Source organism: Embleya sp. NPDC008237 (assembly GCF_042956465.1).
Taxonomy (GTDB): Bacteria; Actinomycetota; Actinomycetes; order Streptomycetales; family Streptomycetaceae; genus Embleya.
Map to the genome: position 1 here is coordinate 489,843 of NZ_JBIBGL010000002.1, position 55,211 is coordinate 545,053.

52 protein-coding genes and 2 pseudogenes (1 of these 54 only partly in view) are annotated in these 55,211 nt (G+C 71.9%); 23 read left to right on the forward strand and 31 right to left on the reverse strand.

Annotation, left to right across the window (positions count from 1 at the left end):
- On the reverse strand, window positions 1-783 hold the beginning of the coding sequence (locus ACFZBU_RS05300) for a histidine kinase (protein WP_391582130.1). The gene continues 1,158 nt to the left of window position 1, outside the view; only the first 783 of its 1,941 coding nucleotides appear in the window; its start codon is at window positions 781-783; its stop codon lies beyond the left edge, outside the window.
- A gap of 302 nt (window positions 784-1,085) precedes the next feature.
- On the opposite strand from ACFZBU_RS05300, the gene ACFZBU_RS05305 reads away from it, so the two are divergent.
- Together ACFZBU_RS05305 and ACFZBU_RS05310 are read left to right on the forward strand one after the other, a co-directional pair.
- Window positions 1,086-3,221 carry an MMPL family transporter gene (locus ACFZBU_RS05305; RefSeq protein WP_391582131.1) on the forward strand — a complete coding sequence of 712 codons (2,136 nt, stop codon included), beginning with the start codon at window positions 1,086-1,088 and terminating at the stop codon, window positions 3,219-3,221.
- A gap of 257 nt (window positions 3,222-3,478) precedes the next feature.
- Window positions 3,479-3,889 carry a VOC family protein gene (locus ACFZBU_RS05310; RefSeq protein ID WP_391582132.1) on the forward strand — a complete coding sequence of 137 codons (411 nt, stop codon included), beginning with the start codon at window positions 3,479-3,481 and terminating at the stop codon, window positions 3,887-3,889.
- A gap of 58 nt (window positions 3,890-3,947) precedes the next feature.
- Here ACFZBU_RS05310 and ACFZBU_RS05315 read toward each other — a convergent pair whose 3' ends face one another.
- From ACFZBU_RS05315 to ACFZBU_RS05340, 6 genes are all read right to left on the reverse strand, one after another.
- On the reverse strand, window positions 3,948-5,405 hold the full coding sequence (locus ACFZBU_RS05315; protein ID WP_391582133.1) for a sensor histidine kinase: 1,458 nt from the start codon (window positions 5,403-5,405) through the stop codon (window positions 3,948-3,950).
- Window positions 5,406-5,415: 10 nt separating this feature from the next.
- Complete coding sequence (locus ACFZBU_RS05320) at window positions 5,416-6,147, reverse strand: response regulator transcription factor (protein ID WP_391582134.1); 732 nt, start codon at window positions 6,145-6,147, stop codon at window positions 5,416-5,418.
- Window position 6,148: 1 nt separating this feature from the next.
- Window positions 6,149-6,952 (reverse strand): DUF5666 domain-containing protein, encoded by an 804-nt coding sequence (locus ACFZBU_RS05325; RefSeq protein WP_391582135.1) that lies wholly within the window; start codon window positions 6,950-6,952, stop codon window positions 6,149-6,151.
- A 99-nt stretch (window positions 6,953-7,051) separates the two neighbouring features.
- Window positions 7,052-8,272 carry an ABC transporter permease gene (locus ACFZBU_RS05330; RefSeq protein ID WP_391582136.1) on the reverse strand — a complete coding sequence of 407 codons (1,221 nt, stop codon included), beginning with the start codon at window positions 8,270-8,272 and terminating at the stop codon, window positions 7,052-7,054.
- Window positions 8,269-9,114 (reverse strand): ABC transporter ATP-binding protein, encoded by an 846-nt coding sequence (locus ACFZBU_RS05335; RefSeq protein ID WP_391582137.1) that lies wholly within the window; start codon window positions 9,112-9,114, stop codon window positions 8,269-8,271. Before ACFZBU_RS05335 ends, ACFZBU_RS05330 begins: the two co-directional genes overlap by 4 nt.
- On the reverse strand, window positions 9,111-10,640 hold the full coding sequence (locus tag ACFZBU_RS05340) for an efflux RND transporter periplasmic adaptor subunit (protein WP_391582138.1): 1,530 nt from the start codon (window positions 10,638-10,640) through the stop codon (window positions 9,111-9,113). Before ACFZBU_RS05340 ends, ACFZBU_RS05335 begins: the two co-directional genes overlap by 4 nt.
- Before the next feature lie 291 nt (window positions 10,641-10,931).
- On the opposite strand from ACFZBU_RS05340, the gene ACFZBU_RS05345 reads away from it, so the two are divergent.
- The 4 genes from ACFZBU_RS05345 (at window position 10,932) to ACFZBU_RS05360 (ending at window position 14,294) form a co-directional block, all read left to right on the forward strand.
- Window positions 10,932-11,549, forward strand: a complete 618-nt coding sequence (locus ACFZBU_RS05345; RefSeq protein ID WP_391582139.1) for a hypothetical protein — start codon at window positions 10,932-10,934, stop codon at window positions 11,547-11,549.
- A gap of 287 nt (window positions 11,550-11,836) precedes the next feature.
- The gene (locus tag ACFZBU_RS05350) at window positions 11,837-12,613 is read left to right on the forward strand and encodes a VOC family protein (protein WP_391582140.1); all 777 of its coding nucleotides are present in this window, start codon (window positions 11,837-11,839) and stop codon (window positions 12,611-12,613) included.
- Between the two features lie 96 nt (window positions 12,614-12,709).
- The gene (locus tag ACFZBU_RS05355) at window positions 12,710-13,396 is read left to right on the forward strand and encodes a TIGR00266 family protein (RefSeq protein ID WP_391582141.1); all 687 of its coding nucleotides are present in this window, start codon (window positions 12,710-12,712) and stop codon (window positions 13,394-13,396) included.
- 136 nt (window positions 13,397-13,532) lie between these two features.
- Window positions 13,533-14,294 (forward strand): HAD family hydrolase, encoded by a 762-nt coding sequence (locus tag ACFZBU_RS05360; protein ID WP_391582142.1) that lies wholly within the window; start codon window positions 13,533-13,535, stop codon window positions 14,292-14,294.
- Here ACFZBU_RS05360 and ACFZBU_RS05365 read toward each other — a convergent pair.
- Complete coding sequence (locus ACFZBU_RS05365; protein ID WP_391582143.1) at window positions 14,260-14,712, reverse strand: RpiB/LacA/LacB family sugar-phosphate isomerase; 453 nt, start codon at window positions 14,710-14,712, stop codon at window positions 14,260-14,262. The genes ACFZBU_RS05360 and ACFZBU_RS05365 overlap by 35 nt on opposite strands.
- Window positions 14,713-14,764: 52 nt before the next feature.
- On the opposite strand from ACFZBU_RS05365, the gene ACFZBU_RS05370 reads away from it, so the two are divergent.
- Together ACFZBU_RS05370 and ACFZBU_RS05375 are read left to right on the forward strand one after the other, a co-directional pair.
- Window positions 14,765-15,625: a helix-turn-helix domain-containing protein gene (locus ACFZBU_RS05370; protein ID WP_391582144.1), complete on the forward strand. Its 861-nt coding sequence runs from the start codon at window positions 14,765-14,767 to the stop codon at window positions 15,623-15,625.
- A gap of 156 nt (window positions 15,626-15,781) precedes the next feature.
- Entirely contained in the window at window positions 15,782-16,189 is a 408-nt protein-coding gene (locus tag ACFZBU_RS05375) for a VOC family protein (RefSeq protein ID WP_391582145.1), read from the forward strand.
- 69 nt (window positions 16,190-16,258) lie between these two features.
- Here ACFZBU_RS05375 and ACFZBU_RS05380 read toward each other — a convergent pair whose 3' ends face one another.
- The gene (locus tag ACFZBU_RS05380; RefSeq protein WP_391582146.1) at window positions 16,259-17,101 is read right to left on the reverse strand and encodes a metallophosphoesterase; all 843 of its coding nucleotides are present in this window, start codon (window positions 17,099-17,101) and stop codon (window positions 16,259-16,261) included.
- A gap of 137 nt (window positions 17,102-17,238) precedes the next feature.
- Here ACFZBU_RS05380 and ACFZBU_RS05385 point away from each other — a divergent pair, with 137 nt between their 5' ends.
- A complete protein-coding gene (locus ACFZBU_RS05385; RefSeq protein ID WP_391582147.1) occupies window positions 17,239-17,712 on the forward strand; it encodes a GNAT family N-acetyltransferase in 474 nt (157 codons plus the stop codon).
- Between the two features lie 177 nt (window positions 17,713-17,889).
- Here ACFZBU_RS05385 and ACFZBU_RS05390 read toward each other — a convergent pair whose 3' ends face one another.
- The 4 genes from ACFZBU_RS05390 to ACFZBU_RS05405 form a co-directional block, all read right to left on the reverse strand.
- On the reverse strand, window positions 17,890-19,458 hold the full coding sequence (locus tag ACFZBU_RS05390) for an MFS transporter (protein ID WP_391582148.1): 1,569 nt from the start codon (window positions 19,456-19,458) through the stop codon (window positions 17,890-17,892).
- Between the two features lie 120 nt (window positions 19,459-19,578).
- Window positions 19,579-20,133 carry a TetR/AcrR family transcriptional regulator gene (locus tag ACFZBU_RS05395; RefSeq protein ID WP_391582149.1) on the reverse strand — a complete coding sequence of 185 codons (555 nt, stop codon included), beginning with the start codon at window positions 20,131-20,133 and terminating at the stop codon, window positions 19,579-19,581.
- Window positions 20,134-20,187: 54 nt separating this feature from the next.
- Window positions 20,188-20,709 (reverse strand): pyridoxamine 5'-phosphate oxidase family protein, encoded by a 522-nt coding sequence (locus ACFZBU_RS05400; protein WP_391582150.1) that lies wholly within the window; start codon window positions 20,707-20,709, stop codon window positions 20,188-20,190.
- Between the two features lie 70 nt (window positions 20,710-20,779).
- Window positions 20,780-21,439 (reverse strand): hypothetical protein, encoded by a 660-nt coding sequence (locus ACFZBU_RS05405; protein WP_391582151.1) that lies wholly within the window; start codon window positions 21,437-21,439, stop codon window positions 20,780-20,782.
- Between the two features lie 392 nt (window positions 21,440-21,831).
- On the opposite strand from ACFZBU_RS05405, the gene ACFZBU_RS05410 reads away from it, so the two are divergent.
- Entirely contained in the window at window positions 21,832-22,122 is a 291-nt protein-coding gene (locus tag ACFZBU_RS05410; RefSeq protein ID WP_391582152.1) for a hypothetical protein, read from the forward strand.
- Window positions 22,123-22,154: 32 nt separating this feature from the next.
- A complete protein-coding gene (locus ACFZBU_RS05415; protein WP_391582153.1) occupies window positions 22,155-23,303 on the forward strand; it encodes an epoxide hydrolase family protein in 1,149 nt (382 codons plus the stop codon).
- A gap of 83 nt (window positions 23,304-23,386) precedes the next feature.
- On the opposite strand, the gene ACFZBU_RS05420 is transcribed toward ACFZBU_RS05415, so the two are convergent.
- Together ACFZBU_RS05420 and ACFZBU_RS05425 are read right to left on the reverse strand one after the other, a co-directional pair.
- Window positions 23,387-24,454, reverse strand: coding sequence for a hemolysin family protein (locus ACFZBU_RS05420; protein WP_391582154.1), 1,068 nt, complete (start codon window positions 24,452-24,454; stop codon window positions 23,387-23,389).
- Window positions 24,451-25,878, reverse strand: coding sequence for a hemolysin family protein (locus ACFZBU_RS05425; RefSeq protein WP_391582155.1), 1,428 nt, complete (start codon window positions 25,876-25,878; stop codon window positions 24,451-24,453). Before ACFZBU_RS05425 ends, ACFZBU_RS05420 begins: the two co-directional genes overlap by 4 nt.
- Window positions 25,879-26,424: 546 nt before the next feature.
- On the opposite strand from ACFZBU_RS05425, the gene ACFZBU_RS05430 reads away from it, so the two are divergent.
- Window positions 26,425-26,628 carry a hypothetical protein gene (locus tag ACFZBU_RS05430; RefSeq protein ID WP_158695784.1) on the forward strand — a complete coding sequence of 68 codons (204 nt, stop codon included), beginning with the start codon at window positions 26,425-26,427 and terminating at the stop codon, window positions 26,626-26,628.
- 131 nt (window positions 26,629-26,759) lie between these two features.
- Here ACFZBU_RS05430 and ACFZBU_RS05435 read toward each other — a convergent pair whose 3' ends face one another.
- From ACFZBU_RS05435 to ACFZBU_RS05470, 8 genes are all read right to left on the reverse strand, one after another.
- Window positions 26,760-27,410, reverse strand: a complete 651-nt coding sequence (locus tag ACFZBU_RS05435; RefSeq protein WP_391582156.1) for a LuxR C-terminal-related transcriptional regulator — start codon at window positions 27,408-27,410, stop codon at window positions 26,760-26,762.
- Window positions 27,374-28,687, reverse strand: coding sequence for a sensor histidine kinase (locus ACFZBU_RS05440; protein ID WP_391582157.1), 1,314 nt, complete (start codon window positions 28,685-28,687; stop codon window positions 27,374-27,376). Before ACFZBU_RS05440 ends, ACFZBU_RS05435 begins: the two co-directional genes overlap by 37 nt.
- 147 nt (window positions 28,688-28,834) lie before the next feature.
- Window positions 28,835-29,575, reverse strand: coding sequence for an alpha/beta fold hydrolase (locus ACFZBU_RS05445; protein WP_391582158.1), 741 nt, complete (start codon window positions 29,573-29,575; stop codon window positions 28,835-28,837).
- A gap of 162 nt (window positions 29,576-29,737) precedes the next feature.
- The gene (locus tag ACFZBU_RS05450; RefSeq protein WP_391582159.1) at window positions 29,738-30,877 is read right to left on the reverse strand and encodes a magnesium and cobalt transport protein CorA; all 1,140 of its coding nucleotides are present in this window, start codon (window positions 30,875-30,877) and stop codon (window positions 29,738-29,740) included.
- A 203-nt stretch (window positions 30,878-31,080) separates the two neighbouring features.
- Window positions 31,081-32,010, reverse strand: a complete 930-nt coding sequence (locus ACFZBU_RS05455; protein WP_391582160.1) for an SDR family oxidoreductase — start codon at window positions 32,008-32,010, stop codon at window positions 31,081-31,083.
- Window positions 32,011-32,014: 4 nt separating this feature from the next.
- The gene (locus ACFZBU_RS05460; RefSeq protein WP_391582161.1) at window positions 32,015-32,794 is read right to left on the reverse strand and encodes an enoyl-CoA hydratase/isomerase family protein; all 780 of its coding nucleotides are present in this window, start codon (window positions 32,792-32,794) and stop codon (window positions 32,015-32,017) included.
- A 213-nt stretch (window positions 32,795-33,007) separates the two neighbouring features.
- Window positions 33,008-33,382, reverse strand: a complete 375-nt coding sequence (locus tag ACFZBU_RS05465) for a VOC family protein (RefSeq protein ID WP_391582162.1) — start codon at window positions 33,380-33,382, stop codon at window positions 33,008-33,010.
- Between the two features lie 39 nt (window positions 33,383-33,421).
- Window positions 33,422-34,297 carry an acyl-CoA thioesterase gene (locus tag ACFZBU_RS05470; RefSeq protein WP_391582163.1) on the reverse strand — a complete coding sequence of 292 codons (876 nt, stop codon included), beginning with the start codon at window positions 34,295-34,297 and terminating at the stop codon, window positions 33,422-33,424.
- Between the two features lie 57 nt (window positions 34,298-34,354).
- Here ACFZBU_RS05470 and ACFZBU_RS05475 point away from each other — a divergent pair, with 57 nt between their 5' ends.
- Complete coding sequence (locus tag ACFZBU_RS05475; protein WP_391582164.1) at window positions 34,355-35,596, forward strand: MFS transporter; 1,242 nt, start codon at window positions 34,355-34,357, stop codon at window positions 35,594-35,596.
- 49 nt (window positions 35,597-35,645) lie between these two features.
- The gene (locus ACFZBU_RS05480; RefSeq protein WP_391582165.1) at window positions 35,646-35,900 is read left to right on the forward strand and encodes a hypothetical protein; all 255 of its coding nucleotides are present in this window, start codon (window positions 35,646-35,648) and stop codon (window positions 35,898-35,900) included.
- Between the two features lie 212 nt (window positions 35,901-36,112).
- Here the strand turns inward: ACFZBU_RS05480 and ACFZBU_RS05485 are convergent, their stop codons facing one another.
- The 3 genes from ACFZBU_RS05485 to hpnH form a co-directional block, all read right to left on the reverse strand.
- A complete protein-coding gene (locus ACFZBU_RS05485; protein WP_391582166.1) occupies window positions 36,113-37,081 on the reverse strand; it encodes a helix-turn-helix domain-containing protein in 969 nt (322 codons plus the stop codon).
- A 368-nt stretch (window positions 37,082-37,449) separates the two neighbouring features.
- Window positions 37,450-37,815 (reverse strand): hypothetical protein, encoded by a 366-nt coding sequence (locus tag ACFZBU_RS05490; protein WP_391582167.1) that lies wholly within the window; start codon window positions 37,813-37,815, stop codon window positions 37,450-37,452.
- A 472-nt stretch (window positions 37,816-38,287) separates the two neighbouring features.
- Window positions 38,288-39,292 (reverse strand): adenosyl-hopene transferase HpnH, encoded by a 1,005-nt coding sequence (gene hpnH / locus ACFZBU_RS05495; protein ID WP_360316710.1) that lies wholly within the window; start codon window positions 39,290-39,292, stop codon window positions 38,288-38,290.
- Between the two features lie 139 nt (window positions 39,293-39,431).
- Here hpnH and ACFZBU_RS05500 point away from each other — a divergent pair, with 139 nt between their 5' ends.
- Window positions 39,432-40,040 carry a TetR/AcrR family transcriptional regulator gene (locus tag ACFZBU_RS05500; RefSeq protein WP_391582168.1) on the forward strand — a complete coding sequence of 203 codons (609 nt, stop codon included), beginning with the start codon at window positions 39,432-39,434 and terminating at the stop codon, window positions 40,038-40,040.
- A 54-nt stretch (window positions 40,041-40,094) separates the two neighbouring features.
- Here the strand turns inward: ACFZBU_RS05500 and ACFZBU_RS05505 are convergent, their stop codons facing one another.
- Both ACFZBU_RS05505 and ACFZBU_RS05510 read right to left on the reverse strand, forming a co-directional pair.
- Window positions 40,095-41,567 carry a penicillin-binding transpeptidase domain-containing protein gene (locus ACFZBU_RS05505; protein ID WP_391582169.1) on the reverse strand — a complete coding sequence of 491 codons (1,473 nt, stop codon included), beginning with the start codon at window positions 41,565-41,567 and terminating at the stop codon, window positions 40,095-40,097.
- Window positions 41,564-42,940 carry an FtsW/RodA/SpoVE family cell cycle protein gene (locus tag ACFZBU_RS05510; protein WP_391582170.1) on the reverse strand — a complete coding sequence of 459 codons (1,377 nt, stop codon included), beginning with the start codon at window positions 42,938-42,940 and terminating at the stop codon, window positions 41,564-41,566. Before ACFZBU_RS05510 ends, ACFZBU_RS05505 begins: the two co-directional genes overlap by 4 nt.
- A gap of 373 nt (window positions 42,941-43,313) precedes the next feature.
- On the opposite strand from ACFZBU_RS05510, the gene ACFZBU_RS05515 reads away from it, so the two are divergent.
- From ACFZBU_RS05515 to ACFZBU_RS05545, 7 genes are all read left to right on the forward strand, one after another.
- The gene (locus tag ACFZBU_RS05515) at window positions 43,314-44,567 is read left to right on the forward strand and encodes a sensor histidine kinase (protein ID WP_391582171.1); all 1,254 of its coding nucleotides are present in this window, start codon (window positions 43,314-43,316) and stop codon (window positions 44,565-44,567) included.
- 11 nt (window positions 44,568-44,578) lie between these two features.
- Window positions 44,579-45,214 (forward strand): response regulator, encoded by a 636-nt coding sequence (locus tag ACFZBU_RS05520; RefSeq protein ID WP_391582445.1) that lies wholly within the window; start codon window positions 44,579-44,581, stop codon window positions 45,212-45,214.
- Window positions 45,215-45,488: 274 nt separating this feature from the next.
- Entirely contained in the window at window positions 45,489-47,549 is a 2,061-nt protein-coding gene (locus tag ACFZBU_RS05525) for a hypothetical protein (RefSeq protein WP_391582172.1), read from the forward strand.
- A gap of 230 nt (window positions 47,550-47,779) precedes the next feature.
- On the forward strand, window positions 47,780-48,703 hold the full coding sequence (locus ACFZBU_RS05530; RefSeq protein WP_391582173.1) for an SPFH domain-containing protein: 924 nt from the start codon (window positions 47,780-47,782) through the stop codon (window positions 48,701-48,703).
- An 8-nt stretch (window positions 48,704-48,711) separates the two neighbouring features.
- A complete protein-coding gene (locus ACFZBU_RS05535; protein ID WP_391582174.1) occupies window positions 48,712-49,056 on the forward strand; it encodes a hypothetical protein in 345 nt (114 codons plus the stop codon).
- A gap of 47 nt (window positions 49,057-49,103) precedes the next feature.
- Window positions 49,104-49,766: a GPP34 family phosphoprotein gene (locus ACFZBU_RS05540; RefSeq protein WP_391582175.1), complete on the forward strand. Its 663-nt coding sequence runs from the start codon at window positions 49,104-49,106 to the stop codon at window positions 49,764-49,766.
- Window positions 49,767-49,797: 31 nt separating this feature from the next.
- On the forward strand, window positions 49,798-50,832 hold the full coding sequence (locus ACFZBU_RS05545; RefSeq protein ID WP_391582176.1) for a DMT family transporter: 1,035 nt from the start codon (window positions 49,798-49,800) through the stop codon (window positions 50,830-50,832).
- Between the two features lie 16 nt (window positions 50,833-50,848).
- Here the strand turns inward: ACFZBU_RS05545 and ACFZBU_RS05550 are convergent.
- The 3 genes and pseudogenes from ACFZBU_RS05550 to ACFZBU_RS05560 form a co-directional block, all read right to left on the reverse strand.
- Window positions 50,849-51,250 (reverse strand): annotated as a pseudogene (locus ACFZBU_RS05550) (class I SAM-dependent methyltransferase); the annotation flags it as partial.
- Window positions 51,251-51,262: 12 nt separating this feature from the next.
- Entirely contained in the window at window positions 51,263-52,531 is a 1,269-nt protein-coding gene (locus ACFZBU_RS05555) for a YihY/virulence factor BrkB family protein (RefSeq protein WP_391582177.1), read from the reverse strand.
- A 200-nt stretch (window positions 52,532-52,731) separates the two neighbouring features.
- A pseudogene (locus tag ACFZBU_RS05560) lies at window positions 52,732-52,857 on the reverse strand (hypothetical protein); the annotation flags it as partial.
- A 237-nt stretch (window positions 52,858-53,094) separates the two neighbouring features.
- Between ACFZBU_RS05560 and purB the strand changes: the two are divergent.
- Window positions 53,095-54,537, forward strand: coding sequence for an adenylosuccinate lyase (gene purB, locus ACFZBU_RS05565; protein WP_391582178.1), 1,443 nt, complete (start codon window positions 53,095-53,097; stop codon window positions 54,535-54,537).
- The last annotated feature ends 674 nt before the right edge of the window (window positions 54,538-55,211 follow it).

The following is a 55,211-nucleotide window of genomic DNA, read 5'->3' on the forward strand; positions in this document are numbered from 1 at the left end:
GTGCGCGTGCGCGAAGGCCCGGGCCGACGTCATCGCGCCCCTGGCCTCCGCCAGCGCGTCGGCCAGCTCCGGGCGGGCGCGTTCGGGGTGCTCGCGCAGGCCGGCGAGCAGGGCGTCGCCGCGGTCCAGGATCCGGGTCAGGCTCGCCCCGACGCCTTCGGTCAGTTGCCGGGCGAAGCCCAGCCGTTCGCGGGCGACCTCGGCGTCGGCGAGCGCGGTGCGGGTCGCGGCCAGTGCGGCGACCAGGTCGGCCAGCCCGGCGAGCGCGTACACCGCCAGACCGACCAGCACGGCCTGGCCCATCACCAGGTACAGCGCCTCCACCACGGTCGGCCGCACCGCGAGCCCGACCGGCACCTGGGCGGCCACCACCGCCAGGAACCCGGCCCAGCCCGCCCAGGCCGGCCGCAGCAGAAGCAGCGCGGCGCCGGCCAGGAAGCCCGGGTTGCCGTACCAGGTCTCGTGGAACCAGATCATCGGCAGGTAGGTGAGCACCGCCTGCGCACCGAGCGTCCACGCCCAGCCGGCCGGCCGCGAGCCGTCCGCCGGGCGTACACAGTTGCGCAGATGCAGGGTGACCAGGGCGAGCAGGAGCCCCAGCGCGATCGCCTTGGCGCCGGTCGACAACCGGGTCGATTGCACCAGGCCGACGAAGCCGCCGAAGAAGAAGCCGCAGGTGACCGTCGCGACCACCACCCGCGCGAGCAGGGCAGCAGGCTCGGCGTCCGCACGCGCGCCGAAGGCGGCCCGCAGCGCGTCGCGACGAACCCTGGACGCCACCATGACCATCCCCTGTGCTCTTGCGCGGTGCAGCCGCCGGCGGCTGCGGGCATGCATGCCGGCCCGGACGCCGCTCCGGCCCCGGCCCCTGTCTCGACGGCAGGCAAACCGTACCGACCGGACATCCGGCCGTCACCCCCCGGGTCGACCGCGCCCGGGAACCCGGGTCGGATGCCCCGGGGTGCGTCGCCGGCGCGGGTGCGGGCGGGTCACTCGCACGGATCACCCCACTGGCGCGCCCGTCCGGGTCGTCCGACGGTGACGTGAGGCAGCGGTATCCGTCACGAGTGCGAAGCGAGGCGCCCATGTTCGCGGCCCTGGGCGGGTTTGTCGTACGCAGGCCCTGGTGGGTGATCCTGGCCTGGGTGATCGCCGCCGGTGTGGTGATCGGCCTCGCGCCGAAGCTCACGTCCTCCACGGACGAGAAGAGCTTCCTGCCCGAGTCCTACGAGTCGGTGCGTGCGTCCGACCTGCGCAGCGAGGACTTCCCGCAGCAGGAGAACATCGGCGCGGTGATCGTCTTCCAGCGCTCCGACGGCACGCCGATGACCGCCGCGGACAGCGCCGAGGTGGCCCGGATCTCCGCGTCGGTGCAGGCGCGCGGGATCAAGGACGTGCTCGCGGTGACGCCGGGTCAGGTCTCGCCGAACGGGCTCGTGCAGACCTCGACGGTCGCGATGCCGGAGATCACCGATCCCAACGACGAGACGCCGCAGGACGCGGTCGAGGCGATGCGCAAGGACGTCAAGGCGCAGGTGGCCGGGACCGGGCTGAGTGCCGGCATCACCGGTCAGGCCGCGCAGGCGCTCGACGAACGGGAATCGTCCGAGAGCGCCGGCACTCTGGTCGCGGTCGGCACCATCGTGATCATCGTGTTGTTGCTGCTGATCATCTTCCGCAGCCCGATCATCGCGCTGCTGCCGGTGGTGATCATCGGGTTGATCGCGCCGATGGCCACCGGGTTGATCGCGTCCGCCAACAAGGCCTTCGACATGAAGGCGGACAGCTCGATCGAACAGCTGCTCACCGTGGTGCTGTTCGGCGTCGGTACGGACTACGTGCTGTTCCTGCTGTTCCGCTACCGCGAGGTGCTGCGCGAGGGCGACGACGCCAAGAACGGCATGGTGCACGCGGTGTCCAGGGTCGGCGAGGCGATCGCGTCCGCTGCGGCGGCGGTGATCGTGGCCTTCGCCGCGCTGACGCTGTCCACGCTCGGGATGTTGCGCTCGATGGGGCCGGCGCTGGCGATCGCGGTGTTCGTGACGCTGCTGGCCGGTCTGACCCTGGTGCCGGCGGTGGTGTCGCTGCTGGGTACGCGCGTGTTCTGGCCGTCCAAGTCCTGGCGGGTGACGCCGCACGGCAGCGGCTTCGCCCGGCTCGGTCGGGGCATCGGCCGGCGGCCGGCGGTGTTCGCGGTGTCGTCCGCGCTGGTGATGGGCGTGCTGGCGATCGGCGCCCTGGGCTACCGGGCCAACTTCGACCTGGCGGGTTCGTCGCTGCCCTCGGACAAGGAATCCGTGGTCGCGATGAAGAACCTGGAGAAGGGCTTCCCGCCCGGTACGACCGACCCGACCGAGGTCTACCTGACGTCCACCACCGGCCGGCCGCTCACGCCGGCGGAGCGGGCACCGTTCGAGGCGGCGCTGCCACGGGTCGAGGGGGTCGGCTCGGTGACCGAGGCGGTGCTCAGCGCCGACGGGCGGACCGCGTTCTACTCGGTGGTCCTGTCCGACTCGCCGGCCACCGACGATGCCCTGACGACGATCAAGGACCGCCTGCGCCCGACCATGCACAAGGCCGCGCCGCCCGGGACCCGGGCACTGGTGGGCGGGATCAGCGCGGTGTACGTGGACATCAACCGCGCGGTGGATCGGGACTACTCGGTGGTCTTCCCGGTCGCGGCGGTGTGCATCATGATCATCCTGGGCCTGCTGCTGCGCAGCCTGGTCGCGCCGTGGTACCTGATGGCCTCGGTGGCCCTGGGCTTCGGCGCCACGCTCGGGGCCACGTCGGTGCTGTTCCAGCGGATCGGCGACCAGCCCGGCCTGATGTTCATGCTCCCGGTGATCATGTACCTCTTCGTGGTCGCCCTCGGCACCGACTACAACATCCTGATGGTGTCGCGCCTGCGCGAGGAGGCCCGCGAGGGCCACGACCCGCACGACGCGGCGGCCGTGGCGGTCAAGCATTCGGGCCCCACGATCGCCGCGGCGGGCGTGATCCTGGCCGGCACCTTCGCGACCCTGATGCTGGCCGGCAACTCGACGCTCTCCCAGATGGGCTTCGCCCTCTCCAGCGGCATCGCGATCGCGGCCTTCATCATGGCGCTGATCTTCACCCCGAGCCTGACCGCCCTGATCGGCCACGCGGCCTGGTGGCCCGGCCACGGCGACACCGGGCCGGCCGGCGAGAAACAACGCGAAAGCGAACGGGTCGTCTGACCCGAGGTATCGCCGCCTGTGCGGGGACCGCGGCGGCCTCGCGGGGCGGCGGGGCTCGCGGCGGATGAAACGCCCGCACCGTCCCGGCCTCTCGGGGCCGGTTCACCCGGTGGGGGCAGTGCGGTTGCCGGTGATGTCGGTGCCGTTCGGGAAGCTCTGCGGCGAGAGCGAAAAAGATGTGGCGGGGCCGATGAGTTTTTCGGCGGGGGACCGTCTGAACCTTCGACAACATCGAGACCTACGAGATGGGGCGCGTCATGGCCAGGATGATCTTCGTAAATCTGCCGGTGCAGGACCTCGCGAAGGCGACCGCGTTCTACACCGCGCTCGGGTTCGAGCAGAATGCGCAGTTCAGCGACGAGAACGCGAGCTCGTTCGCGATCAGCGACACGATCCACCTGATGGTGCTCGTCGAGCCCTTCTTCAAGACCTTCACCAAGAAGGAGATCGCCGACGCGATGCGGACCACCGAGGCCATCGTGTGTCTGAGCGCGGACAGCCGCGAGGAAGTGGACGAACTGGTCGAGAAGGCGTTCGCGGCCGGAGGCGGCACGTCGAACGACCCGATGGACCAGGGCTTCATGTACGGCCGCAGCTTCCAGGACCCGGACGGGCACCTGTGGGAGGTCGTGTACATGGACATGTCCGCGATGCCCGCGCAGGGCTGATCGCGACGCCCCTCGCTCCCGCCGCGGGTCGGGTCGCCCGGGCGGGCCGTGGCGAGGGTCACCCCGGCAGCAGCACCCGGAAGGCCGCGCCCGCGCCGGGGGCCGTGCGTACCTCCACCCGGCCGCTGTGCGCGTTGACCAGGGCGGCGACGATGGCCAGGCCCAGGCCCGAGCCGCCGCCCGCGGTGCGGCTGCGGGAGGAGTCGACGCGGTAGAAGCGTTCGAAGACGCGTTGGGCGTCGGCCGGGGCCAGGCCGGGGCCGGCGTCGGCGACCTCCAGGACCGCGCACGCGTCCGGGGCGTTGGTGCGGCCCACCGTGATCCGGATCGCGGTCCCGGCCGGGGTGTGGGTGAGCGCGTTGGAGACCAGGTTGGCCACCACCTGACGCAGCCGCGACTCGTCGCCGGAGACGACGACCGGATGGGCCGCGCCGCCGTCCGACCCGGTGAGGGTCACCGGCCGGTCCGGGGCCAGCGTCTTGATGTCGTGCACCGCGTCGGCGGCCAGGATGCGCAGGTCCACCGGCTCGTTGCAGAGCGGGCGCTGTTCGTCCAGGCGGGCCAGTTGCAGCAGGTCCTCGACCAGGCCGCCCATCCGGATCGCCTCGTCCTCGATCCGGCGCATGGTGCGGGCCACCTCGACCGGATCGGTGAGCGCGCCCATCCGGTACAACTCGGCGAAGCCGCGCACGCTGGCCAGCGGGGTGCGCAGTTCGTGGCCGGCGTCCGCGACGAATCGGCGCATCCGGGTCTCCGACTCGGCGCGGGCCGCGAACGCGGTCTCGATCTGGGCGAGCATGCCGTTGATCGACGTGGACAGCCGGCCGATCTCGGTCCCGGGCGCGGGCACCGGGACCCGATGCGAGAGATCGCCGGCCGCGATCGCCGCCGCCGTCTCCTCGATCCGGCGCAGCGGACGCAGGCCGCCGCGCAGCGCGAACCAGCCGGCCGCCGCCAGTACGGTCAGGCAGGTCAGGCCGATCATCAGGCATACCGAGCGCATGCGGTCCACCGTGGCCCGCACGTCGTTCATCGGCTGGGCCAGCACCACGCTGCCCTCGCCGCCCGCCATCGGCACCGCGAGCACCCGCCAGCGCGCGCCGCCGGTCACCGAGTCGGTCTCGAACGGGCGCCGGTCCAGGGCCAGCACCGCCGCGATGTCCAGTTTCGGCAACCGCGGCCCCAGTTCCTCCTCGGTGCCCGGCGAGCGGAGCCGCTGGCGGGTGCCGCCGTCCGGATACAGGTACTCGGCCACGAGCCGGCTCGGCAGCACGCCGGGTGCCCGGCCGTGATTGCCCGACGGGCCGCCGCGCTGCTCGCCGGGGCCCTCCGGCAGGCGGAACGCCATCCCCCGTGCGGCCTGGCTCAGTTGCCGGTCCACCTGATCGGTGAGGTAGCCGCGCAGCGAGCCCACCACGACCGTCTGGCTGACCAGCAGCGCGACGGCGACCAGGGCCATCGCGATGATCAGGACCCGGACGCGCAGCGAGGACCGGCTCGGGTGCGGGAGGCGCATCGGCGCGCCGTCAGGCCGTCGGCTGCGGACGGCGCAGCACGTAGCCCACGCCGCGCACGGTGTGGATCAACTTGCAGCCGCCGACGTCGAGTTCGACCTTGCGCCGCAGGTAGCTGATGTAGGACTCGACGATGCTCAGGTCGCCGCCGAAGTCGTACTGCCAGACGTGGTCCAGGATCTGGGTCTTGGACACCACCCGGCCGGTGTTGAGCATCAGGTAGCGCAACAGCTTGAACTCGGTGGGCGAGAGCGGCACCGGCCGGCCGCCGCGCAGCACCTCGTGGCCGTCCGGGTCGAGTTCGAGGTCGGCGACCACGATCCGGTTCGAGGGGGTCGGTATGCCCGCGCCGCCGTCCACCCGGCGCAGCACCGCGTGGATGCGGGCGATCAACTCCTCCAGGCTGAACGGCTTGGTGACGTAGTCGTCGCCGCCCAGGGTCAACCCGGTGATCTTGTCCTTGGTGGTGTCCTTGGCGGTCAGGAACAGCACCGGCAGGTGGGTTCCGTCGGCGCGCAGCCGGCGGACCACCTCGAAGCCGTCCAGGTCCGGGAGCATCACGTCGAGCACGACCAGGCTCGGCCGACAGCGCTCCACGGCCGCCAGTGCGGCCGCGCCGTCGGCCGCCGAGTCCACCTCGAATCCGGCGAAGCGCAGGCTGGCGGACAGGAGTTCGCGGATGTTGGGTTCGTCGTCGACCACCAGCAGGCGGGCCCGGGCGCCGACCTCGACGGGCGCGGCCACGTCAGCCCGCTCCGCCCGTGCCGCCGGCCCCGGGGCGTCCGGCCGCGCCGGTGCCCTCGGTGACCGAGGTGGCGGTCACCGAGCCGTCGGCGTCGGTGGCACCGCGCACCACGACGGTGTCGCCGGGTGCGAGGTCGACGGGTTTGCCGTCGCGGACGACCTGGATCCGGGTACCGGCGTCGGTTTTCACCTTGACGATGTTGCCGGCTGAATCTGAGACGTAGATGAAAGAGTTGTCCACGACCTTCACGGTGCCGGTGGTGAGGTCCGCGGCGGCGCCGGTGCCGCCCGTGCCGCCGCCGGTGCGGCCGGTGCCCGGTTGGCCGCCGGCCGTGGCCGCCCCGCCGCCCGCCGTGGCGCGGGCGCCGTACGGGTTCGCGCCCTGCGCGGCGCCGGCGGCGGGTCCGGCGACCTGGTTCGTGCCGCCGCCGTGGTCCTTCTGCACCTCGACGCCGGCCAGGAAGCCGACCGAGGCGAACACGCCCGCGCCCAGGGCCAGGGTGACCAGGGGCAGTCGGCGCCGGGGCGGGGCGGCGAGTTCGGCGGCGACGTCGCGCGCGGTCGGCGGTCGACGGAGGATGTCCTCCGGCGACTCGTCGGGGTGGGGCTCGTCGCCGGCTTCCGCCTCGGTTCGGAAGCCGGCGACGAACCCGGTCTCGGCCACCTCGTTCGCCGCCGGCCCGGGGCCACCGGGCGCGGGGACGCGGGAAGGGGAGCCGAGGGCTTCGGAGTCGGGTCGCGCCCGGTCGGCGACCGGGTTCTGCGGCCGAGTGTCGGGCCGACCGGCGTGGTGCTTCGGCGTCATGGTCTCGGGTCTCCTCCTGGACGCGGGAACGGCGGGGATCGTACGGGCTGTTCGTCGGGCCGGTCGGTTCGGTCCACGCGTACGGCCCGTTCGTGCGGCCTATTCGTGCCGCAGCGCCTCGATCGGCCGCAGCGCGGCGGCACGCGCGGCCGGGTAGCCGCCGAAGAACAGGCCGATGGCCACCGACACGGCGAACGATCCGACCACCGAACTCGGCACCACCACCGGCCTGATCCCGACCACCTCGAAGCGCGCCGCGAACAGCCCGGCGGCCACGCCCAGACCGCCGCCGAGGACGGACAGCAGGGTCGACTCGGCGAGGAACTGGCCCAGGATCGCGGCGCGCGGGGCGCCGATCGCCTTGCGGATGCCGATCTCGCGGGTGCGCTCGGCGACGGTCACCAGCATGATGTTGGTGATTCCGATCCCGCCCACGAGCAGTGAGATCGCCGCGACCGCCGCGAGCAGCACGGTGAAGGTCTTGTTGGTCTCGTCGTTGGCGCTCAGCAGCGACTGCTGGTTGGTGATCCGGAAGTCGCTCTGCGCGGAACCGGTGATCCGGTGCCGGTTGTTCAGGATCGAGGTGACCTCGTCCTGGGCGAGCACGGTGTCGGCGGAGGAGGTGGCCCGGACCGCGATCGAGGACAACGAGCCGTAGCCGGTCAGGCTGTCGCGCATCGTGGTCACCGGCAGCACGATCGTGTCGTCGGAGTCCCCGGCGCCGGTGCCGCCCTTGGTCTGCAATACGCCGGCGACCCGGAACGGGATGCCGGCGATCAGGATCTCCTTGTCGATCGGGTCCTCCGTGCCGAACACGTTCTCCACCGTGGTGCTGCCCAGGACGGCGACCTTGCGGCGGGCGCTCACGTCCTCGGTGCCGAACAGGGCGCCCCGGCCGAGGTCGTGGTTGGTGGTGGCGAACCAGTCCGGGGTGGTGCCGACGATCTGGGACACGGTCACCGACTGGCCGGCGTAGGTGATGCTCTGCGACGTGGTCTGCACCGGTGCGGCGGACCGCACGTGCGGGGCCGTGGCCTTGTCGACGAGCGCCCGGGCGTCGTCCGGGGTGAGGTCCTTGAGTGCGCCGCCCTGGCCGGCCGCGCCGAACCGGCCGCCACCGGCGGTGTGCGAGACGGTCAGCAGGTTGGTGCCCAGCCGCTGGATCGAGGCCTGGACGGACTTGGACGAGCCGTTGCCGACGGCGACCAGCAGGATCACCGCGCCGACGCCGATCAGTACGCCGAGCATGGTCAGCGCGGTGCGGATCTTGTTGGCGGCCAGACCCAGGACGGCGAAGCGCAGTACCTCGACGGGGTTCACCGGCGGGCTCCTTCGCCGGATGCGTCGGATGCGTCGGATGCGCCGAAAGCGCCGGACGGGACGGTTGTTGCGGGTGGGACGGTCGCGGCGGCCGGAACCGGTGGGGTCGGCGGCGGTGCGGACGCCGGTCCGGGCGGGCGGCGGTGGTCGGCGACCACCAGGCCGTCGACCAGGCGCAGGACCCGCTCGGCGCGCGCGGCCACCTCGTCCTCGTGGGTGATGATCACGATCGTGCGTCCGGCGCCGTGCAGTCGGTCCAGGATGCCGAGCACCTCGGCGGTGCTGTGGCTGTCCAGGTTCCCGGTCGGCTCGTCGGCCAGCAGCAGCGCCGGTGCGGTGACCAATGCCCGGGCCAGGGCGACGCGTTGCTGCTGGCCGCCGGAGAGTTCGTTGGGCGCGTGGTCGGTGCGGTCGGCCAGGCCGACCAGGTCGAGCGCGGCCAGGGCGCGGCGGCGGCGCTCCTTGGCCCGCACCCCGGCGTAGGAGAGCGGAAGTTCGACCTGGGCGAGCGCGCTGGTGCGCGGGATCAGGTTGAACGACTGGAAGACGAAGCCGATCCGGCGATTGCGGACCAGCGCGAGTTGGTGCTCGTCCAGCCGGCCGACGTCCAGGCCGTCCAGCAGGTAGCGGCCCGCGGTGGGTACGTCCAGGCAGCCGAGCACGTTCATCAGGGTCGACTTGCCCGAACCCGAACTGCCCATGATGGCGACGTATTCGCCGCTCTCGATGGTCAGGTCGACGCCGCGCAGCGCGTGTACCGAGGCGGCGCCGTGCCCGTACGACTTGGTCACCGCGCGCACGTCGATCACCGGTGCGGGTCGGCCCGCGTCCGGCCCGGTCATCGCGAGCCGCCGCGCGGGACGCCGCCGCCGGATCCGCCGGTGGTGTTGCCGCCGAGCGCGCCGCCGCCGGGGAAGTTGCCGATGCCCGGGGCGGGCAGGCCGCCGCCCGCCGTGCCGCCTCGGGTGGATTGGCCGGAGCGTCCCGACGTGGAGCCGGCGCCACCGGTCGCGGCGACGGTGCCGATCACGATCTCGTCGCCCTCGGCCAGACCGGAGACGATCTGGGTGGTCTGGTCGCCGACCACGCCCGCGGTCACCGTGCGGCGCTGCTCGACGCCGTCGACCAGGACCCGGACCGAGGCCGTCGCGCCCGTGCCGGAGACCGCCGCCGAGGGCACCTGCAACGTGTTGTCGGCCTCGGCGACGACCACCGAGATGTTCGCGGTCTGTCCGGTGCGCAGCGCGGAGACGTCGCCCTCCAGCGCGATCGTCGCGCCGTACTTGACCGAACCCGAGGTCGAGCCGCTGTCCGGCAGCGGGTTCACGCCGACCACCTTGGCATTGAGTCGGATCGCGGAGTTCACGTTGAGCGTCACGGTGGCCGGCTGCCCGGCCTTGACCTTGGCGGCGTCGGCCTCCGGGAAGGACACCCGGGTCTCCATGCCGGTCGGGTTGGCGATCACCACGAAGCCGGTCACGGCGGTGCTCGACGACGACGTGGACGAGCCTCCCTGGCCGCCGCCGGTGCCGCCGCTGCCGCCGGACCCGCTTGCGGAGGTGGTCGCGGAGACGGTGTCGCCGACCTTGCCGGACACCGATGCCACGATGCCGGCCGAGGGTGCCTTGAGCACACAGCCGTCCAGGGCCCGCTGGGCGTCGGCGAGTTTGTTGTTCGCCGTGATCAGGGCCGACTCGGCCTGGCTCACCGCTGCCGCGTCCACCGTCGTGCTCGGCGACGGGGTGGCCGTCGGGGTCTTGGTGACGGTGACGGTGACGGTCGGGTGCGGCTGGGTGACGGGGGGCGACGTGGTCCGGGGCGGCGCCGTCGTGGACGTGGCGGTGGGCACAGCGTCGGTGCCGCTGCCTCCGCTCGTGGCGCCGCCGCCGGTCGAGCCGCGCAGGACCGTGTTCTGGGCGTCCGCGCCCTGATTGCCGCCGCCACTGCCGTTGCCGCCGCCGCCGTTCTGCTGGACCGGAGTGCCCGCCCGGGCCTTGGTCAGGTTCGCCTGGGCCACCGTGACGGCCGCCTTCGCCGCGGCGAGGGCCTCCTGTGCCTGGGTCGGGTCGATCTGCGCGAGGACCTGGCCGGCGGTGACGGTGTCGCCGACCTTGACCGCGACGGTGGTGACCTTGCCGGCGGCGGTGAAGCCGACGCCGACATCCGAGGGGGAGGTCAACGACCCGGACGCGGACACCGTGGCCAGCACCGTGCCCTTGGTCACCTTGCCGGTGCGCGTCCGGCCGGCGCGGGACGATCCGCCGCCGTCGTCCACGGCCGCGTAGGCGAAGCCGGCGCCGGTCACCATCGCGGTGGCCAGGGCCAGGTTGATCAGGACCGACTTCCGTCGCAGTCGTACACGCCTCATGGCCGCACAGCCTGGTCCGGGCACGTCCCCGAAGGCTGTCCGGCACCTGGGAGTTGCCTGGGAGCGCGGAAGCGGCCCGGGGTCCGCGGCCACCGGTCGGACCCGCCGAAACCGAGTCCGATCGTGACATGTCGCGTGCCGACGCGGGCGGAGCGGCGCCCGATCCGGGGCGGGGCTCCCAGGGAACTCCCAGGCGGCGCGCGGGCGACGACCACCCCGCCGTGCTTGAGTCCGGGGAGGATGGGCGGTGCGTCGTCCGACGCCGACCCCGAGGCTCGTGGGAAGGACGTCATGACGAGGTACCCGGCTCGACCGGCGTGGACCCCATCGGTGCTGCCGGTCGCCGCCTCGGCACTCGTGTTGTCGCTGGCCGGATGTGGGGGGAGCGGCGGCGACACGGGCACGAGTGCCTCGGCCCCGTCGAGCGCGGCGAGCGGTGGTGGGGACGCCGGCAAGGCGTACACCGACTGCCTGCGCGCGAACGGGGTCGAGGTACCCACTGGCCGACCGGACGGCGGCACCCGTCCCCCGGGCGCGGGCCGCCCGTCCGGTCGTCCGTCGGCGCGCCCGAGTCGACCGGCCGGCGAACGCCCCACCGGGTTCCCGAGCGGGCGGCCCGATCCGCGCTCGACCGATCCGGCGTACCGCAAGGCCGAGGAGACGTGCGCGAAGCTGCGGCCCTCGCGGGGGCCGGGCGGCGGCACGGACCGCCCCCGGCGCGGCGGCAACTCCGCGGAGGCGTTCGCGGGTTGCCTGCAGGACCATCGGGTGGAGTTGCCGGCGGGTGGGGCCGCCGCGCTGGACCGGTCCGATCCGAAGGTCGTCGAGGCGCTGAAGATCTGCGAGGCCCTCCTGCCCTCGACTCCGGCGGCACCCACGGGCGCGCCCACGGCGGCGCCGACGACGTAGGGGGAGGCTGCCCGTTCCCCCGCGCCCCTGTCCCGCGTCGCCCGCCGGTCCGGCCGCGTCGCGTGGGGGCCCGAGGGCGGGTTCGTGCGGTTGCTCGGGTCGGTGCGAGCCGCGGGTTCCACCGGCAGTGTCAATTGCGGCAAACAGGGCATTCGGTAAGGCCGTGTGCGAGGTGCCGGATGGTGCCCGGCCGGGGAGCGATGAGTTCTTCGGCCGGGTCCGGTCCACCTCTGTACCGGCGATACCGCGCTCCGCACCGCGATCGACCCACTGGAGAGTGACCAGTCATGCTCACGACCGATTTCGCCCCCGGCGCCCCGCTCTGGATCGACCTCGGGGTGCCCGACCTCCCGGCGGCCGGCGCGTTCTACGGCGACCTGTTCGGGTGGGATCTGGAGATCACCGGTCCCGAGACCGGCGGCTACGGGATCCTGCGCAAGGACGGCAAGAGCGTTGCCGCCTTCGCACCGCTGATGGACCGGAGCGCATCCCCGGCGTGGTCCGTGTACTTCCACGCCCCGAACATCGACGCCACCACCAAGGCGGTCGAGCAGGCCGGCGGTCGGGTGCTGCTCCCGCCGATGGACGTGATGGACATGGGCCGGATGGCCGGCTACGCCGACTCCACCGGTGTGAGCTTCATGGCGTGGCAGCAGGGCACGAACAAGGGCCTGGAACTGGTCCAGGACGTCGGCGCGCTGTGTTGGACCGAGCTGTACACCGCCGACCGGGTCGCCGCCACCGGCTTCTACCACTCGGTGTTCGGCTGGAACTACCAGGACTTCCCCTCGCCCGCCGGCATCTACAGCCTCGCCTACCCGGGCGAGGACGTGGACGCCATGCACGGCGGCGTGATGGAGGTCGACCCCGGGCAGACCGCCCCGCAATGGCAGATCTACATCGGCGTCGACGACTGCGACGCGTCGTTCGCCCGGGCGATCGAGCTGGGCGCGACCGAGCTGATGGCGCCGTACGACATCCCGGACGTCGGCCGGATCGCGATGCTGAACGACCCCTTCGGCGCACGCTTCGCGATCATCAAGGGCATTCCGCCGGCCGAGTAGACGGCGGCCGAGGCGCCGACCCGATCGGGTGACGGGAGTCGTCCGGTCGGGTCGTTCCGGTCGGTGCGCCGGGCCGGCGCGTGGCACGTTCGCGGGATGAGAGTCGAAGTCAGACACGGTCCCGCGTTCGCCGCCGCCCGCTGCCGGCTCGATCCGGGCGAAGCGATGCGGGCCGAGTCCGGCGCGATGATGGCGCACAGCGCGGGCGTGGAGATCTCCGCCAAGGTCGAGGGCGGCATCATCCGCGGACTCAAGCGCAGCGTGCTCGGCGGCGAGTCGTTCTTCCAGACCACGTTCACCGCACCCGCCCAGGGAGGCTGGGTCGACGTGGCCGCCGCGCTGCCCGGCGACATCGCCAACGTGACGCTCACCCCCGAGGTGCCCGAGTTCCTGCTGACCCGCAGCACCTGGTTGGCCAACTCCGCCGACGTGCGGATCGACACCCGCTGGGGCGGGCTGCGCAACCTGGTCGGCGGCGAGGGCGGCTTCCTGGTGCACGCGTCCGGCCGGGGCGAGGTGATCATGGGCTGCTACGGCGCGCTGGACGTGCTGGACCTGGAGGCGGGGGAGCAGGTCGTGGTCGACACCGGCCACGTGGTCGCCTACGCACCCACGATCACCTTCGCCACCCGCCGGGCCGCGCGCGGGCGGACCATCGCCTCGGTCACCTCCGGCGAGGGCCTGGTCTTCGACTTCACCGGCCCGGGCCGGGTACTTGTGCAAACCCGCAACCCGTCCGCGTTCGCCGAGTTCGTCACGAGCCTGCCGGGCGTACGCAGCTGACCCGCCGAGCCCCGAGCGTCGTCCCGACGGTGCCCCTCGCTCGGCCGGGCGGCGCGCCTCGGGGCAGTCCCCGCATCGTCCACCGGCGCCGCCCGGGAAGGAGTAGGCCCGACCCCTTCCGGGGATCCACGTGATCATGACCCTTCGCGCCCTGGCCCTCGACTTCGGCGACACCCTGGCCGTTCCCGGGCCCAATCCGGACGGCCGCACGGTCCTGGAGGTGCTGCGCACGATGCCGGGCACCGACGTGCCGGACACCTTCGTCGCCGCCTTCGACCACGTGCACCGCATTACCCGCGAGGGCGACCGGGTCCGGGACACGCACACCTCGTTCGCGGACGAGATCCGGCACGCCGCGGCCCTGTGCGGGGCGCGCATCCCGGACCCGGAGGCGGTCGCCGAACCGGTCTTCGAGCGGGTCCCCGATTCGCGGGTCATCCGCCGGGCCGCCGAGGCGCTGCTGCGCATCCGCGAGCGCCGCGACCTGGTGTGCGTGCTCGCCTGCGACACCCAGCGTCCCGAGTCGGTGCGCCGACGGACCCTGGCCGAGGCGGGCATCGAGGCGTGCTTCGACGCCGTCGTCCTGTCCTGCGCGATCGGCCTGCGCAAACCGCATCCGCACTTCTACGCCGAGGTCGAACGCGCGTGCGGCGGCATTGCCCGCGAGCAGATCATGTTCGTCGGCAACACCCCGACGAAGGACGCCACCGGACCGCACGTCTACGGCATGCAGGCGGTGCTGATCGCGCCCGCCGGACGTCCCGCGGGCCTGGCCGAGGCGATCGGGGTGATCGACCACTTCGCCGACCTCCCCGACTACCTCGATCGAGCCGCCGCGGGCCGAGCGGACCCCGGGATCCGGTTCAGCCGCGGATCTCCGCCACACGCTCGACGTTGAGCACGTCGGCGATGTCCCGGCTCTCGGCGGTGTCGAACCAGGCGTCCAGGATCTCGATCAGCACCGGCCCGGAGGTCAGCCGCAGGCTCAGCGCGAGCACGTTGGCGTGGTTCCAGCGCCGGGCACCGGCCGCGGTGGCCGCGTCCGTGCACAGCGCCGCCCGGATCCCGTCCACCTTGTTCGCCGCGATCGAGGCGCCCGTACCGGTCCAGCAACACACGATCGCCTGGTCGGCCCGACCCGCCGTCACCTCCCGCGAGGCAGCCGCACTCACCGGCGCCCAGTCGTCGGCGAACTCCGGTCGGTGCTCGGGGTCGAAGGCGCCGAACGGCAGCACCTCGTGACCGCGCTTGCGCAGTTCGTCGGCGAGGTAGACGCCACAGCCCTTGATCTGGTCGGCCGAGATCGCGATGCGCATCGGACACTCCTTGGTCGGTGCATTGTCGGTGCCGGGTGTGAGACTGGAAAGCATGGTCCCCACGGACACTCTGCACGTGACCCGACACACCTCCGCGCTCGGGTCGATGGAGACGGTGACAGGGCCCCCGCATCCCGCGCTCGCGTCGCTGATCGACGCCTACCGCGGCTACGACGAGCACACCCTCGCACCGCTGCGCCGCCGCGAGCCGGCGACCGGGTCGATCACCCTCATCATCGGCTTCGCACCGGTGCGGGTGTGGTCCCCACGCGAGCCCGGATACGGGCCGGGCACCACCAGTTCGTTCGTGGCCGGCCTGCACGACGGGCCCGCGCTCGTCGAGCACGACGGCCACCAGGCCGGCATCCAGCTCGACCTCACCCCGCTCGGCGCGTACACGCTGCTCGGCCTTCCGCTCGCGGAGATCGCCGACCGGGTCGTGCATCTCGACGACCTGCCCGGGTGGGACGTGGGCGCGCTGGTGGACCGGTTGCGGTCCGCGCCCGACTGGCCCGCGCGGTTCGCCCACCTGGACGAGATCCTGCTGCGCCGCCGCGAGCGCGGCCCCGTGCCGCTGCCCGAGGTGGTCCGCTGCTGGGAGCTGATGGCGGCGAGCGCGGGCCGGGTCGAGATCGCCGCACTCGCCCGGGAGACCGGCTGGAGCCGGCGCCACCTCGGAGCGCGCTTTCGGGAGACGCTCGGCCTGCCGCCCAAGACGGTGGCCCGGGTGTTGCGCTTTCGGCACGCGATCGAACTGCTCGACGGGGCACCGCGGAGCCGGGCGCAGATCGCCACCGAAGCGGGCTACTACGACCAGGCGCACTTCAACCGCGACTTCAAGGTGCTCGCGGGGTGCACGCCCGGTGCCTATCTGGCCGCCCGGATGCCCGCCGGCGGCGGCCTCGCGGGCTGACCGGCCGGCCCGCGCCGATCGTTCCCGTTTATCCAATACCGCGCGGGGTCACTCGCCGGAAGCTGGAATCGTCCACCCGGCAGGCATCGGAAGCAGCGCACCGCATCCGGTGATGTCCGGCGGCATTCGGCACCATCCGGCATCAAGGAGTGCACCATGAGCGACAAGACCCTCGTCTCCGACCTGATCCCGACGCTGCGCTACAACGACGCGACCGCCGCGATCGCCTTCCTGGAGAACGCCTTCGGAATGAGCGCGGTCATGGTGGTTCCCGGCGACGACGACATCGTCGCGCACGCGGAGCTGACGTTCGGCAACAGCATGGTCATGCTCGGCACCAACCTGCCCGAGGGCTGCGGCGACCAACTGCGTTGGCCGGTCGGCGGCGCGTCCCTCTACGGCATCCTCGACGGCGATGTGGACGCGCACTGCGCCCGCGCGGTGGCGGCGGGCGCGACCGTGGTGCGCGAGCCGAAGGACGAGGACTACGGCGGCCGCGGCTACACCGTGCGCGACCCGGAGGGCAACCTGTGGAGCTTCGGGACGTACCGCCCGACGGTCTGACCCGATCCGTTCGCGCGGTTCGGCCGGGGGTCCGAGCGGCGACGCGGGGCGCCGCTCGGACCGCGCCGATCAGCCCTCGTGCGCGGCGAGGTAGCGGTCCACCTTGGCCCGCTCGTAGGCGTACACCGGCTCGATCGGGCCGACCGGCACGAAGGTCGCCGTCGCGCAGTCCTCGTACAGGTCCACCCGGGTGTAGCCGACGCCCGCCACCCCCTGGTAGGTGCCCGCCGGCGGGAACACGTCGGCGCGGTAGGCGACGGCCGGGGCCGCCCACACCGGCACTCCGGCCAGCACTCCGCAGGTGGCGTGGTGGTTGTGGCCGGTCAGCACGATCCGCACATCGGTGCCGGCGATCACCGCGCCCAGCCGGGCCGGGTCGCGCAGCGAGAGTCGTTCCAGGAACGCCAGCGGCGTGGGGATCGGCGGGTGATGCAGGCCGAGCACCGTGCCGCCGGCCGCCGGCGTGGCCAACTCGGCGCGCAGCCACTGCAACTGATCCTCGGTCAGGTCGCCGGAGTGGCTGCCGGGCGTGGTGCTGTCCAGCATGATCACCCGTACCTCGCCGGCCGTGTGCACGAAGTCGTGCGGTCCGGTGGAGGCGGGCACGCCCAACAGCCCCTCGCGAAACGCCGCGCGGTCGTCGTGGTTGCCCATCCCGTACAGCGCCGGCGCGCCGATCCGCGGTCCGGCCTCGGCCAGCAGCTCCCGCAGTCGCCGATAGGCCCGCGGGTCGCCGGTGTCCGCGAGGTCGCCGGTGAACAGCAGGGCGGCGGGTGCCAGATCGGCCGCCTCCACCGCCGCGAGCGCCTGGCGCAGCTGTTCGGCGGTGTCCAGCCGGTCGAGCAGCAGCTCACCCTCCGGGACCAGGTGCACGTCGCTGAACTGGACCAGCGTGTGGCGCGGGATACGCACGGCAATCCTCCTGCGGGCAGGGTGACGCGACACGTGTCACCCGGGGGCACAGTCCATCGCCGATAGGCGACAAGGTCAAGCATTTCCCCCGACGACCTGCCGACGACCTGCTCGAACGCACGAGCTAGCGTTTTCCCGTGGAGATCAAGACTCTGGGGTACGACCACCCCGACGTGCGCAAACTGGTCGCGGATGTGCAGCAGGAGTACGTGGAGCGTTACGGCGACCCCGACGAGTCGGCGGTCGACCCGGCCGACTTCCTGCCGCCGGAGGGCCTCTTCTGCGTGGCCTACCGGGACGGCGCCCCGGTCGCCAGCGGCGGCTGGCGGGCCCGCGGCAGTGCGGACGACCCGGGCCTGCGGGCGGGCGACGCCGAGCTCAAGCGCATGTACGTGGTGCCGCACGCGCGCGGACGCGGCCTGTCCCGGGTGATGCTCGCGCACCTGGAGGAGGCCGCCCGTGCGGCCGGCCGACTGCGCCTGGTCCTGGAGACCGGCGACAAGCAGCCCGAGGCGATCGCGCTGTACCGCTCGTGCGGCTACGAACCGATCCCCGGGTTCGGCTACTACAAGGACCACGAGAGCAGCATGTGCTTCGCCAAGGTGCTCTGAGCGGCACTCCCAGGACGCGGCCGGGCCGGGCGACGCGCCCTTCGACACGACCCGACCCCGAGGTCTGCTTCGCGGATCTCTCGCGCACGGCCTGCTCCGCACGTCGAGGGCCCGGCGACGGGACCGATCCCGCCGCCGGACCCCTGATCGGCCGGCCCGACGTCCGCCGGGCGGGCTCTAGTGCTCGACGTCCGACTCGGCCGTGCGCGCGCCGCGCAGCATGAACCAGGCCGCGACGGCCGCCGCGAGCAGTACCGCGGCGCCCGCGCCGGCCGCGATCCGCAGCCCCTCCAGGAACGCGTCGTTCGCCGAGTGGGTGAGGTCCGTCGCGGCCTGGCCGTGGACCGTCCCGGCCGCCTCCGCGGCGCCCGCGAGCGACTCGCGGGCATCGGAGGCCGCGTCCGCGGAGACGCCCTCGGGGATCGTCACGTGGCCCCGGTAGATCCCGGTGACCACCGAACCCAGCAGCGCGATGCCCAGCGCCGCGCCCAACTCGTACGCGGTCTCCGAGACCGCCGAGGCCGCGCCCGCGTTCTCCTTCGGCGCGCTGCCCAGGATCAGGTCGGCGGTGACGGTGAACGAGAAGCCCGCGCCGACACCGACCAGGAGCAGCACACCGCCCAGGTAGAGGTACGGCGTGTCCTCGGACAGCACGGTCAGCGCGCCCAGGGCGAGACCGATCGCGGTCAGACCGCTCGTCACCACCACGCGCGGGGTCAACCGGCGTGCGGCCAGGCCCGCGAGCAGACCCGAGACGATCGCCCCGGCCGTGGCCGGCAGTTCGGCCAGGCCGGCCTGCAACGGGCTGCGGCCCTGGACCAGTTGCAGGAACTGGGACAGGAAGAAGATCAGCCCGGACATGCCGAGCACGGTGAGCAGGTCGGCGAGCACCGAGCCGCTGAACGCCCGGTTGCGGAACAATCGCATGTCCAGGAGCGGTACCGGCAGCGACAACTGGCGGCGGCCGAACCAGGCCAGGGCGCCCACGCCGATCACCAGCGCCGCCCACACGTCCCAGCGCAGCAGACCGTGTGTGGCGGCCTCCTTGATCGCGTAGACGGTGGCGATCATGCCGACCAGCGACAGCGCCGCGCTGAGCATGTCCCACGGACCCGGGTTCGGATTGCGCGACTCCGGCAACATCTTGACGCCGACCACGATCAGCACCGCCATCACCGGCAGATTGATCAGGAAGACCGAGCCCCACCAGAAGTGTTCGAGCAGGAAGCCGCCGACCACCGGGCCGAACGCGGCGCCGGCCATCGACATCGCGCCCCACACACCGATCGCGAAACTGCGCTCGCGGGCGTCCGGGAAGATGTTGCGCACCAGCGCGAGCGTGGACGGCATCAGCGACGCACCGGCCACGCCCATCGCGACGCGGGCCGCGATCAGCGCCTCGGCGCTGGGCGCGTAGGCGGCCACCACGGACAGCGCGCCGAACGCGGCCGAGCCCCAGAGCAGCAGCTTCTTGCGGCCGATCCGGTCGCCCAGGGTGCCGGCGGTGACCAGCAGACCGGCGATGACGAACGAGTAGACGTCGCCGATCCACAACAGCTGGGTGCCGGTCGGTTCGAGGTCCTCGCTGAGGAAGGGGATCGCCAGGCCGAGCACCGTGGCGTCGATCGCCACGAGCAGCACCGACAGCGTCAGTACACCCAGGGCGATCCAACGGCCCGGCGCACCCTTTGCGGAGTCGCCGGTGCCGGTATGAACGGGAGTCGAGGAGGTCGTGCCACTTGCCATGATCAGGATTCCAAGCAAAGAGACGGATCGGCTGTGCGGATCAGCCGGGGAGTCGCGGTGGGACGGTGCCGGGGCGGCGGCGTGGGCGTGCGGCGGCGGCCGATTCGTGCCGAAGCCGGATCAGCCGGGCGGGCGGCGGGCGGCGCCGCCCAGGAGGAGTTCGGCCACCGAGCGGGCCGCGTCACGGCCGGCGAGCCGGCCCTCGTGGACCGCCCAGCCGGCGGCGGCGACGAACGAGAACAGCGCCTCGGAGACCCACTGCGCGGTGAGGTCCACCCGCATCGAGCCGTTCTCCTGGCCGCGCCGGACCGCGGCGGCGACCTGCTCGTCCATCACGCTCCAGGCCTGCTCCAGGCCCGGATCGCCGACCAGTGAGCTCTCCCCGTACAGGAACGCCAGATATTCGGCGCACGGCATGAGGCGGTCCACCAGTGCGCGCAGCACCGCGGGGACGTCCTCGCCGGCGGTCAGGTCGGCGGCGTCGATCGCGCGGCCGATCTGCGCCGAGGCCTGCGCACCGAGCGCGGCGATCAGCGCCGGCCGGCCCGGGAACATCCGGTGCAGCGTGGCGCGGCTGATCCCGGCGGCTCGGGCGATCTCGTCCATGGACGATGCGGGTCGCCGGAGCAGCAGGGTGACGGCGGCGCGCAGCACGTGCTCGTTGTCGGTGGGCATGGATCAACTCTAGCCCGAATGAGACAATCGTGTCTCATGATTTACCGGATGGATTCAGTTGGAACCCTGTGGCGTCAGCTCCGGTCGCGGCTCCTGCCAGGTCAGCACCGGCTCGGCGGCCCCGCCCTTGAGCGCCGCACCGGGAAAGATCCGCAGCCGCCACGGCGACAGGCGCATCACCGCGAAGCCCGGCGACAGGGGGTCCTCCCAGCCGGGCACCCCCGTTCCGGCCGGGTCGTAGCCCAGCGGCTCGGGGGTGTCCCGGAACAGGTTCCACACCCGCTCGCGGATCTCCGGCTCGAAGAGCAGATCCGCGCGGCACTCGGCCACGCACGTGTCGTGCGAGGGCGACCAGTAGTTGCACGACACGAACGGATTGCGGGCGATGTGCGCGCGCTTGGTCGCGGTGGGCGCGGTGGCCACCCAACCGGTCAATCGCCCGTGTTCCCACACCCAGTACGGGTGCAGGATCCGGGTCCGCGGCCGACCCGCACTGTCCACGGTGGCGATCGAGGCCCACACGATCGAGTGCGCCATGGCGATGAAGGCCGGGGCCGCGGTTTCCAGATCGGTCATGGCGGCAACCCCTGTCTCGTGCTGACGTCCCGGTACCTCACCACCCATACTGTCGTGAACGCGCGCGACCCTAAAGGCCCGGCGGGAAGTCGTACGAGGCCGGCGGCTTGATCCGGACCTTGTCGCCCTGGAACATCACCGAGATCTGATCGTGCGGACGCAGTTCGATCCGGGCCGGATCGCCGCCGACCAACGTGCCGTTCAGGTAGGTGCGGTAGGTGTGCGTGGCGTCCGGGGTGAGGGCGCCCAGGTGGGTCTCGTCGAAGCGCACGTTCCACATGGCGAACAACTGACCCAGTACGAAGCGGGCGTTCGCGTCGTGGCTCTCCACGTGCAACACACCGCTGTCGTCGTGCGTGTGCAGATCGGCCAGCAGCCCCGTTCGCTTGTCGATGCCGATGTCGGGCGCGACATCGACCCGGTCGAGGCCGACGAAGATGTCCAGGTGCACGTGGAAGTGCTGGAGGGCACCCTCCATCGTGTCCAGCTTCAGACCCGCGTCGGCACCGCGCCGGGCGCTGTCCTCGGGGACCGGCCAGGGCGGCAACTCGGCGTTGGTCGCCGCCTTCGGGTGCGGCAGCGGCCCCTGTGGGGCGCCGCGCTCGGGCGACACGGCGGGCCCGGCGCCGGGCGGGGGCTCGTGGGCGGACACGGGCGTGCCGGCGGCGAGTGAACTCAGGGTCAGGAGCGCGGCTGCGACGCCGACCCCGCTGCGGAGGTGACGGTTCATCGGGTGCCTTCCGGAGGCGGACGAAATGAACAACCTGCCGGTCCGCCGGGCCGGACGAAAGCCGACCGGGCACTTCGGCGCGGACTTCACCCATACGGAGCACGCACGCCCCCGGCGGGACCGGATCGGGATCCGCCCGGGACCGGCCGGCGTTTCGCCGGGAGGGGGCCGCGCCTCGCGGGAAGGGGGCCGCGCCTTGCGGGAAGGGGGCCGCGCCTTGCGGGACGGAGCCGCGAAGTCTCCTGACCCGGCCGCGCTTTGCCGGGATCCGGGCCGCGCCTCGCCCGGCAACCGCGTCGCGCATTGCCGGGACTGAGCCGCGCTTCGCCGGGCAGACATGGGGCGACCCACCCGCGGGTGGTCCGTCGGGTGTTCCTAGGGGGCCGGAACCAGTGATACGCACCAGCGGCCGGAAGCGCCACGTCGAGAACGAACGCCCCTGGTTCACCAAACAGCGGTGGATCCTGCTCCTGCTCGTGCTCCTGCCGCCGATCGGGGCGCTGTTGATGTGGATGGTCACCCGATGGACGCCGATGACCAAAATCGTGCTGTCCGTGGTGGCGGCGCTCTGGTGCGGGGCCCTGGTGATCGGGTTGAGTACCAACCCGGAGACGCACGACAGGAGCCCCGATCCGGTCGCACCGATCGTCGACGACGGTCGGGGCCCGCAATCGTCTCCGTGACCCGATCCCCGCCACGGAGGAGTTGCCGGTCCATGCCCGACCCGTCGCACATCACGCCCTTTCGGATCGACATACCCGACGCCGACCTGGTGGACCTGCGGGAGCGCCTGGCGCGCACCCGCTGGCCCGAGGCCGAACCGGTGGACGACTGGTCCCAGGGCATCCCGCTGGCCTACACACGCGAGTTGGCCGAGTACTGGCGGACCACCTACGACTGGCGCAAAACCGAGGCGCGGCTGAACGGCCATGCCCACTTCAAGGCCGAAATCGACGGCCTGGGGGTGCACTTCCTGCACGCGCCCTCACCGCATCCGGATGCGCTGCCGCTGATCCTCACCCACGGCTGGCCCGGGTCGATCGTCGAATTCATGGACGTGATCGGCCCGTTGACCGACCCCACCGCACACGGCGGGGACGCGGCCGACGCGTTCCACGTGGTGCTGCCCTCGCTGCCCGGATACGGCTTCAGCGACCGGCCGGCCGAGACCGGGTGGGGGATCGACCGGATCGCCCGGGCCTGGGCCGCGCTGATGGCCGACCTGGGCTACTCGCGCTACGGCGCGCAGGGCGGCGACTGGGGGTCGATGGTCACCGCGTCGATCGGTCGGCAGGATCCCGAACACGTGCTCGGCATCCACCTCAACATGCCGGTGGCGATGCCGGACGCGGAGGCGATGAAGGATCCGACGCCGGCCGAACAGCAGGCGCTGGCCGACCTGGGCACACACTCCGAGTGGGGCGCGGGCTACAGCAAGATCCAGTCCACCCGGCCGCAGACGCTCGGCTACGGCCTGGCCGACTCGCCGGTCGGCCAACTGGCCTGGATCGTGGAGAAGTTCCAGCAGTGGACCGACTGCGAGGGCCACCCGGAGAACGCGCTGTCCCGCGATCACATGCTGGACAACGTGATGCTGTACTGGCTCACCGGCACGGCCGCGTCCTCGGCCCGGTTGTACTGGGAGAGCTACCGCAGCCCCGACCTGTCCGAGGTCGGGGTCCCGACCGGCTGCTCGATCTTCCCGCACGAGATCATCCGCTCCTCGCGCCGCTGGGCGGCAGGCCGCTTCACCGATCTCCGCTACTGGAACGAACTCGACCGCGGCGGCCACTTCGCCGCCTTCGAACAACCGGAAGCCTTCGTCGAGGAGGTCCGTCGCTTCTTCCGCCTGATCCGCGACTGAGCCGGGCGGCCCGGGCGGCGGTGGGCGCGTCGGGTGGAAGGTCCCGTCCGCCGGGGGCGGGCGGGACCTTCCCGACTCGAGCTCTATGCCGCCCTTGCGCCCAGGACGCTGCCGAGGAGGTCGTCCAGGCCGACCAGGCCCAGCAGCGTGCCGTCGGCGGCGTGTACCAGGGCCAGCGATGCCCGGCGTTCCTGGAGGGCGGCCACGGCGCGCTGGATCGGGGTGTCCACGCCCAGGGTGAGCACCGACGTGGCCAACTCGCCGGCGGTGTTGCCCGAGCTCTGGGTGCGCGACGTGAGCACCTTGCGGATGTGCACGACGCCGAACAGCGTGCCGTCCTCGCTGCGCACCAGCAGCCGGTTGCGGCCGTTGCGCCGGGACATCGCGACGATCTCGTCCGGCCCCGCGTCGGCCGGCACCGAGTCGATCTCGGCGGTCGGCACGACCAGTCGGGCCAGCGGCTCGGTGTGCGTGCGCAGCGTGCCGGAGAGCACATCGTGCGACGAACCGTCGATCAGGCCGAGCCGACGGGATTCGCCGACCAGCCGGCGCAGCCCCTCCGCGTCCTTGGGATGGGACAACTCGTCCTTGGGGTCCACCCCGGCGAGCCGCAGGATCGCGTTGCTGACCCCGTTCATCGCCAGCAACAGAGGCCGCACCACCCGGGTGTAGCCGCGGAAGGACGGCGCGAGCACGAGCGCGACCTTCTCGGGGCCGGCGATCGCCCACGACTTGGGCGCCATCTCGCCCAGCACCATGTGCAGGATCACCACGACCACGAGCGCGATCGTGAACGCCACCGCGTGTCCGGCCGCGGCCGGCATGCCGACCGCGTCGAACAGCGGGTCCAGCATGGTCGCGATGGCCGGCTCGGAGACGATGCCCAGGCCCAGCGAACACATGGTGATGCCCAGTTGGGCACCGGCCAGCATCAGCGACAGCTCGCGCACGCCGGCCAGGGCCGACTTCGCGCCGCGTTTGCGCTCGGCGACCAGCGCCTCCAGGCGATGCCGGCGTGCGGCCACCATCGCGAATTCGGCGGCCACGAAGAACGCGTTGCCCACGAGCAGCGCGATCGTGACGGCCAGTGCCGGCCACAGGCCCAGCTCCAGCGAGCCCAGGCCGCCACCGGAGGCCAGGGACGGGGTCATGCGGTCACCTCTGTGGTGCGCTTGGAGCGCCCCTCGGCGCTCCATTCGGAAGCATTCCGGGGGAACGAGGGGGCCGAGGTCAGCACGCGGATCCGGACCAGCGCCGGCACGTGCCGCTCGACTTCCAGCACCTCGATCTCGGTGTAGCGGATCGGTTCGTCGTCCTCGTCGGCCGCGCGCCCGGCGCGTACCTCGTCGGGGTCGGGCACCCTGATCCGGTCGCCCACCTCGGGCAACCGGCCGAGGTGGGCGATGACCAGGCCGCCCAGCGTGTCGTACGGGCCGTCCGGCAACTCCGCGCCGACGATCCGCTCGGCCTCGTCCACGCGCAGCCCCGCGTCCAGCCGCCACCAGCCGTCCTCGGGCTCGGTGTCGACGGGGTCCTCGTCGTCGCTCTCGTCGGCGATCTCGCCGACCAGCTCCTCGGCCACGTCCTCGTAGGTGACGATCCCGGCCAGGCCGCCGTGCTCGTCCAGGACGACCGCGAACTCCTCGTGCGCGGCCCGCAGCTGTTCCAGCAGCGAGGCCAGCCCGGCGGTGTCCGGAACGAGCAGCGCGGGGCGCGCGATGGACCCGGCGGTCACGTGCGCGGCGTCCTCGGGCGCCACCTCCAGGAGGCAGGCCACCCCGACCACGCCCAGTACGTCGTCCACCCGCTCGCCGACCACCGGATAGTGCGAGTGGCCGCACTCGGCGACCAGCTCGATCAGTTCGGCGGCGGTGGTCTCGGCCCGCACCCGGACCACGTCCGGACGCGGCACCATCACCTGGTCCACGGTCAGGTCGCCGAAGGCGATCGCGCGGCGCAGGATCCCGGACAGCGCGGGGTCCAGGTCGCCGTCCCGGCCGGCCTCGTCGACGATGTGCGCGAGTTCCTCGGTGGTGGCGCCGCCGTGCAGTTCCTCGACCGGTTCGATGCCGATCGCGCGCACGATGCGGTTGGCCAGCGTGTCGAAGAGGCGGATCAGGGGGCCGGCGACCTTGAGATAGACCAGCGTGGGCCGCCCCAGCAGGATCGCCACCCGCTCGGGCTCGGCGATGCCCCAGTTCTTGGGGACCAGCTCACCGAGCACCATCTGGATCGCGGTGGCCACCGCGAAGCCGAGGATCAGCGAGATCACCGGGACCGCGCCGCCGGGTACGGCGATCAGGTCCAGGAGGGGGGAGATCACCGCGGCGAGCGCGGGTTCGGCGATGAAGCCGACCAACAGGGCCGTCACGGTGATGCCCAGTTGGGCACCGGACAGCATGAACGAAAGTCGCCCCATCACGGTCATCGCCCGGGCCGCCGCCTTGTCGCCGGATTCGGCACGGCGGCGCAGCAGGCTCCGATCGGCCGCCACGTAGGCGAACTCCTGGGCGACGAAGAAACCGGTACCGAGGGTCAGCACGACGATCGCGGCTATGCCCAGAGCCGCGGTCATGAGACCGCCTCCCGGACATCGCGGCTTCGATCACAGTCTCGGGAGGGACCGGTACTAGGGGGGTCCGTCTCTTGGGCGGACACGCACGCTCCTTGCTCAACGGGCAATTCGGGGTCAAAACACTTACCTCGCCGAACGTATCATCGTGCGCGCTTGTTCCCCGGGCCCGGGCGCGGAAGCGTGCGAAGGGCGTCGGATTCGAACCGGTAGCAAAAGATGCTTGGCTTTGTGCCCCGCGTCATGACAATCTGTGCTTCCTCGAACACCGTGTGGTGATCAGGCTCGTCGAACACGTGCATCCCGCGTGCTGCGGCGAGGGGAGTACGGACGCACTGCGCCTCCTGCCGCAGGCGTTGCGAAGTTCATCCGTACGGGGGAGCGACCCGCGCCTTCCCGTCCGGAAGATTGGTACCGGGAACCTGCACCGCCGCAATGACGTTGACAACATCAGACGGGGGCAGCGTGTACGACAGCAGCCCTGATCCGGCCGACGCCGGCTCGCCCGAGGTGCCCGCATCGGACCTCCCAGCGCGCGAGAAGGAGACCATGCCTCGCACACTCGACGACTACGCCGTGTCGCTCGCCGCTTTGAAGGCCTACGACATCACCGGCGTTCGTCCACGCGACCTTCGCCGCTTCCGCGATTTCGGAGAACTGCCCGACGGCGTGCCCGAGGCCGTCGTACTGCGTGCCCAGCGCATCGTGGAGGAGGAGCGGGACCGGTTGTTGCGGCTGACCACCGGCTCGTGAACACCCCCGCGGCGACCCGGCCCGGTCGGCCGTCGTGAGAGCGATCCCACTCGGCCGCTCGCGTGGTCGGTGGTCTCGCCCGGTCGCATCGTCGGGAGGACACCTGCCGGTGGTCCGGTCGGCTTCGGCGTTCAGTTGCTCCCGTTGAGGTAGGCCAGCACCGCGAGCACGCGCCGATTCGTCTCGTCCGACGTGTCGATCGACAACTTCGCGAAGATGTTCGTGGTGTGCTTGCTCACCGCACCCTCCGAGACGAACAGCCGACCCGCGATGGCCGCGTTCGAACAACCCTCGGCCATCAGCTCCAGCACCTCGCGCTCCCGCGGCGTCAGCTGCGCCAGCGGTTTGTCCCGCACGTTGCGGGCGAGCAGTTTCGAGATCACCTCGGGGTCCATCGCGGTGCCCCCCGCCGCGACCCGGCGGACCGCGTCCACGAACTCGTCCGTGTCGAACACCCGATCCTTGAGCAGGTAGCCGACCGCGCCGGTGCCGTCGGCGAGCAACTCGCGGGCGTACAACTGCTCGACGTACTGCGACAACACCAGGATCGGCAGCCCCGGAACGCGCCGACGGGCCTCCAGGGCGGCCTGGAGGCCCTCGTCGGTGAAGGTGGGCGGCAGCCGGACGTCGACGACCGCGACGTCCGGCTTGTGTTCCACCAGGGCTCGGAGCAATTCCGGACCGTTGTCCACGGCGGCGACGATCTCGAAGCCGTGGGCCTGGAGCAGGCGGACGAGCCCGTCCCTCAGGAGGGCGAGGTCTTCCGCGAGGACAAGTCGCACGGCAGCTCCATGATCACAGTCGTCGGGCCGCCCGCGGGGGAGTGCAGGGCGAGCGTTCCGTCGAATGTATCGAGTCGCCGCTCGATGCCGCGCAGACCCGTGCCCTTCGCCAGATCGGCACCGCCGACGCCGTCGTCGGTGACGGTGATCCGCAACTTGCCGTCCACGTAGGTCAGATCGATCTCGACGTGCTGTCCGCCGGAGTGCTTGGCCGCGTTGGTGAGCACCTCGGTGACCGCGAAGTAGGCCGCGGACTCCAGCGGGAGTTCCGGCCGGGCGGGCAGCGTGACGTTGACGTTGACGTCGAGCGGGCTCTCCAGGGCCACCGCGCGCACCGCGTCGCCCAGACCGCGGTCGGAGAGCACCGGCGGGTGGATGCCGCGGACCAGGTCGCGCAGTTCGTGCAGGGCCTTGGCGGAGGCCGCGCGGGTCTCGGCGAGCAGCGTGCGGGCCGCCTCCGGGTCGGTGCTCAGCAGCGCCTCCGCCGCGCCCAGGTTCATCCCCATCGCGACCAGGCGGGCCTGTGCGCCGTCGTGCAGGTCGCGCTCGATCCGACGCAGCTCGGCCGCCGAGGCGTCCACGGCGTCGGTCCGGCTCTCGGTCAGGTGCTGCACCCGCAGCGCCAACTCGGCCTCCTTGGTGGGGGCGAGCAGGGACCGGTTCCACAGCGCGTTGACCCGGGCGAACCACGGGGCCAGGGCCAGGCCGGCGATCATCTGGGCCAGGCCCCACGGCACCGCGAGACCGGCCCGCTGCGAGCTGTCCACCTTGATGAACGTGTACCACTGCGGGTCGACGTGGCGGTAGGCCACCTCCCACAGGAAGGGCATCAGCGCGCCGTGCAGGCCGTTCACGATCAGCATCATCGGGAAGCAGGCGAGCAGCAGGCTCGACGGCAGGTAGAGCAGCGCCCAGAGCAGGTCCCGCCAGGTCGCGCCCTCGGTGATCGTCTGCCGGGTGCGCTGCCACAGCCCGGTCACGCCCTTGCCCGGCGGCAGCCGCCGGTAGGGCGTCGCGATCGGCACGCCGGCCCACGAGCGCATCGCGGTGCGGGTCAGGTTGGCGGTGGCGCGCAACAGCAGCATCAGGGGAAGGAAGAACAGCAGGCCGACGCCGATCGGCACGAGCGCCAGGAACACGACGCAGGTGATGAACAGCGCGAGGGTCGGTACGGAGAGGAAGACCAGGATGAACCCACGCCAGGCGGACAACAGCGCCCGACCGAGCCGCCAACCCGTCGCCGGTGGATCGGCGCTGTGCGGCGTGAGCGTGCTCATAGGGGTCCTCCCGTGGATGTTGCGTGCACTGCCGGTGGTTGCACCAGTGTGTCGGGCGACGACCGTGCAGGTCACTGGGGAGGCACCCCGCGCGGGGGTGGGGCTGGGCCCACCCCCGCATACCGGTTGGCCGGCGTCGGCCGCCGCTCAGGAGGCGATGGTCGCCAACAACCGGGCGAGTTCCTCGGGACGGGAGAACATCGGCCAGTGGCCGGTCGGCAGGCCGTGCACGCTCCGCTGCTCGGCCAGTGCGAACTCGGCCATGAACGGGTGCCCCTGCGCGATCATGGCCTCGACCTGCTCGGCCGGGAACAGGCACGTGATCATGTGCGCGGGCACCTTGAGCCGGGCCGGATCGCCGACCCGCTCCGCACTGGCCGCGACCGCGTACGGCTGCGCCACCGCGCGGGTGCGCAGCATCTCCAGATCGGCCGGGCCGAGCCCGTCGAGCATCTCGGCGGCGCTCGTCGGATCCCAGGGGTAGGTGTATCGGCCGTCGCCGCGCTCGGCCACCTCGGCCTCGATCCGGGCGCGCTCGGCGGGCTCGGTCAGGTCCAGGAGCGAGACGCCCTCGGCCACCGGGCCGGAATCCACGTAGACGATCCGGGCGATGCGTTCCGGGATCCGCCCCAGCGCCTCGTAGGCGGTGAACGCGCCGCCGGAGTGGGCGGCCAGGACCACGTCGGTGAGGTCGCGCGAGGTGATCTCCTCGACCAGGGCGTCGGTCTGGGTCGCGAGGTCGATTCCGGTGGCGTCGGCGGCCTCGTCGGCCAGCCCCGGCAGCGTCACCGCGAGCACGTCGTGGCCGGCGGCGCGCAGCGGTTCGACGACCCGATCCCACGCCCAAGCGCCGAGCCAGTAGCCGGGAACGAGAACGATGTGCGCCATGGGAATGCTCCTCGGGTGATGATTCGTGTGCGTCCTTGCATCTCCGATCCTGGACCGGATACCTGACAGAACGCGACAGGTTTGAGCGCGGGTCGGGCCCGGCCGGCGGTGTGCCGGCGGGTCGCGCGCTCGCCGGTTGCGCCCGTGTCGGGCCCGGCGGGCTCAGAGCCAGTTGCGGCGCTTGAAGACGACGTAGAGCACCACGCAGACCAGGACCATCAGGCCGACCGCGAAGGGGTAGCCGAGGGTCCAGTGCAGCTCGGGCATGTCGTCGAAGTTCATCCCGTAGACGGTGCCGATCAGGGTCGGCGCGAACAGGATGGCGGCGTACGCGGAGATCTTCTTGACCTCCTCGTTCTGCGCGTTGCTGGCCGCGGTGAGCTGTTTCATCTCCTCGTTCTGGGCCTGGGTCACCACGATCGCGTTGACCCGCATGATGCCTTCGAGCAGCTGGCGGAAGCCGGCCACGCGTTCCACCGCGATCGTCGCGTGGTCCTGGACGTCGCGCAGGTAGCGGCGCAGTTCCTGGTCCACGTGGTACTTGTCGAAGCCGGTGGACAGGTCGGTGAGCATGAGCAGGAGCGGCCGGGTCGCGCGCTGGAACTCGATCACCTCGCGGGAGAGTTCGTAGATCCGCCGGGAGACGTTCGGGGCGCCGAGGAAGGCCTCCGCCTCGATCTCGTCGATGTCGTTCTGCAGGCCGCCGACGACCGGGGCGTAGGCGTCCACGACGCTGTCCAGGATCGCGTACAGCACCGCCTCCGGGCCCTGGCGCAGGAGTTCGGGCCGGTCCTCGGCCCAGCGGCGGACCGCGGAGAGGTCGGGGGACTCGGAGTGGCGCACGGTGACCACGAAGTTGGCGCCGAGGAAGACGTGCAGCTCGCCGAAGTCGACCTCCTCGACGTCGTCGAGGTAGCGGGCCGCGCGCAGCACCACGAACAGGGTTTCGCCGTAGCGTTCGAGCTTGGGGCGCTGGTGGGCCACGATCGCGTCCTCGATGGCGAGCGCGTGCAGGTCGAACTCGTCGGCTGCGGAGAGGAGTTGGCTCTCTGAGGGGCGGTAGAGCCCGATCCAGGCCATCGCGCCGGGGCGGGCGTGCAGTTCGCGGTAGGTGTCGGCGAGCGTGCTCGGCGAGGCGACCCGTGCCCCGTCCACGTAGATCGCCGCGTCGATCAGGCTGTGCTCGACGGGCGGCGGCTCCGGGGAGTCCGCCGCCCGCGGATCCATCGAACGCTCGGGTGGTTCGGAGGGTTCGATCGCACCGTGCCTGCGGGCGCGGAAGGGCAGACGCCGATCGGGCATGCGGGGCTCCGAGACACTGGGCGGCGAAGAGCACGGACGTGACGACGGGCCGGTCGCGCCGGAAAATCGCGACCGACCCGACCATCGTATTGTCCATTTTTCCGCACAGATATTACGGATTTATGCCATTTGGCGATTCGATCACCGGCACTGCCGCGGCGCCGCAGCGCGGGGCGTTTGCCGACGCACCGCCCGGGTCGTGCTCACGGCAGCTCGAACGGACCCTTGCCCATCTGCTGCCGGACGGTGACCACCGGTGGGTTGACCAGGCCGCGGCGCTGCCAGTTGGCGCCGTCCACGACCAGGGTGTGGCCGGAGATGAAGCGCGCGTAGGGCGAGGCCAGGAAGGTCGCGGCCCAGCCCAGTTCGCGCGGTCGGCCGACGCGCATCGCGGGCTGGCACGGGTCCTTGTCGTGGATGCCGGCAGCGTGGATGCCGGCCGGGTTGCCTTTGTCGGCCAGGTTTTCCTTGATGGCGGCGGTCATGTCCTCGTGCGGGAACAGGCCCGGGACCAGGCCGTTGACCTGGATCCCGTACGGGCCCCATTCGACGGCCAGCGTCTCGACCATGTTCTTCACGCCCGCCTTGGCCGCCGCGCTGTGGGCGAAGCCGGGGCCGCCGGTCCAGGCGTAGGACGCGCCGATGTTGACGATCGAACCGGGTGTGCCCGCCGCCAGGTGTCGGCGGGCGAACTCGCGCGCGCAGAAATAGGTGCCGTTGAGGGTGATGTCCACGACGGTGCGCCACGCGTTGGGGGACATCTCCTCGGCCGGCACCGGGAAGTTGGCCGCCGCGTTGTTGATCAGCACGTCCGGGAGCCCGAACGTGTCGACGGCCGCGTCGAAGGCCGCGGCGATCTCGGCGGGCTCGCGGATGTCGCACGCCACGGTGCGCACCTTGGCGCCGGCCTCGGTCAGCGCCTCGCGGGCCGCCTCCAGGTGGTCCTCCTTGCGGCTGGCCACCACCAGGTTCGCGCCCAGTCGGGCGAACTCGATCGCGATTGCCTTGCCCAGGCCGGTGCCGCCGCCGGTGACGAACACCGTACGGTCCGCGTAGGTTCCGGCCGGCAGCGCGCCGGCGCCCAGGGCGGGCGGTTCGGGCAGGCCGATGATGCCGTCGGATGCCTCGGTCATGGGGTCAGCTCCCGGTGTAGTGGGCGGGCCGCTGTTCGGCGCGGGCGGCGCGGAACTCGGCGTAGTCGTCCGACTTGTTGACGAAGGTCTGCGCGATCAGTTCCTCCGCCATCGAGGTGCGCACGGCGGGTTCGGCGAGGTGGCCGAGCACGCGCCGGGCCATCTTGACGGTCACCGCCGGAGCGGCGGCGATCCGCTCGGCCATCTCGCGCACCGTGGCGTCCAGTTCGGCGGGCGGCACCACGCGCGAGACGATGCCGTGCGCGTACGCCTCGGCGGCGTGCATCGGGCGGCCGGTGAGCACCAGGTCGGCGGCCACCCCGGGACCGCAGATCTGGTACAGCCGGGCCACGCCGCCGGTGTCCGGGATCACCCCGTGCGTGGTCTCGGGCAGCATGAACCGAGCCCCCTCGGCGGCCACCCGGATGTCGCACAACAGTGCGCGCTGGAAGGACGCGCCGATCGACCAGCCCTGGCAGGCCACCAGCACCGGCGCGTCCAACTCGAACAGTTGCTGTACGCCGCGATGCCCGCGCGTCATCAACTGATGGTGCGTCAACTCGACCCGGTGGCCGCCGATCGAGGACACGTCGCGACCGGAGGAGAAGGACTTGCCCACCGCACGCCAGATCACCGCCCGAACCTCGGGGCGCTGCCTCAACTCACCGAGGATCTGCCACAGGAGCTGATCCATCTCGTCGTCGAACGCGTTGTGCTTGTCCGGGTTGTTGTTGGTGATCGTCGCGATCGGTCCGTCGTAGTCGAGAAGCACCTTGTCCGCCATGACACCCTGGGATATCCCAACGCCGCACAGGAATCGAGACCCACGGCGCCGCAACGACCGCAAGCGGGCAAGATCACAGCCGGTCGCCCGGCCGGGCCGCGGCCGTCGGCCGGGTCGCGTCGGTGCCGTCGATCCGCGCGGTCACGGCGGTGTCGCGCCGGTGTCACCGGCCCGAGGCGACGGCAGCGGCGCAGCCGCGTCGGCCGATCGTGGTCACGGGTTGCGCTGGGTGACTCCGTAGAAGTTGCCCTCGTTGTCGCGGAAGGTGGCCCACCAGCCCCATTCCTGCTGGGCGGGCTTGTCCGGGAAGTCGATGCCCCGGGCGACCAGTTCCCGGTAGGTGCTCTGCAGGTCGTCACACGTGAACAACACGTTGTTGAGCGAGCCGACCTTCTCCATGTCGAAGCGGTGGCTGAACAGGATCAGCGTGATGCCGTCACCCGGGGCGCGGACCTCGATCCAGCGCGGGCTGCCGGCTTCGCCCATCGGCGTGTCCATGACCTCCTCGAAGCCCATCTTGTCGACCCAGAAGCGCTTCGCCGCGTCCTGGTCGCTGACGTTCAGTGAGACCTTTCCGACCTGCAACATGCGCACTCCCTCGGCAGGCGCCCCCGGCCCTCGGTGGCGCTACGACCGGTGTTCGACCGGCTCGCCGAACAGTGCCTCCTGACTCACCGTCGCAAACAGCGCGCCCGCCGCGTCGAAGATCCGACCGTGCACCGTGCCGTGCGCGGCGTGCAGTGTGGTGCCCTCCTGGTCGTAGAGCCACCACCGGTCCGCGCGGAACGGGCGATGGAACCTGATCGCGTGGTCCAGGCTGGCCCGGGGGATCCAGCGCCGGCCCAGGGTCGCGGCATGCGGCAGTACCAGCGTGTCCAGGATGCTCAGGTCGGTCGCGTACGCGACGGCGCACGCGTGCAGCAGCGGGCGATCCGGCAGTTCGCCGTCGGCGCGACACCACAGCGCGTTGTGCGGCGGTCGCGCGGTGGACGTCTCGTCGGCCCAGGTCGGCGGCTCGACGAAGCGCAGGTCCACCGGGTTGCGCCGGACCAACTGCGGTCGGCGCAGCGGGCCGTTCAGCGCGTCCAGCCGCTGTGCGAGCGTGGGCAGCGTCGTCGGGTCGGGCACGGCGGGTGCGCTCGGCGCGTGGTCGAACGGCGTCTCGGGGCGAGTCACCCGGAAGGACGCGACCAGGTGCACGACGACCTTGTCCGTCTGGAGCACGTCGACCTGACGATGGCTCAGCGTCCGGCCCTGGAGGGTGCGGGTGACCCGGTAGGTCAGCGGCAGCGTGGCATCGGCCGGCCGCAGGAACGACGCGTGCAGGGAGTGCGGCACCCGGTCGCCGTCGACGGTGGCCCCGGCGGCGGCGAGCGCCTGCGCGACCAGCCAGCCGCCGAAGACTCGAAAGGCGTCCGGATCAGGGCTTTTCCCCTCGAATAGATCGGACTTGAGTCGGGTCGGCTCAACTTCTTCGACGAATTGGGTGACGGCGCAGCTCATGGCTGCTAGTACAGCAAGGACAGGCGCGACGACGACAACGAGGGGCACGGTGGGGACGTGGCGTGGGGTGCGATAAAGGTGCTGAAGGACCGCAACGCGGGGTTGTATCTGAGCGGCGTGGTGGTCTCCAGCTTCGGCAGCAGCGCGATGTCGCTCGTTGCCGGGGTCTGGGCCAAGACGCTGACCGGTTCGGACAGCGTGGCGGCGCTGATGGCGCTCGGGGTGTTCGCGCCGACCCTGCTCGGCCCGCTGCTCGGCGCGGCCGCGGACCGATGGCCCGCGAGACGCATGCTCCTGTCCGTCAACCTGGCACTCGCCGCGCTGTTGACCCTCACCCTGACCGTGCACTCGGGCGATCAGGTGTGGATCCTGTTCGCGGTGATGTTCGGCTACGGCATCGGCTTCGTGCTCCTGGACGCCGCCGAGTCGACCGCGCTCACGGCCGGCGTCGCACCGGGCATCCTGGGCGATCTGAACGGGATGCGGCTCAGCGCCGCCGAGGGCATGAAGCTGATCGCCCCGCTGGCGGGCGCGGGGCTGTTCGCGTGGTCCGGCGGGCACACCGTCGCGCTGTTGGACGCGGGCACGTTCGTGCTCGCCGCCGGGGTCTTCGCGCTGATGCGCTTCGACCAACCGGTCAAGGCGAAGACCGAGACCGGCTGGTGGAGGCAGGCCACGGCGGGCACGGGCTATCTGTGGGCGCATCGTCCGCTGCGCCGGCTGGTGTTCTCCGGCGGTCTGGCCATGCTGGTGTCCGGGCTCAGCGGCGGCGCGGTCTACGCCGTGGTGGACCGGGGACTCGGGCGCTCGCCTGCGTTCGTCGGCGTGCTGTACACCGCGCAGGGCGCCGGGTCCGTGGTGGTGGGGCTCTGCGCGGGCACGCTGATCCGCCGGTTCGGCGCGCGCGGGTTCGCGGTGCTGGGCCTGGCGCTGTTCGCGGTCGGGGTGGGCCTGCGGGTGGTCGAGTGGCTGCCCGTGGTCCTGGCCGGCAGCGTGGCGATCGGTTTCGGGCTGCCGGCGGTGCACGTGGCGGCGATGACCGTATTGCAGCGGGAGACGCCGGGGCACCTGGTGGGCCGGGTCGCGGCGACCGCGGGGACGATCATGTTCGCGCCGACGGCGTTCGCCATCCTCGGCGTGGCGGGTCTGCTGGCGGTGCTGGACTACCGGATCATCCTGCTCGGCACGGCGGCCCTGGGCGGCGCGGTCGCGCTGTACTGCGCGGCGGGTCGCGGCGAGCGGGGGCCGGATCGGGAACCGGCGCCGGCGGACGATGCGCAGGATTCGCGACATATGTGACGCACGCATGTCCTAGGTCGAAGGCGGCTTGCCACCTACGATGATCCGCATGTATGAAACGGCGGAAATCCCGGCTGAGCTGGTTGCCCTTCAGCGGGACCGCGACCACGCGGCCGACGTCGTCACGACGTTCGCGCGCGAGAACCCCGGGCGGCTGGACGCCGAACTGACCCGTCAGTGGTCGGCGGCGGTTCGGGCGGAACGCAATGCCATACGCGCACTGCACGCACACCCGATGATGGTGCTCGGACCGAACCGGTTCAAGATCATGCGCGCGCTGCGTGCCGCCGCCAAGCTGACCTGACGACGGCCCGGCCCGAACAGGGGCAAGAGAGCGCCGGACCGGACCGTCGGAGGACGTAGGTTACGCCGCCGCACCGACATCCGGCGCCGGCGCCGCGGATCCGTCCGGGTTCGGCCGCCGGCGTCGGTGCCGCGTGCTCATGCCGACAGGCTCCGCGACCGCGACGAGGCGTGGTGGTCGTCGGCGCGAGCGGTGCGGATCGGCGGTGCCGGTCACGCGGTGGCGCTCCCGGGGCAGAAGGTCCGACGGTAGTTCTGCGGCGTGGTGCCGCGACGGCGCAGGAAGTGGTGGCGCAGCGTCGCAGCGCTGCCGAAGCCCGAGCGCTCGGCGACGATGTCGATCGGCAGGTCGGTCTCCTCCAACAGTTCCTGGGCGAGCAACACGCGCTGCGCGGTGAGCCATTCGTAGGGCGTGGTGCCGGTCTCCTGCTGGAAGCGGCGGGCGAACGTACGCGGCGACATCAGCGCGTGCTCGGCCATCTGATCGACCGTCACCTCCCGGGCCAGCCGCTGCTCCATCCACGAGAGGGTGGCCTGGAGCGGGCTGCCGGAGCGCTCGGGCAGCGGTCGGGCGATGTATTGCGCCTGGCCGCCCTCGCGGTGCGGCGGCACGACCATGCGGCGGGCGATCGCGTTGGCCACCCGGGTGCCGTCCTCCATTCGGACCAGGTGCAGGCACGCGTCGATGCCGGCGGCGGTGCCGGCGCTGGTGATCACCCGCCGGTCCTCGACGTAGAGCACGTCCGGCTCGACGACGGCCTTCGGGTACAGGCGGGCGAGGCGGTCCGTGTACTTCCAGTGCGACGTGCAGCGCCGGTCGTCGAGCAGGCCGGCTCGGGCCAGGGTGAAGGCACCCGTGCAGACGCTCATGATCCATGCGCCTCGGGCCTCGGCGGCCCGCAGCGCGTCCAGGAGCAGCGGATCCGGCGCCGCGTGCTCGTCGTGCTCGGCGGACGCGGGAACCGCGACCAGGTCCGCGTGCGCGACCCGGTCGAGGCCGTGCTCGACGTACACGTCGTAGCCGGCCTTGGCGCGGACCCGGCCGGGGGTGACCGCGCACACCGCGAAGTCGTAGACCGGACAGCCCTCCTCGCTCCGGTCGATGCCGAACACCTCGCACAGCACCCCGAGTTCGAAGGGCGCGACCCCGTCCTGAACGATCACGACCACGTTGCGCAGCATGCGTACAGCATGCCGGCAGTGCGGCCGGAATGGCAGGATGTTGTGGACATCCGGCAGTCCTGCCACTCGATGTATGTGCAAGCATCGGGCAGTCTCGAGGCATGACAGTTCTGGCGGTTTTCCTGGTGGTCACGATGGTTCTCGGTGGTCTGTCGGTGCTGGACCGATCGGCCGACACGCGCGATCGGGACAAGTCCCGGTCGTGGCACCACTGAATGGCAGGCAGGCCCGTTGGCGCTCCGGGCGACGGGCGCCACGGGTGAACGACGATGTGGGGGAACGACCGCGCGCCCGGCCCAAGGGACATGGGCCGGGCGCGCGGTGTGTTCCGGATCGGCCGGGACGGCCCGGCCGGATGGAGCACTTGATCAGTTGCGGCGCTTGAGTGCCCGCCAGACGAAGAAGATGATGATCGCGACGATGATGATGGCGATGATCCCGAAGATGAACTTGCCGGCCTTCTTGAAGAAGCTCTTCTTCTTCTTTTTCTTGGCCTTCTTGGTCGGGTGACTCTGCTGCGCGGCGGCCCGGTGCGACGTGGTCTGCGCCGAGGTGTCCGCGGCCGTCTGCACGCCGGCCGAGGTGAGCGCGGTCGACACCGTCGCGGACGAGACCTGGCGGACCTGCGCCTGGGCCGGCGCGGGCGCGGCCTGCGCGGGAACGGCGGTCAACACGGCCGCGAACACCGCGAGCAGGATCGGACCGGCGAGACGCCGAAGAACACGATGAACCATCTGACAAGCCCCCATTTCAACCCGCGGAACACGCGCCTCGCGGAGTCGCCATGGCCCCGTGGTGGGCCGATGGCGGCGCGAATCTACCCGACATGCCAGGTCCCACGTGCCGAAAAGGGTCAAGATTTGGTTCCGAGGCGACCCATGCGACACGTGTCAACGATCATTCCGCTACGCTGACGATTCATCAGGTTGTGGCAGCCCGGTCGCCGGTGAGGGGTGACCGGGCTTCCCAATCGGCGTGTTCACGCGTGTACGCGACCGGGTGTGCGCCAAGTGGCTCCGCAACGCCCGCGATGTGCGGCAATCGACCCCTGCGACATACCGGAAGCCGAGCCGGCCCGGTCGCCGTCCGAGCGGGGGAAGCCCGAGGCAGTCGACCTCCGGACCGGGCTGTTCTTCGTGTCGGGCCACCTCGGACCGGCCCCGAGGGGCCGACGGAGCCTCGTCCGTCGACCCCGGGGTGCGAGGGTCAGCCGGCGACGACCGCGCGGAGGCTCTCCTTGAGGCTGCCCATGGTGGCCAGGACGGCGGTGGGTTCGTAGCCGCAGTGCGCCATGCAGTTGTCGCAGCGTGGGTCCTTGCCGCGGCCGTAGTTCTCCCACTCGGTATCGGTGAGCAACTCCTTGTAGCTCTGTACGTAGCCGTCGCCCATCAGGTAGCAGGGCTGCTGCCAGCCGAGCAACGAGTAGGACGGGATGGCCCACGGCGTGCACTCGAAGTCGCGCTTGCCCTCCAGGAAGTCGAGGAAGAGCGCGGAGTGGTTGAGCCGCCACTTCTTGCGGTTGCCGCCGGCGAAGGCGGATGCGAACAGCTTTCGGGTCTGCTCGACGCCGAGGAAGCGGTTCTGTACCGGGGCCTTCTCGTAGGCGTAGGCCGGGGAGATCTGGATCCGGTCGACCTTGAGGTCGTCGTTGAGGAAGTTCAGCACGTCCACGATGCTCTCGGGGGAGTCCGTGTTGAAGAACGTGCTGTTCGTGTAGACCTGGAATCCGGCGGCCTTGGCCATCTTGACCGCGGCCACGGCCTCGTCGAAGACGCCTTCCTTGTCCACCGCCTGGTCGTGCTTCTCGCGCAGGCCGTCGATGTGCACCATCCACGCGAAGTTCTTGTTCGGCTTGAACTTGTGCAGGTGCTTGGGCAGCAGCACGGCGTTGGTGCAGATGATCACGAACTTCTTGCGCTTGAGCAGTTCCTCGACGATCAGGTCGATCTGCTTGTGCATCAGCGGCTCACCGCCGGCCAGCGACACCATCGGCGCGCCGCACTCCTCGACGGCCGCCACGGCCTGCTCGACCGACATGCGCTTGCGCAACACGTCGTGCGGCTGCTGGATCTTGCCGCACCCACCGCACTTGAGGTTGCACGCGAACAGCGGCTCGACCTCCACGATCATCGCGAACTTGTCGACCCGCTTGATCTTCTGCTTGACCAGGTGAGTGCCGATTTTCACAGCCAGGTTCAGCGGCAGGCCCATGACCGTCGCGTCCTCTCTATCCCCGAACCCGGGGGCGTCGGCGTCCGCTGAAACTCGACTCGGCGTGGCGTCGTTGCCCGGGTGTGCCCGATGATGACAACATCTTCAACATACAGGCTGTACGTCACGTGGGGGTTGTATGGCGGTCACGCGTCGGGCACAACATGTGGCGGACACCCGAGCGGCCCTGCTGGCCGCGGCGCGCGAGCTGTTCGCGACGCAGGGGTACGCGCAGACCGGCACCGAGGAGATCGTGGCCGGGGCCCGGGTGACCCGGGGTGCGCTCTACCACCACTTCAAGGACAAGGCCGATCTGTTTCGCGCGGTCATGGAGACCGTCGCGGCCGAGGCGGCCGAGGCGCTGGTCGCCCACGAGATGCGTCATGCCCAGGACCACCCCAGCGAACCGTGGGATCAGTTGCGACACGGATTCCAGTCGTTCCTGGACGTGTGCACGACCGGGGACTTTCAGCGGATCGTGCTGGTGGACGGTCCGGCGGTGCTCGGGCCCGGATCGTGGGACGCGCTCGTGGACGAGCACGGCCACGGGTTGCTGGCGGCGTGGTTGCGGCAGGCGATGGACAACGGCGAGATCGACGAATTGCCGGTGCCGCCGCTGGCTCGGCTGCTGGCCTCGCTGATCTCGGAGGCGAGCATGTACACCGCGCGAGCCGCCGACCCCGCGAATGCCCGGGCCGAGGTGGGCCGGGTCATCGACCGGGTGCTGGCCGGGCTGCGCAAGAGCTGACCGCCGCGCGGGGGTTGATCGGCGGTCGATCGGCGGGCGGGCCCGGAGGCGTGCTCATCGGGCGGCCAGCACCGCGGACATCACGGCCTTGGCGATCGGGGCGGCGAGGCCGCCGCCGGTGATGTCGGCGCGGTCGGCCGAGCCGTCCTCGACCACGACGGCGACCGCCACGGCGGGTTTGGCGGCGGCGTCGGCCTTGGCGTAGGCGATGAACCACGCGTAGGGCACGGCGCGGTTGTTCTCGCCGTGCTGGGCGGTGCCGGTCTTGCCGCCGACGACGGCGCCGTCGATCCGCCCGTTGCCGCCGGTGCCGGTGGTGACCGCGTCCTCCATCATCTTCTGCAGTCGGCGAGCCACCGGTGGGGAGACCGCCCGGGCCAGGGTCTCGCGGTCGGTGGTGTGCACGGTGCTGCCGTCGCTGCGGGTGAGCCGCTCGACCAGGTACGGCCGCATCACCTCGCCGTCGTTGGCCACGCCGGCGGCGACCATCGCCATCTGGAGCGGGGTGGCCCGCGTGTCGAACTGGCCGATCGAGGACAATGCGGTCTGCGGGCGATCCGGATGCCTGGGGAACACGCTCTCGGTGACCGCGACCGGGATCCGCAGCCCGGGGTCGTCGAAACCGAACGCCTTGGCCTGCCGGCGCATCACATCGGCGCCCATGTCGACCCCGAGCTTGGCGAACACGGTGTTGCAGGACATCGCCAGTGCGTAACGCAGGGATGCGTCGCGGCAGCCGGAGACCTCGTTGCCGAGCCGGGTGGTCGACTCGGGCAGCGGATAGGGGTCGGGCGAGGTGGTCGGCTCGTCCGGGTCGGTGACCGTGCCGGAGGCGAGCGCCGCCGCGGCGGTGACCACTTTGAAGGTGGAGCCCGGGGGATAGGTCTCGCGCAGCGCACGATTGAGCATCGGTCGGTCGGGGTCGGCGTCCAGTGCCGTCCATGCGCTCCGGGTCGCCTTGTTGGCACCGGCCAGCCTGCCCGGGTCGTAGGACGGCGTGCTCACCAGGGCCAGGATCGCGCCGGTGGCGGGGTCGAGCGCGGCCACAGCGCCCTTGTTGCCGGTGCTCGCGAGACCGGCGAACGCGGCCTGCTGGGCGGCGGGCAGGATCGTGGTGGCCACGTTGCCGGCGGGGCTGCGCCTGCGGGTGATCGCGGTGATCACCGGCCATGCGCCCAGGCGTGGATCGGTGCCCGCCAGGAGGTCGTCCTCGACGCCTTCGAGCAGCGAGGCGCCGTAGAGCTGAGAGGCGTAGCCGGTGACCGGGGCGTAGAGCGGGCCGTCGGTGTAGCTGCGGCCGTAGGCCAGGTCGGAGGACGTGGCGGTGTGCGGTGAACCGGTGACCGCCCGGCCGGCCACCAGGATGTCGCCGCGCGCCTGCTGGTAACGCACGATCTGCGGACGGCGGTTGCCCGCCATGTGGTCGTAGGCGTCGGCCTGGTGCGCCATGAGCCAGGTGGCGTTGCCCAGCAGCGCCAGGAGCAGCAGCAGACAGAATCCGGCGGCTCGCCGGGCGGTGACGATCACGCGGGCACCTCCTCGGGCACCGGGCTGGGTTCCTCGATCGGCGCGGGTGGTCGGCGGCCCCGGTCGCTGACCTTCATCAGCAGTGCGATCAGTGCCCAGTTGGTGACCACGGACGAGCCGCCCTGGGCGAGGAAGGGCATGGTCATGCCGGTGAGCGGGATCAGCGCGGTCACCCCGCCCGCGACCACGAACACCTGGATCGCCAGCACGGCGGAGAGCCCGTAGGCGAGCAGCGAGCCGAACGGGTCCGGCGCGGTCAGGCCGGCCCGGAAGCCGCGCGCGACCAGCAGGGCGTAGAGCACGAACAGCGCGGCGATGCCGGTCAGTCCGAGCTCCTCGCCGACGGTGGCCAGGACGAAGTCGCTCTTGGCGGCGAAGCCGACCAGGATCGAGTGCCCCAGGCCGAGGCCGGCGCCGAGCAGGCCGCCGGCCGCGAAACAGAACAGCGACTGGGCCAGTTGGCCCGGGCCGAGCCCTGCGTGGATGCTCGCGAACGGGTCCAGCCAGTTCTGCACCCGGTCGTGCACGTGGGGTTCGGCGGAGCCGACCACGAACGCGCCGAGTGCGATCAGGATCAGGCCGACCAGGATCCAGCTGATGCGCGCGGTCGCGACATAGAGCATCACCACGAATGCGCCGAAGTAGAGCAGGGACGTGCCCAGGTCGCGTTCCAGGACCAGGATGCCGACCGAGGCCAGCCACACCGCGACGACCGGGCCCAGGTCGCGGCCGCGCGGCAGGTTCACGCCGCAGAACCGGCGGCCGATCATCATCAGCGTCTCGCGCGTGGTGGCGAGGTAGGACGCGAAGAAGACGACCAGGATGATCTTGGCGAACTCGCCGGGTTGCAGCGAGAAGGGGCCGAGCCGGATCCACACCTTGGCGCCGTTGATGGCCGGGAAGAAGACCGGGACGATCATCAGGAACAGGGCCACGGCCGCCGCCAGGTATGCGTACTTGCCCAGGGTGCGGTGATCGCGCACGGCGATCATCACCACCGCGAACAGGATCACCCCGATGGCCGACCACATCAATTGCGAGGGTGCGGCCTGCACCTTCGGCGTCTCCAGGTCGAGTCGGTAGATCAGCACCAGCCCCAGGCCGTTGAGCAGTGCGGCGATCGGCAGCAGCACCGGGTCGGCATACGGCGCGAAGCGGCGCACCAGGATGTGGGCGACCAGCACGAGAAAGCCGAGCCCCAGCCCGTAGCGCGCGGTATCCGGTGGAATCGAGCCGTCCTTGGCCAGGCCGACGTTCGCGTAGGCGAGGACGGGGACCAGGACTGCGAAGACGAGCAGCAGGAGTTCGGTGTTGCGCCGGGTGGGCGGCCGGGGTTCCCCTGCCGTCGCCGCGCGCCGCCGCCATCTGGACATGCGCTCTGGAATGCCCACAAGTGACCCTGGGTAACCGGAGGATCGCGCCCGGCATCGGGCATCACGCCGGTGCGGCCGGGAACGCGCCGCGTATCCGTGGCGTTGCGGTGCTCCTGCCCGGCCACCTTCCCTGGACTGCTCGTCTTTGGTTGGCGGTCGGCCGGAGAAAGGCGGCTTCCGAGGACTCGCCCGCGTCGACGAACCCGGCCGTCATCCGCTGTGCTCCCTCGGCTGCTTCGGAGTGGGCACCGCCCGGTTGCTGCGGTACCTCAAGACTGCGATGTCGAGGCGCCGTACCGGATCCCCCAACCGTGGAGACGGTCTCCCCCGGGCGGGGGAGGTCGCGCGCCCGACGACCCGGCAGGATGGCGGCATGCCCCGGATCGCGCCGCTTCGCACCTCGCTCGCCCGCTTCACCCGGCCGCTCGTCGCGGCCTCCACCTACACGCGGGCCTTCCACCTGTTCACGGCGCTGGCCCTGGGCGTTGCGGTCGCACTGGTGTATCCGGGCCTGGAGGGGGAGAGCGGGGCCGCCGACGCCTTCGCGCTGCTGGCCGTCCCGATCCCGATCCTGGTCGCCTTCGGGCTGCTCGCCGAGGCGCGTCGGTTCGAGGGGTTCCTGGCCCGACTGCTGCTGCGTCCCGGCGACGAGAGCGACATCGTGGTCACCCGGTCCCAGGGGTGGGCGGATCGATGGCGCACCGCACTGTGGCTGGTGCTGCGGGTCGAACTGGCCTGGCTCGGTCTCGCGCTCGCCGCCAACGCGGTGTTCGTGGGGATCGCGATGATCGCTTCGCCGGCCACGGACAGGGGCGTGACGTTCAGCGGCATCGCCTTCGCCGGTGGTGCCGGGCACTGGTGGCTCATCCCGCTGGGCCTGCTCGTCATCGTCGGGGCGCTCTACTACCTGGCCGGCGTGGGTTGGCTGCTCACCCGGCTCGGCACGAGATTGCTCGGGCCGTCCGCGAGCGAACGCCTCGCGATAGCCGAGCGTCGGACCGAGCAACTGCTCGAACACAATCGGCTCGCCCGCGAATTGCACGACTCGATCGGCCACGCGCTGTCGGTGACGGTGCTTCAGGCCGGCGCCGCCCGGCAATTGCTCGACAGCGATCCCGGCTTCGCGGATCGGGCGCTCGAAGCGATCGAGGAGACCGGCCGGCAGGCCCTGGAGGACCTGGAACGCATGCTGTTGTTGTTGCGGGAGGCGCCGGAGCCGGCCGCGCCCCGCCCCGGCCTGCCCGAGCTCAAGGTGCTCGTCGACGGCACGCGAGGCGCCGGGGCCTCGGTCGAGCTGCGGGTGTCGGGCCCCCTCGACGCGGTGCCGGCGGTGATCTCGCGCGAGGGCTACCGGATCGTGCAGGAGTCGCTCACCAACGTGCTGCGGCACGCGGGTCCGGTGCCGATCGACGTCACCGTCGCGGTGGATGACCACGACGTCGAGCTGACCGTGCTGAACAGCGTGCCCGCCGCGGGCACGGAGCAATCGGTGGTCGGCGCGGGCAGCGGCAGTGGGCTGCGCGGCATTCGCGAACGGGCCGCGCTGCTCGGCGGAGAGGCCACCGCGGGCGCCCAGGACGGCTGCTGGCGGGTGCATGTGCGCCTGCCCCTACGGTGGGCGTCGTGACGATCGCGATCATGCTGGTGGACGACGACGAACTGGTTCGGGCGGGACTACGGGCCATCCTGGGTGCGCAGCCCGACTTCGAGGTCGTGGGCGAGGCCGACGACGGCGCGGGCGTGCTCTCGCTGGTGCGCACGCTGCGCCCGGACGTGGTCGTGATGGACGTGCGGATGCCGCGCGTGGACGGGATCCAGGCCACCCGAGACCTGCTCGCCCATCTCGACCAGCCGCCCAAGATCCTGATCATGACCACCTTCGAGAACGACGAATACGTCTACGAGGCGCTGCGGGTGGGAGCGCACGGCTTCCTGCTCAAGCGGGCCCGTCCCGCGGAGATCACCGGCGCGGTGCGGGCGTTGGCCACCGGAGACTCCCTGCTGTTCCCGGCCAAGCTGCGCGCGTTGGTCGAGAGCCACGGGAAGACCGCCCGCGCCGACGCGGTGGCCCGGGCCAATCTGACCGAGCGCGAGGGCGACGTGCTGCGGGCGATGGCCCGGGGGCTGAACAACGCGGAGATCGCCGCCGAACTGTTCCTGGGCACCGAAACGGTCAAGAGCCATGTGAGCGCGGTGTTGGGCAAGTTGGGCGCCCGCGACCGTACCCAGGCGGTGATCGCCGCCTACGAGTCGGGTTTCGTGGGCCCCGGCTGAGCATGGCCTCGGGGCGGCTCGGCCGTGTCGGCCGGTTCGGCCGAGCCGGCCGGTCCGCTCGGTCCGGTCGAATTCGTCGGCCTGTTGACCGAGATCGGTCGATCCGGTCGTCGAGGCCGAGCGCATGTCCGATCGGTTCGGCCAAAAGGCGACATAAAAGAAGATGTTCGTACTATGTGTGACCCCTCTCGACGGTGCTCGTTGGCCATCGTGCGCATGGGCCCCGTACCGATTCGCGGGCGCCGGCCGAGGCGCGGCGAGAGGGGATCCACACATGCGACACGGTCGCGACGAGAGCACACCCGACCCGGCGACCCGATCCGACCCGAGCGGCACAGGTGCGCGTGCCCGCCGGAGCGACCGGAGCACCCGGGATCGGGCCCGGCAGGCCCGGGGAGATCTCGTCGCCGTGTGCCGACGCCGGCTGGACCAGGGGGCGGTGCGGCGCACCGAGGCCCTGGTGGTCGGGCGCTATCCCGAACTCGTCCGGCTCGCCTACCTGATCCTGCCGCCCGCCATGGAGCGCCACCGACGGGTGCTGGCCGCGCACGCCCTGGTCCAGGACGCGCTGCCGGGCCGACTGCGCGATCTCGGCCGCGGCCCGGGCGTCGCGGGCATGAGCGATGCCGACCTCGTCCGGCTGCGCATCGTGCGCGGAGCGCTGCGCCTGAACCGCTCCACGCGACGTCGGGCGCTGCTGCCGCAGGTCTGGGGCCTGCGGCTGTTCCCGCCGACCGGCGGCGCGGACGAACCGGCGATCGAGCAGGCACTCGGCCGACTGTCCGGCCCGGCCCGCGCGTTCTTCGTACTGCGCGTACTGGACGGCCTGGATCCCGTCGAGGTGAGCGAGTTCCTGCTCGCCGCCGGGGTCGAGGATGTCCTGGCCGCCGAGACCGAGGCGGATGCCGGTGCGCCGGAGCTGCGCCCGGCCGCACATTCGGACGTACCCGGATCAGTCCCCGACCTGCTGCGCGCCGACCCGTTCGACCCGTGCACCCTGCGGGCCACCCCCTCCGACCTGCTGCGCCGCCGGCGACGCCGGCACACCGCACTGGGCGTCCTGGCCTCGGCCACCGTGATCGCAACGATCGCCTGGTACGCGACCGGCGGTACCGACCCCTCGGCCGGCGACGGTGGCCGAGCCGACCGGGCCGCACCCGCCGCGCAGTCGGTCGGCGGTCCGCCCCGATCGATCCCGGCCGGAGCCTGGGTGGGCACGACCCGCCTCGACTTCGACGTGTGGTCCACCCGAGGGACCCGGGCCAGGGACGAGGCGTTGACCCGGCGCGCGGTGCGGGCCTGGACCGACCCCGCCGACGGCACCCCCGTCACGCTCGGCAAGGGCACCGCCGCCGGCCCGCCGACCGGCGCCCCCCGCCTGCTGTACGCGGGCGACGTCGCGGGGGCGACCGTCGTGCTCCTCGCCGACGGCACGCGTCTGGCCCGCTATACCGACGACCACGGCAGGCGCACCCTGGACGTCGCCGCGGCCGACGACTCGGACGAGCGTTCGGCCTCGGCCGTGGTGCTGCGCCGTGATCCGAGCGGCGTACGGATGTTGCTCGCGCCCTGGGTGGACGAGGCCGCGGTGCGGGACCTGCGTCGCCCCGAGGACAAGAGCAGGCCGCTGGCGATCACCGACGGCGTCACCGCCCCGATGCCCGACCTCGGTACGGCCGGGAAGGGCTGCGCCACCGTGCCCGTGCTCGAACTGCTGGCCGGGCGCGCCGCCGACAACCACCCCTATCTGCTCGCGGACCTGGGCGAACTGTCCGCGACGCACCTCACCTACATGCCGCCACCGGACTACGTCCACACCGGCCGGCCGGTCGAGGCCGCCTCCAGTGAACGCGCCCTCGGCGTGTGGTCGCGGACCGCATGCGCGCTGGACACGTTGCGCGGTCGGGGGCTGCGGCTGGTCAACAACTGGGAGTTCGCGCACTTCGACCTGCCCGAGGCGGCGGGGGAGGCGATGTGGTCCTGCCTGCACGCGTTCGACCGCACGGGCGGCGGCGACGTGGTGGTGCAGTTCCTGCCGCCCGGGGCGAGTGCGACCGGCGCGCAGACCGTCAACCGGCTCGCCGACTCGCCCGCGTGCAGTCGGTCCGGGAACGACATCGTCACCTCGACGTGGTGGCGCTCGCGGACCGGCGCCTGGTACCTGGTCGCGGCGGGCACGCGCGACGTGGTCAAGGTGACCGCGTCCGGCCCGGTCAGCGGCTCCGCCGACGCCCGCCAACTGGTGATCAAGGCCCCGCCCGGCACGCTTCCGCCGCCACCGGCGGCGCTGGTGGCCAACGTACGCAACGGCACCACGATCAAGACCCTGGGCTGACCACCGCACCCGGCGCGGCCGGCGGTGGTCGGCCCGCACCCGCCCGGCCCGCCCCGCGCACGCCCGGCCCGCACCCGCACCGCCGGGCCCGCACCCGCTTCCGCACGGCCCGCCCCGCACGTGCCCGCCCCAGCCGCATCGACGTAAGGATCGAGGTTTGTCCCTCGACATAAAGTGATATCACTTTGCTATGGTGGTGATGGCAAGCCAAACCGAGCGGGAGTGACCACATGAGCGATATCGGCACCGAGTCCATCGTGGAAATGCCGGCCCCCCAGGTCCGGGAGAAGGTGGTGACCGGCGTCTCCGGTCTGCCCGCGCTCGCGGTCGGGGTGCTCTTCGTCGGCGGCGGCATCGGGCTCACCATCTTCGGCGCCCTGCTGCACGACGGTGGGAAGGTCGCGGCCATCACCGCCGGCATCGTGATCATCGTCGCGTCGCTGTTCGCGCTCTGCGGTCTGACCACCGTGGCCCCCGGCGAGGCCCGGGTGCTCCAACTCTTCGGGCACTACAAGGGCACCGTGCGCACCGACGGCCTGCGCTGGGTGAACCCGTTCACCGACCGCACCAGGGTCTCCACCCGCATCCGCAACCACGAGACGCAGACCGCCAAGGTCAACGACAACGACGGCAACCCGATCGAGATCGCCGCGGTCGTGGTGTGGCAGGTCAAGGACACCGCGCAGGCCAAGTTCGAGGTGGACGACTTCGAGGAGTTCGTCGCGATCCAGACCGAGACCGCGGTGCGACACATCGCCAACAGCTACCCGTACGACGACCACGGCAACGGCGGCATGTCCCTGCGCGACAACGCCGACGAGATCACCGGCAAGCTCTCCGCGGAGATCGGCGCGCGGGTCGCCTCGGCCGGGGTCAGCGTGGTCGAGTCGCGGATCACCCGGCTCGCCTACGCGCCGGAGATCGCCCAGGCGATGTTGCGCCGCCAGCAGGCGGGCGCGGTGGTCGCCGCCCGGCAGCGGATCGTCGAGGGCGCGGTGGGCATGGTCGAACTCGCGCTGAACCGGCTGGAAGAGGGCGACCTGGTCGAGTTGGACGACGACCGGCGCGCGGCGATGGTCAGCAACCTGCTCGTGGTGCTGTGCAGCGACCAGGCCACCCAGCCGGTGGTCAACACCGGTTCCCTCTACGCGTAGCCGGCCCGGTGACCGAGCGCAAGAAGATCCTGCTTCGCCTGGACCCGGCGGTGCACGATGCGATCGCCAAGTGGGCCGCCGACGAACTGCGCAGCACCAACGCGCAGATCGAGTTCCTGCTGCGGCGCTCGCTGGGCGACGCGGGTCGGATGCCGGGCAACGCCGGTCGTCCGGCCCGCCGGGGCAGGCCCCCCAAGGCCGACCCCGCCGCCCGCCCGGTGTCCTCCGGAGCCGAACCCGAGTCCGATACCGAGCCCGGGGGAGGCGACGGTGGCGATCGAGACGATTCTGGCGGTGCCGGCCATCGTGGCCGCGGCGGTGGCGACACTGGCGACCTCGGTACCGCGCCGTGAGGACCGGCCCGAAGACGACGCGACGCCCTGGCGCCGAGGAGGTCGACGTGAACGTATCCCTGGAGGTCGACGTGAACGTGTCCCTGGCCCGGCGAGTGTTCCTGCTCGCCTACAGTCCCGAGCGGCAACGACTGCTGAGCCGAAGCAACCTGGGAGCCACCCTCCAGGCCGCTGCCCTGTACGACCTCTACGAACAGGGCCTGATCCGTGACGACGCCGGGAGGGTCACGGCGACCGCGCATCGGGGTGCCGCCGCACCGCACTGCGACCTGGCGGCCGACCTGCTGGCCAGGATCACCGCGAGCGAGCGGGCCCACCGGTGGCGCCACTGGGTCAAGAAGGGCGACCGGCAGGCCACCGGCCGCGTCGGTGCCGGCCTCGAACGCGAGCGGGTGATCAAGTGCGAGTCGCACCGGCTCCTGGGCATCGTCCCGGTCCGACGGATGCGGCTGCGCCAACCGCAACTGCGCACCGCCGCGACCAGGGCGATGTGGGACGCGCTCAAGCCGGGCCGGCCGGTGGCACGCGTGCCCGCGGCGGATGCGGCATTGGCCGCACTGGCCTACGAGGGCGAACTGCGGGTGGTGCTCGGCGGTCGGGAACGCCGGGCTGCCAAGGGCCGGATCCGTGAGCTGGAGGCGGACCTGGGCCCGGTGCCCGAGGCGCTGCGCAAGGTGGTCCGCGATCGCAAATCCACGCCCGGCGCCTGAATCGGCTTGACGATGTCCGTAGTGTCGAGGAATGACCTCCCGCACCACCCCCGACGCGACCCCGCGGGCGTTGCCCGCATTCGTCGACCGGCTGCTGCCGGGCGCACAGGGACGCTCGGTGTTGCTGGTGCTGGCGAGTGCGTGCTCGATCCAGTTCGGCGCGGCGTTCGCCGCCCGGCTGTTCCCCTACGTGGGACCCGCCGGCGCGGTCACACTGCGGCTGGTCCTGGCGGCGAGCATCCTGCTGGCCTTCGCCCGGCCGCGGCTGCGCGGGCGCACCCGGGCGGACTGGCTCGTGGTGGTCGGCCTGGGCGTGATGTTCGCGGGCATGAACATGTTCTTCTACGAGGCGATCGACCGGCTGCCGCTCGGCCCGGCGGTCACGCTGGAGTTCCTCGGGCCGCTCGGCCTGGCCGTGGTGTTGTCCCGCCGGTTGCGCGACATGACCTGGATCGTGCTCGCGGCCGTCGGGGTGCTGCTCCTGGGCCGCGGCGGGTTCAGCGGCCTGGACCCGGTCGGTGTCGCGTTCGTGATGGCGGCGGCGGCCTGCTGGGCGGGCTACATCGTGGTCGCCTCGAAGATCTCCAAGCGCTTCGACGGCGTCGATGGTCTGGCGCTCGGCTTCGCGGTGGCCGCGGTGCTGGTCACCCCGTTCGGCGTGGCCACGGCCGGGAGCGCGCTTCTGGAGCCCGAGGTGCTCGGGCTGGGCGCGTGTGTCGCGCTGCTGTCCTCGGCGCTCCCGTACAGCTTCGAGATGCTTGCGATGAAGCATCTGACGCCGGCGACGTTCGGGCTGCTGGCCAGCCTGGAACCCGCCGTGGCGGCGATCGCCGGATTCCTCGTGCTGCACCAGTCGCTCGTGCCGATCCAGGTCGCGGGCATCGCGCTGGTGGTGATCGCCAGCGCCGGGGTCACCGTGGCCCAGTCGCCTCGGCGGGTTCGGGAGAGGTCCGATACAGCCGGGCCCGAGCCCGATCCACGACCAGTTCCCGGCGCAGGTGCCATCCCCACTCCGGCCGCAGCACCGGACGCTTGTGTGGAGTCACCAGCACGAACGCGGTCGTGACCTCGGTCAGCGCGTAGGCCAGCGCGGGCAGACGGGATTCGGCGAGCAGGTGCAGTGCGTAGCTGCACACCACGAGCGAGTAGGTCCGGCCCGCCAGCGCGCCCGCCGCGATCTCCTCGAAGCGCAGCGCCTCGGCGGGCATCCCGGTCCGCTCGCGGTAGGCGACGCCCGTGTACGGATCGATGCCCGAGATCTCGCGTGCACCGAGCTCGCGCAGCGCGAGGGTGGCCTCGCCGCTGCCGCAGGCCAGGTCGAGCACGCGGTCGAGGAGCCTCGGTTCGGCCGCCACCGGCTCCGCCAACGCCTCGGCCAGCACCGCCCGCACTCGCGGCTCGTGCGGGTTGCGGTACCGCGCGCCGTGTGTGGCGTAGAAGCCCTCGGCGCCCAGTTCTTCGTAGGCGGGCCGGATCTTGTCCATGCCCTCGATTGTCTACTCTTCGCTCTCCCGCTCCGCCTTCGGCGTACGACCGAACCGGAACCATCGCTTCCAGGCACCCTTCGGCTTGGGCGCGTTGCGCATCTGCACGTACGGCTCCAGGGTCGGCGGGTGGCCGCCGGCGATCGCCCGGGCCCGCTCGATCTCGGCGTTGTACTCGGCACCGAGCAGGATCGCCATGTTGGTCAACCACAGCCAGATCAGGAACACGATCACCGCGGCGAGCGTGCCGTAGGTCTTGTTGTACGTGCCGAAGTTGGCCACGTAGTAGGCGAACGCGGCGGAGAAGACGGCCCACAGCAGCACCGCCAGCACGCCGCCGGGAGTGATCCAGCGAAAGCCCTGTTTGGCGTTCGGCGCGGCCCAGTACAGCAGCGCGAACAGGAAGTTGACCACCACGATCAGCACCGGCCACTTCGCGTAGTCCCACAGCAGCACGCCCGCCTCGCCCACCCCCAGCGCGTGTCCGGCCTGCTTGGCCAGCGAGCCGGTGAACACCACCGCGATCGCGCAGATCGACAGCAGCAGCAGCGTCACCACGGTGACCGCGACCCGGGTGGGCACCGTCTTCCACAGCGGCCGGCCCTCGGGCACGTCGTAGATGGTGTTGCACGCGCGCATGAAGGCGGCGACGTAGCCGGACGCCGACCACAAGGCCAGGCCCAGGCCGGCCAGTGCGAGCGGGCCGGCCGTGCCGCGGCTGTGTTCGAGGTTCTGGATCGCGTTGATCACGATCTGATGCGTCTCGGTGGGCGCCACGCTCTGCACGTTCTCGGTCAGCGCGTCGGTGGCCGAGCGACCGGCCAGACCGACCAGCGAAACCACGACCAGCAGCGCCGGGAAGATCGACAGCACGCTCTGATAGGTGAGCGCGGCGGCCCAGATGTTGAGGTCGTCCTCCTTGAACTCGCGGATCGTGCGCCAGGCGGCCTTGAACCACGACGACTTGGGAAGGTCGCTCGGGCGCTCCGGGAGGCGCGCGGGGTCCGGTGCTCGCTCGGCGGCGCCCTCGGCGGTGTCCGCGCTGCCGGGTCCGGTCTTGCCGAGGTCCACCGCGTCGGCGGGCGGCTGCTCGGACGTCGGGCGGTCGGTCGCGCGCGGGCCGGGGACCTTTTTGGTCCGCTCCGCGGCCGGGTCGGATGTGCCGGGCGGCTCGGTGTCCGCGGCCGGCCGACTGCCGTCGCCACGCAGCGCACGGGCGGTTCGCTCCTCACGCTCGGCTCGTGCCTTGCGCGCGTTTCGTGCGTCCTGCCACTTGCCCATGTGCCGGCCCCCAACGTCGTCCCGCGATGGCCGGCGTCTACCCGGCGGTGGTCGGCACATGCGGTGCGGCACACGGGTTGTGACGCGGCGTCAGCGCCGCGGCGCGGACATGATCGAAGCGACGCCGGCCGGGCGGACGGTTGCCCTTCGGCGAGATCGCGGCGGTCCGGGCGGAAACCGTCCACGGCCGTCCCCCACGCGAGTGAACCCGCGACGAGGACACCGCCGTAAGCGGCCGGGTTCCGGCCCAAGTCGGATCCGGCCGGAGGGTGACCATGAAGCCGTGGATGCCCAGCACGATCGTCCCGAGGCCGGCCGGTCACCACGGGCGATGCTCGCCTACGGACTGCCGGACCAGCCGGGCGCCGCCGATCTCGGCGAGGCCGGCGAGCACGAACAGGACGAGCGAGCGCGCGACGATCACGGGCGTACGTCGGGGCCGCGTCGGAAGCGGGGAAAAGCACGCTCGCGGACGGTCGCGGGCGCGCGCGGGCAGGCGCCGCGGGGCGCGAACCCGGACGTACGTCGTGGGCGGCTGCGACGGCTCGGTAAACTCGCCGCTCGTGACGTCCCAGCCTGTGCGCAAGCCCCGCATTCCGAACGTTCTGGCCAACCGCTACGCCTCCCCGGCGCTGGCCACGCTGTGGTCCCCCGAGCACAAGGTGGTGCTGGAGCGCCGCCTGTGGCTCGCGGTCCTGCGTGCCCAGGCCGACCTGGGCATCGAGGTGCCCGAGGGTGCGGTCGCCGACTACGAGCGGGTGATCGACCAGGTGGACCTCGCCTCGATCGCCGAGCGCGAGCGGGTCACCCGGCACGACGTCAAGGCCCGGATCGAGGAGTTCAACGCCCTCGCCGGCCACGAGCACGTGCACAAGGGCATGACCTCGCGCGACCTGACCGAGAACGTCGAGCAGTTGCAGATCCGCTCGTCGCTGGAACTGATCCGCGACCGCGTGGTGGCTCTGCTGGTACGACTGGCCGAACTGTCCGCGCAGCACGCCGAGCTGGTCATGGCGGGCCGCTCGCACAACGTCGCCGCGCAGGCCACCACGCTGGGCAAGCGGTTCGCCTCGGCGACCGACGAACTGCTGGTCGCCTACCACCGGCTCGACGACCTGATCACCCGTTACCCGCTGCGCGGCATCAAGGGTCCGGTGGGCACCGCGCAGGACATGCTCGACCTGCTCGGCGGCGACGAGGACAAGCTGGCCGAGTTGGAGGGGCGCGTCGCGGCGCACCTGGGCTTCGAGCACGCGTTCGTCTCGGTCGGCCAGGTCTACCCGCGCTCGCTGGACTACGACGTGGTCACCGCCCTGGTGCAGCTGGCCGCGGCGCCGTCGTCGCTGGCCAAGACGATCCGGCTGATGGCCGGGCACGAACTGGTCACCGAGGGCTTCCAGCCCGGCCAGGTCGGCTCGTCCGCGATGCCGCACAAGATGAACACGCGCTCGTGCGAGCGGGTGAACGGCTTCACGGTGATCCTGCGCGGCTACGCCTCGATGGTCGGCGAGCTGGCGGGCGACCAGTGGAACGAGGGCGACGTGTCCTGCTCGGTGGTGCGTCGGGTCGCGCTGCCGGACGCGTTCTTCGCCTTCGACGGCCTGATCGAGACGTTCCTGACCGTGCTGGAGGAGTTCGGCGCGTTCCCCGCCGTGGTCGCCCGCGAGCTGGACCGTTACCTGCCGTTCCTGGCCACGACCAAGGTGCTGATGGCCGCGATCCGCGGCGGCGTGGGGCGCGAGGCCGCACACGAGGTGATCAAGGAGCACGCGGTCGCCTCCGCGCTGGCACTGCGCGAGGGCGTCGAGCGCAACGAACTGCTCGACCGGCTGGCCGCCGACGAGCGGCTGCCGCTGGACCGCGCGGCGCTGGACACGCTGCTCGCCGACCGCCTGTCCTTCACCGGCGCGGCGGCGGCCCAGGTGGCCGAGGTGGTCCGACGCGTGGAAACGGTCGCCGCAAAGCACCCGGAGGCGGCGAAGTACCGCCCGGGCGCAATCCTGTAGCCCCGCGGCCGAACGACCGCTGCGCCGGGCCGGGACACGGGGGCTTGCCCCGCATCCCGGCCCGGCGCCGGTCCGGCGCCCGGATCCGACGGCGACAGCACGGTCGACGCACCCGGCCGAACCCGCCCTCGCCCTTGTACCGCCGCCCCGCGAAGCCCGACATCAAGGGCAACCCTCAACCCACACCACCCACCGCGGCGGGCCACCCGCCACGCTCGCGGTGTCGTGCTTGCCGCGTGACGAGGGTTGCGTCCGCGTCGCCACGGGGCGCTGCGCCCGCCGTGTCGTGCTCGCGCCGTTACGCGGGTTGCGCCCGCGTCGCCGTCGGTGCTGTGCTCGCCCCACCAAGTGCGCTGCGCTCGCCGTACCTTGCCACGCTTGCCGTGCCGTGCTTGCCTCGCGCGCTGTGCCCAGGCCGCGCCCGCCCGCTGCTCCGGCCCGCCCGCTCTGCTCCGGCACCTGCTTCGCCGTGCTTGCCCCACCCGCCCCGTTCCGCCGTTGCGGCCACCCGCTCCGCGTGCCCGCTTCGCATCGCCGAGCGGGGCCCTCGCGTGGCTACGCCAGGGCCCGCTCGCTCCGCTTCGTGGCCCTCACCCCACCCGCCTTGCCCATTCCGCCGCGCCCGTTGCCCTCGCCCGGCCCGCCTCGCCTCGCCCGCCTCGTCTTGCCCCGCC

What these genes read in the sequence shown, in the direction of transcription:
- ACFZBU_RS05525 (WP_391582172.1), top strand. Translation starts at nt 45,489, where the DNA reads ATGCGACACGGTCGCGACGAGAGCACACCCGACCCGGCGACCCGATCC.
- ACFZBU_RS05445 (WP_391582158.1), bottom strand. Translation starts at nt 29,575, where the DNA reads ATGGCGCACATCGTTCTCGTTCCCGGCTACTGGCTCGGCGCTTGGGCG.
- ACFZBU_RS05520 (WP_391582445.1), top strand. Translation starts at nt 44,579, where the DNA reads ATGCTGGTGGACGACGACGAACTGGTTCGGGCGGGACTACGGGCCATC.
- ACFZBU_RS05390 (WP_391582148.1), bottom strand. Translation starts at nt 19,458, where the DNA reads ATGGCAAGTGGCACGACCTCCTCGACTCCCGTTCATACCGGCACCGGC.
- ACFZBU_RS05310 (WP_391582132.1), top strand. Translation starts at nt 3,479, where the DNA reads ATGGCCAGGATGATCTTCGTAAATCTGCCGGTGCAGGACCTCGCGAAG.
- ACFZBU_RS05480 (WP_391582165.1), top strand. Translation starts at nt 35,646, where the DNA reads ATGTATGAAACGGCGGAAATCCCGGCTGAGCTGGTTGCCCTTCAGCGG.
- hpnH (WP_360316710.1), bottom strand. Translation starts at nt 39,292, where the DNA reads ATGGGCCTGCCGCTGAACCTGGCTGTGAAAATCGGCACTCACCTGGTC.
- ACFZBU_RS05500 (WP_391582168.1), top strand. Translation starts at nt 39,432, where the DNA reads ATGGCGGTCACGCGTCGGGCACAACATGTGGCGGACACCCGAGCGGCC.
- ACFZBU_RS05425 (WP_391582155.1), bottom strand. Translation starts at nt 25,878, where the DNA reads ATGACCGCGGCTCTGGGCATAGCCGCGATCGTCGTGCTGACCCTCGGT.
- ACFZBU_RS05360 (WP_391582142.1), top strand. Translation starts at nt 13,533, where the DNA reads ATGACCCTTCGCGCCCTGGCCCTCGACTTCGGCGACACCCTGGCCGTT.
- ACFZBU_RS05365 (WP_391582143.1), bottom strand. Translation starts at nt 14,712, where the DNA reads ATGCGCATCGCGATCTCGGCCGACCAGATCAAGGGCTGTGGCGTCTAC.
- ACFZBU_RS05515 (WP_391582171.1), top strand. Translation starts at nt 43,314, where the DNA reads ATGCCCCGGATCGCGCCGCTTCGCACCTCGCTCGCCCGCTTCACCCGG.
- ACFZBU_RS05405 (WP_391582151.1), bottom strand. Translation starts at nt 21,439, where the DNA reads ATGAACCGTCACCTCCGCAGCGGGGTCGGCGTCGCAGCCGCGCTCCTG.
- ACFZBU_RS05420 (WP_391582154.1), bottom strand. Translation starts at nt 24,454, where the DNA reads ATGACCCCGTCCCTGGCCTCCGGTGGCGGCCTGGGCTCGCTGGAGCTG.
- ACFZBU_RS05490 (WP_391582167.1), bottom strand. Translation starts at nt 37,815, where the DNA reads ATGGTTCATCGTGTTCTTCGGCGTCTCGCCGGTCCGATCCTGCTCGCG.
- ACFZBU_RS05510 (WP_391582170.1), bottom strand. Translation starts at nt 42,940, where the DNA reads ATGTCCAGATGGCGGCGGCGCGCGGCGACGGCAGGGGAACCCCGGCCG.
- ACFZBU_RS05440 (WP_391582157.1), bottom strand. Translation starts at nt 28,687, where the DNA reads ATGAGCACGCTCACGCCGCACAGCGCCGATCCACCGGCGACGGGTTGG.
- ACFZBU_RS05465 (WP_391582162.1), bottom strand. Translation starts at nt 33,382, where the DNA reads ATGTTGCAGGTCGGAAAGGTCTCACTGAACGTCAGCGACCAGGACGCG.
- ACFZBU_RS05430 (WP_158695784.1), top strand. Translation starts at nt 26,425, where the DNA reads ATGCCTCGCACACTCGACGACTACGCCGTGTCGCTCGCCGCTTTGAAG.
- ACFZBU_RS05415 (WP_391582153.1), top strand. Translation starts at nt 22,155, where the DNA reads ATGCCCGACCCGTCGCACATCACGCCCTTTCGGATCGACATACCCGAC.
- ACFZBU_RS05370 (WP_391582144.1), top strand. Translation starts at nt 14,765, where the DNA reads ATGGTCCCCACGGACACTCTGCACGTGACCCGACACACCTCCGCGCTC.
- ACFZBU_RS05340 (WP_391582138.1), bottom strand. Translation starts at nt 10,640, where the DNA reads ATGAGGCGTGTACGACTGCGACGGAAGTCGGTCCTGATCAACCTGGCC.
- ACFZBU_RS05350 (WP_391582140.1), top strand. Translation starts at nt 11,837, where the DNA reads ATGCTCACGACCGATTTCGCCCCCGGCGCCCCGCTCTGGATCGACCTC.
- ACFZBU_RS05455 (WP_391582160.1), bottom strand. Translation starts at nt 32,010, where the DNA reads ATGACCGAGGCATCCGACGGCATCATCGGCCTGCCCGAACCGCCCGCC.
- ACFZBU_RS05305 (WP_391582131.1), top strand. Translation starts at nt 1,086, where the DNA reads ATGTTCGCGGCCCTGGGCGGGTTTGTCGTACGCAGGCCCTGGTGGGTG.
- ACFZBU_RS05530 (WP_391582173.1), top strand. Translation starts at nt 47,780, where the DNA reads ATGAGCGATATCGGCACCGAGTCCATCGTGGAAATGCCGGCCCCCCAG.
- ACFZBU_RS05395 (WP_391582149.1), bottom strand. Translation starts at nt 20,133, where the DNA reads ATGCCCACCGACAACGAGCACGTGCTGCGCGCCGCCGTCACCCTGCTG.
- ACFZBU_RS05325 (WP_391582135.1), bottom strand. Translation starts at nt 6,952, where the DNA reads ATGACGCCGAAGCACCACGCCGGTCGGCCCGACACTCGGCCGCAGAAC.
- ACFZBU_RS05460 (WP_391582161.1), bottom strand. Translation starts at nt 32,794, where the DNA reads ATGGCGGACAAGGTGCTTCTCGACTACGACGGACCGATCGCGACGATC.
- ACFZBU_RS05315 (WP_391582133.1), bottom strand. Translation starts at nt 5,405, where the DNA reads ATGCGCCTCCCGCACCCGAGCCGGTCCTCGCTGCGCGTCCGGGTCCTG.
- ACFZBU_RS05470 (WP_391582163.1), bottom strand. Translation starts at nt 34,297, where the DNA reads ATGAGCTGCGCCGTCACCCAATTCGTCGAAGAAGTTGAGCCGACCCGA.
- ACFZBU_RS05485 (WP_391582166.1), bottom strand. Translation starts at nt 37,081, where the DNA reads ATGCTGCGCAACGTGGTCGTGATCGTTCAGGACGGGGTCGCGCCCTTC.
- ACFZBU_RS05345 (WP_391582139.1), top strand. Translation starts at nt 10,932, where the DNA reads ATGACGAGGTACCCGGCTCGACCGGCGTGGACCCCATCGGTGCTGCCG.
- ACFZBU_RS05335 (WP_391582137.1), bottom strand. Translation starts at nt 9,114, where the DNA reads ATGACCGGGCCGGACGCGGGCCGACCCGCACCGGTGATCGACGTGCGC.
- ACFZBU_RS05545 (WP_391582176.1), top strand. Translation starts at nt 49,798, where the DNA reads ATGACCTCCCGCACCACCCCCGACGCGACCCCGCGGGCGTTGCCCGCA.
- ACFZBU_RS05355 (WP_391582141.1), top strand. Translation starts at nt 12,710, where the DNA reads ATGAGAGTCGAAGTCAGACACGGTCCCGCGTTCGCCGCCGCCCGCTGC.
- ACFZBU_RS05450 (WP_391582159.1), bottom strand. Translation starts at nt 30,877, where the DNA reads ATGCCCGATCGGCGTCTGCCCTTCCGCGCCCGCAGGCACGGTGCGATC.
- ACFZBU_RS05400 (WP_391582150.1), bottom strand. Translation starts at nt 20,709, where the DNA reads ATGACCGATCTGGAAACCGCGGCCCCGGCCTTCATCGCCATGGCGCAC.
- ACFZBU_RS05555 (WP_391582177.1), bottom strand. Translation starts at nt 52,531, where the DNA reads ATGGGCAAGTGGCAGGACGCACGAAACGCGCGCAAGGCACGAGCCGAG.
- ACFZBU_RS05375 (WP_391582145.1), top strand. Translation starts at nt 15,782, where the DNA reads ATGAGCGACAAGACCCTCGTCTCCGACCTGATCCCGACGCTGCGCTAC.